The 57,671-nt window shown below is 66.3% G+C and carries 48 protein-coding genes (1 of these 48 running past the window's edge); 31 read left to right on the top strand and 17 right to left on the bottom strand.

The window, feature by feature from the left end; all coding sequences use genetic code 11:
* The 5 genes in view from G154_RS02090 to echA20 are tightly spaced (at most 56 nt apart) and all read right to left on the bottom strand, a layout consistent with a single transcriptional unit that may run on beyond the window.
* A protein-coding gene (locus tag G154_RS02090) for an NDMA-dependent alcohol dehydrogenase (RefSeq protein ID WP_019512528.1) crosses the window boundary here: on the bottom strand, positions 1-241 show its 5' portion. Its footprint begins 872 nt before the window's first position; 241 of the gene's 1,113 nt are visible here — the first part of the coding sequence; its start codon is at positions 239-241; its stop codon lies off the left edge, out of view.
* Between the two features lie 56 nt (positions 242-297).
* Positions 298-1,371 carry a (3aS,4S,5R,7aS)-5-hydroxy-7a-methyl-1-oxo-octahydro-1H-indene-4-carboxyl-CoA dehydrogenase gene (ipdC, locus tag G154_RS02085; RefSeq protein WP_019512527.1) on the bottom strand — a complete coding sequence of 358 codons (1,074 nt, stop codon included), beginning with the start codon at positions 1,369-1,371 and terminating at the stop codon, positions 298-300.
* Between the two features lie 2 nt (positions 1,372-1,373).
* Entirely contained in the window at positions 1,374-2,120 is a 747-nt protein-coding gene (ipdB, locus tag G154_RS02080; RefSeq protein WP_019512526.1) for a cholesterol ring-cleaving hydrolase subunit IpdB, read from the bottom strand.
* Positions 2,120-3,016 (bottom strand): CoA transferase subunit A, encoded by an 897-nt coding sequence (locus tag G154_RS02075; RefSeq protein ID WP_019512525.1) that lies wholly within the window; start codon positions 3,014-3,016, stop codon positions 2,120-2,122. The genes ipdB and G154_RS02075 overlap by 1 nt, the downstream gene beginning before the upstream one ends.
* Positions 3,017-3,018: 2 nt before the next feature.
* The gene (gene echA20, locus G154_RS02070; protein WP_023986339.1) at positions 3,019-3,774 is read right to left on the bottom strand and encodes a (7aS)-7a-methyl-1,5-dioxo-2,3,5,6,7,7a-hexahydro-1H-indene-carboxyl-CoA hydrolase; all 756 of its coding nucleotides are present in this window, start codon (positions 3,772-3,774) and stop codon (positions 3,019-3,021) included.
* Positions 3,775-3,829: 55 nt separating this feature from the next.
* Between echA20 and G154_RS02065 the strand changes: the two genes are divergently transcribed.
* Positions 3,830-4,606 carry an SDR family oxidoreductase gene (locus G154_RS02065; protein WP_023986338.1) on the top strand — a complete coding sequence of 259 codons (777 nt, stop codon included), beginning with the start codon at positions 3,830-3,832 and terminating at the stop codon, positions 4,604-4,606.
* A gap of 14 nt (positions 4,607-4,620) precedes the next feature.
* Positions 4,621-5,526 carry an SDR family oxidoreductase gene (locus tag G154_RS02060; RefSeq protein WP_019512522.1) on the top strand — a complete coding sequence of 302 codons (906 nt, stop codon included), beginning with the start codon at positions 4,621-4,623 and terminating at the stop codon, positions 5,524-5,526.
* A 65-nt stretch (positions 5,527-5,591) separates the two neighbouring features.
* Here G154_RS02060 and G154_RS02055 read toward each other — a convergent pair whose 3' ends face one another.
* Genes G154_RS02055 through G154_RS02040 form a run of 4 tightly spaced genes read right to left on the bottom strand, consistent with a single transcriptional unit; the run spans position 5,592 to position 7,924 of the window.
* Positions 5,592-5,888 carry a hypothetical protein gene (locus G154_RS02055; RefSeq protein WP_019512521.1) on the bottom strand — a complete coding sequence of 99 codons (297 nt, stop codon included), beginning with the start codon at positions 5,886-5,888 and terminating at the stop codon, positions 5,592-5,594.
* Entirely contained in the window at positions 5,885-6,370 is a 486-nt protein-coding gene (locus G154_RS02050; protein WP_019512520.1) for a nitroreductase family deazaflavin-dependent oxidoreductase, read from the bottom strand. The genes G154_RS02055 and G154_RS02050 overlap by 4 nt, the downstream gene beginning before the upstream one ends.
* Before the next feature lie 9 nt (positions 6,371-6,379).
* On the bottom strand, positions 6,380-6,754 hold the full coding sequence (locus tag G154_RS02045; protein ID WP_019512519.1) for a hypothetical protein: 375 nt from the start codon (positions 6,752-6,754) through the stop codon (positions 6,380-6,382).
* A gap of 6 nt (positions 6,755-6,760) precedes the next feature.
* Complete coding sequence (locus tag G154_RS02040) at positions 6,761-7,924, bottom strand: steroid 3-ketoacyl-CoA thiolase (RefSeq protein WP_019512518.1); 1,164 nt, start codon at positions 7,922-7,924, stop codon at positions 6,761-6,763.
* 169 nt (positions 7,925-8,093) lie between these two features.
* Between G154_RS02040 and G154_RS02035 the strand changes: the two genes are divergently transcribed.
* The 27 genes from G154_RS02035 to G154_RS01905 all read left to right on the top strand — a co-directional run bounded on the left by G154_RS02035 (position 8,094) and on the right by G154_RS01905 (position 42,337).
* Complete coding sequence (locus G154_RS02035) at positions 8,094-9,347, top strand: cytochrome P450 (RefSeq protein WP_019512517.1); 1,254 nt, start codon at positions 8,094-8,096, stop codon at positions 9,345-9,347.
* 10 nt (positions 9,348-9,357) lie between these two features.
* Complete coding sequence (locus tag G154_RS02030) at positions 9,358-10,356, top strand: acyl-CoA dehydrogenase family protein (protein WP_019512516.1); 999 nt, start codon at positions 9,358-9,360, stop codon at positions 10,354-10,356.
* Between the two features lie 6 nt (positions 10,357-10,362).
* A complete protein-coding gene (gene fadE29, locus G154_RS02025; RefSeq protein WP_019512515.1) occupies positions 10,363-11,526 on the top strand; it encodes an acyl-CoA dehydrogenase FadE29 in 1,164 nt (387 codons plus the stop codon).
* Positions 11,523-12,494 carry a bifunctional MaoC family dehydratase N-terminal/OB-fold nucleic acid binding domain-containing protein gene (locus G154_RS02020; protein ID WP_019512514.1) on the top strand — a complete coding sequence of 324 codons (972 nt, stop codon included), beginning with the start codon at positions 11,523-11,525 and terminating at the stop codon, positions 12,492-12,494. The genes fadE29 and G154_RS02020 overlap by 4 nt, the downstream gene beginning before the upstream one ends.
* Positions 12,491-12,898 (top strand): MaoC family dehydratase, encoded by a 408-nt coding sequence (locus G154_RS02015; RefSeq protein ID WP_019512513.1) that lies wholly within the window; start codon positions 12,491-12,493, stop codon positions 12,896-12,898. Before G154_RS02020 ends, G154_RS02015 begins: the two co-directional genes overlap by 4 nt.
* A 20-nt stretch (positions 12,899-12,918) precedes the next feature.
* The gene (locus G154_RS02010) at positions 12,919-14,073 is read left to right on the top strand and encodes a lipid-transfer protein (protein ID WP_023986336.1); all 1,155 of its coding nucleotides are present in this window, start codon (positions 12,919-12,921) and stop codon (positions 14,071-14,073) included.
* 45 nt (positions 14,074-14,118) lie between these two features.
* On the top strand, positions 14,119-15,213 hold the full coding sequence (locus G154_RS02005; protein WP_023986335.1) for a hypothetical protein: 1,095 nt from the start codon (positions 14,119-14,121) through the stop codon (positions 15,211-15,213).
* A 6-nt stretch (positions 15,214-15,219) separates the two neighbouring features.
* Entirely contained in the window at positions 15,220-15,981 is a 762-nt protein-coding gene (locus tag G154_RS02000) for a PE domain-containing protein (RefSeq protein WP_019512510.1), read from the top strand.
* 750 nt (positions 15,982-16,731) lie between these two features.
* Positions 16,732-17,886 carry a glycosyltransferase family 1 protein gene (locus G154_RS01995; protein WP_081649906.1) on the top strand — a complete coding sequence of 385 codons (1,155 nt, stop codon included), beginning with the start codon at positions 16,732-16,734 and terminating at the stop codon, positions 17,884-17,886.
* A gap of 434 nt (positions 17,887-18,320) precedes the next feature.
* Entirely contained in the window at positions 18,321-19,133 is an 813-nt protein-coding gene (locus G154_RS01990) for a response regulator transcription factor (protein ID WP_110807364.1), read from the top strand.
* 137 nt (positions 19,134-19,270) lie between these two features.
* The gene (locus G154_RS01985; RefSeq protein ID WP_019512506.1) at positions 19,271-20,047 is read left to right on the top strand and encodes a response regulator transcription factor; all 777 of its coding nucleotides are present in this window, start codon (positions 19,271-19,273) and stop codon (positions 20,045-20,047) included.
* A 204-nt stretch (positions 20,048-20,251) separates the two neighbouring features.
* Positions 20,252-22,039, top strand: a complete 1,788-nt coding sequence (glmS, locus tag G154_RS01980) for a glutamine--fructose-6-phosphate transaminase (isomerizing) (RefSeq protein WP_019512505.1) — start codon at positions 20,252-20,254, stop codon at positions 22,037-22,039.
* Between the two features lie 47 nt (positions 22,040-22,086).
* Entirely contained in the window at positions 22,087-23,658 is a 1,572-nt protein-coding gene (locus G154_RS01975; protein WP_110807366.1) for an AMP-binding protein, read from the top strand.
* Positions 23,655-23,876 (top strand): acyl carrier protein, encoded by a 222-nt coding sequence (locus G154_RS01970; RefSeq protein ID WP_019512503.1) that lies wholly within the window; start codon positions 23,655-23,657, stop codon positions 23,874-23,876. Before G154_RS01975 ends, G154_RS01970 begins: the two co-directional genes overlap by 4 nt.
* A gap of 11 nt (positions 23,877-23,887) precedes the next feature.
* Positions 23,888-25,303, top strand: coding sequence for an FAD-dependent oxidoreductase (locus G154_RS01965; protein WP_023986333.1), 1,416 nt, complete (start codon positions 23,888-23,890; stop codon positions 25,301-25,303).
* Between the two features lie 9 nt (positions 25,304-25,312).
* Complete coding sequence (locus tag G154_RS01960; RefSeq protein ID WP_019512501.1) at positions 25,313-26,299, top strand: NAD-dependent epimerase/dehydratase family protein; 987 nt, start codon at positions 25,313-25,315, stop codon at positions 26,297-26,299.
* The gene (locus G154_RS01955) at positions 26,299-27,738 is read left to right on the top strand and encodes a hypothetical protein (RefSeq protein ID WP_019512500.1); all 1,440 of its coding nucleotides are present in this window, start codon (positions 26,299-26,301) and stop codon (positions 27,736-27,738) included. Before G154_RS01960 ends, G154_RS01955 begins: the two co-directional genes overlap by 1 nt.
* A complete protein-coding gene (locus G154_RS01950; RefSeq protein WP_019512499.1) occupies positions 27,735-29,195 on the top strand; it encodes an O-antigen ligase in 1,461 nt (486 codons plus the stop codon). The genes G154_RS01955 and G154_RS01950 overlap by 4 nt, the downstream gene beginning before the upstream one ends.
* Positions 29,192-30,343, top strand: coding sequence for a glycosyltransferase (locus tag G154_RS01945; protein ID WP_019512498.1), 1,152 nt, complete (start codon positions 29,192-29,194; stop codon positions 30,341-30,343). The genes G154_RS01950 and G154_RS01945 overlap by 4 nt, the downstream gene beginning before the upstream one ends.
* 4 nt (positions 30,344-30,347) lie before the next feature.
* Positions 30,348-31,625, top strand: coding sequence for a glycosyltransferase family 4 protein (locus G154_RS01940; protein ID WP_019512497.1), 1,278 nt, complete (start codon positions 30,348-30,350; stop codon positions 31,623-31,625).
* Positions 31,622-33,844, top strand: a complete 2,223-nt coding sequence (locus G154_RS01935; RefSeq protein WP_019512496.1) for a bi-domain-containing oxidoreductase — start codon at positions 31,622-31,624, stop codon at positions 33,842-33,844. Before G154_RS01940 ends, G154_RS01935 begins: the two co-directional genes overlap by 4 nt.
* A complete protein-coding gene (locus G154_RS01930; protein WP_019512495.1) occupies positions 33,841-34,962 on the top strand; it encodes a glycosyltransferase family 4 protein in 1,122 nt (373 codons plus the stop codon). The genes G154_RS01935 and G154_RS01930 overlap by 4 nt, the downstream gene beginning before the upstream one ends.
* 70 nt (positions 34,963-35,032) lie before the next feature.
* Positions 35,033-37,117, top strand: a complete 2,085-nt coding sequence (locus G154_RS01925; protein WP_162181531.1) for an alginate lyase family protein — start codon at positions 35,033-35,035, stop codon at positions 37,115-37,117.
* A 5-nt stretch (positions 37,118-37,122) separates the two neighbouring features.
* On the top strand, positions 37,123-38,460 hold the full coding sequence (locus G154_RS01920) for a nucleotide sugar dehydrogenase (protein WP_031601704.1): 1,338 nt from the start codon (positions 37,123-37,125) through the stop codon (positions 38,458-38,460).
* Between the two features lie 5 nt (positions 38,461-38,465).
* Positions 38,466-39,986, top strand: a complete 1,521-nt coding sequence (locus G154_RS01915) for an oligosaccharide flippase family protein (protein WP_019512492.1) — start codon at positions 38,466-38,468, stop codon at positions 39,984-39,986.
* Positions 39,987-40,001: 15 nt separating this feature from the next.
* Positions 40,002-41,159 carry a glycosyltransferase family 4 protein gene (locus G154_RS01910; RefSeq protein WP_162269045.1) on the top strand — a complete coding sequence of 386 codons (1,158 nt, stop codon included), beginning with the start codon at positions 40,002-40,004 and terminating at the stop codon, positions 41,157-41,159.
* Positions 41,156-42,337, top strand: coding sequence for a polysaccharide deacetylase family protein (locus G154_RS01905; protein ID WP_019512490.1), 1,182 nt, complete (start codon positions 41,156-41,158; stop codon positions 42,335-42,337). Before G154_RS01910 ends, G154_RS01905 begins: the two co-directional genes overlap by 4 nt.
* On the opposite strand, the gene G154_RS01900 is transcribed toward G154_RS01905, so the two are convergent.
* The 8 genes from G154_RS01900 to G154_RS01865 all read right to left on the bottom strand — a co-directional run bounded on the left by G154_RS01900 (position 42,272) and on the right by G154_RS01865 (position 51,345).
* The gene (locus G154_RS01900) at positions 42,272-43,045 is read right to left on the bottom strand and encodes a polysaccharide lyase (protein WP_019512489.1); all 774 of its coding nucleotides are present in this window, start codon (positions 43,043-43,045) and stop codon (positions 42,272-42,274) included. The genes G154_RS01905 and G154_RS01900 overlap by 66 nt on opposite strands.
* 45 nt (positions 43,046-43,090) lie before the next feature.
* Positions 43,091-43,867, bottom strand: a complete 777-nt coding sequence (locus tag G154_RS01895; RefSeq protein ID WP_081649904.1) for an FkbM family methyltransferase — start codon at positions 43,865-43,867, stop codon at positions 43,091-43,093.
* Positions 43,854-45,002 carry a GNAT family N-acetyltransferase gene (locus G154_RS01890; RefSeq protein ID WP_019512487.1) on the bottom strand — a complete coding sequence of 383 codons (1,149 nt, stop codon included), beginning with the start codon at positions 45,000-45,002 and terminating at the stop codon, positions 43,854-43,856. Before G154_RS01890 ends, G154_RS01895 begins: the two co-directional genes overlap by 14 nt.
* Positions 45,003-45,040: 38 nt before the next feature.
* The gene (locus G154_RS01885) at positions 45,041-45,928 is read right to left on the bottom strand and encodes a hypothetical protein (RefSeq protein ID WP_234713031.1); all 888 of its coding nucleotides are present in this window, start codon (positions 45,926-45,928) and stop codon (positions 45,041-45,043) included.
* Between the two features lie 115 nt (positions 45,929-46,043).
* On the bottom strand, positions 46,044-47,495 hold the full coding sequence (locus tag G154_RS01880; protein ID WP_019512485.1) for a KamA family radical SAM protein: 1,452 nt from the start codon (positions 47,493-47,495) through the stop codon (positions 46,044-46,046).
* Position 47,496: 1 nt separating this feature from the next.
* The gene (locus G154_RS01875; RefSeq protein WP_019512484.1) at positions 47,497-49,035 is read right to left on the bottom strand and encodes a sugar transferase; all 1,539 of its coding nucleotides are present in this window, start codon (positions 49,033-49,035) and stop codon (positions 47,497-47,499) included.
* A complete protein-coding gene (locus G154_RS01870) occupies positions 49,032-49,979 on the bottom strand; it encodes a UDP-glucuronic acid decarboxylase family protein (RefSeq protein WP_019512483.1) in 948 nt (315 codons plus the stop codon). The genes G154_RS01875 and G154_RS01870 overlap by 4 nt, the downstream gene beginning before the upstream one ends.
* A 46-nt stretch (positions 49,980-50,025) precedes the next feature.
* Complete coding sequence (locus tag G154_RS01865) at positions 50,026-51,345, bottom strand: UDP-glucose/GDP-mannose dehydrogenase family protein (protein ID WP_019512482.1); 1,320 nt, start codon at positions 51,343-51,345, stop codon at positions 50,026-50,028.
* A gap of 621 nt (positions 51,346-51,966) precedes the next feature.
* Here G154_RS01865 and G154_RS01860 point away from each other — a divergent pair.
* Together G154_RS01860 and G154_RS01855 are read left to right on the top strand one after the other, a co-directional pair.
* Entirely contained in the window at positions 51,967-56,307 is a 4,341-nt protein-coding gene (locus G154_RS01860) for a type I polyketide synthase (RefSeq protein WP_019512481.1), read from the top strand.
* Positions 56,300-57,671 (top strand): condensation domain-containing protein (locus tag G154_RS01855; RefSeq protein WP_036478762.1); only part of this gene is annotated, 1,372 nt, incomplete at its 3' end. The genes G154_RS01860 and G154_RS01855, both read left to right, overlap by 8 nt.

Raw genomic sequence — 57,671 nt, 5'->3', positions numbered from 1 at the left:
CACCGGGCTTGAGGTCGCGGACGCCGGGGCCGACCTCCTGGACTATGCCTGCGCCCTCGTGGCCGCCGATCACCGGGAAGGGGACGGGAAAGTCACCGGTGCGCGGATGGTGATCGGAGTGGCACAACCCGGTCGCCTCGAAGGAGACCAACACCTCGCCCTCCTGGGGTGGGTCGAGGTCGACCTGCTCGATACTCCAGTCTCCGTTGATCTCCGAGAGAACCGCCGCGTCCATCTTCATCGCCCCACGCTACGAGCTGGTCGGGACGTGGGTCCGGCAAATCGGGGAATTACACCTCAGGGTCGGATGAAGGCGGCGGCCGCGGTCAGCCGTGCGACGGCCTCATCGACGATCCGCGGGACGAGTTCGGCGCAGCTAGGTAGATCGTCGAGGATGCCGGTGACCTGTCCGGAGGCCAGCACACCGGCCTCGGTGTTGCCCTCGACCAGGCCGGCCTTGAGCAGCATCGGGGTGTTGGCGGCCATGATGACCTGTGACCAGGTGAGATCCTTGCCGTGGCGCATTGCCAGGCCGTCGGTGATCATGGAGCGCCACGACATCTGCGACATCTTCTTGAACTTCTGCGCGTTGCCCACCGCGGCGGCCAGACCCCGCACGGGCGAGCCGTTTTCGAGCTTGTCCACCAGGCCGGTGCGCAACACGCGGTGCGGCATACCGTCGACACGGGTGGAGACCACGGTGCCGTCCAGCGCCGCCTGCAGATAGCGCTGCTTGACCGCCTCGGGCACCGTCGAGTCGGAGGTCAGCAGGAAGCGGGTCCCCATCGCCACGCCCGCCGCACCGTAGGACAGGGCCGCGGCCAGCCCGCGCCCGTCGAAGAATCCGCCTGCGGCGATGACCGGCATCCCGGTGTCGGCGACGGCGTCGAGCACCGAGGGCAGCAGCAGGGTCGTCGCGATCGGGCCGGTGTGGCCGCCGCCCTCACCGCCCTGCACGATCACCGCGTCCGCACCCCAGCCGGCCACCTTCTTGGCGTGCTTGGCCAACCCGACCGACGGGATGACCACCACGCCGGCGTCCTTGAGCCGGGCGATCAGGTCGGGTTTGGGAGCCAGCGCGAAGGAGGCGACTTTGACCCCTTCGCGGATCAGGAGGTCGACGCGGTCGTTCGCGTCCCCGGCGTCGGCGCGGATGTTGATCCCGAACGGTTTGTCGGTCGTGGCCTTGACCTTGGTGACGGCGGTCTGCAGTTCGGCCAGTGTCATGGTTGCCGAGGCGAGGATGCCCAGGCCGCCCGCGTTGGAGGTGGCGGCGACCAGTCGCGCGCCGGCCACCCAGCCCATGCCGGTCTGGACGACCGGGTGCTCGATGCCGACCAGTTCGGTCAGTGCGGTGCTCAGTGTTGCCATCGCTACACCCGGACCTCTTTGTCGCGCAGCGACTTCGGATCGATGACCTCGCGCAGCAGGCGCTGCTCCTCGGCGTTCGGCAGCCGGGTGGTCTCGGCCTCGGCCAGTCCGTGTACCTCGAAGGAGGTGTTCTCGGCGACCTGGTCGGCGTCGACACCGGGGTGCAGGGACACTGCACGCATCTGGCGGTCGGGGCCGTTGAAGTCGAACACGCCCAGATTGCTCACCACCCGATGGATGTTGGCGAACCGGAAGGCCGGATTGGCGGGATCGATCTTGTCCCAGCCGATCCCGGACACGATGTCCACCGACTCGGTGAAGACACGCGCGGAGTGGTTGCCGACGAAGTAGCTGGTGGCGTGGTTGATGGAGTTGCCGGGGGCGCCGCGCACACCGAACATCTGGCGGGTCGGGTGCTGGATCGGCCCGAATGCGGACAGGTTCTGGTTGCCGTACCGGTCGATCTGGTTGGCGCCCATCACCACGTGGCGCCGGCCCCAGGCCAGGGTCTCGAAGACGCGGTTGAACGGCATCCAGCCCTCGATGGCGGCCGGCGCGCCGATGGCCGGGGTGTCGGCGATCATGCGCGCCTCACCGTCGGTCAGCACGATTTCGGGGGCGAAGGTCAGCCGCGCCAGGCGCGCACCGATCTGGACGAGGGTCGTCATGGGCGAGACCATGATCTCGCCGGCATCGCGGAACAGTTCGGCGCACGCGACGGCGCACACCTCGGCACGGGTCACGGACATCACGCCTGATCCTCCTTCACACGCTCTTCGCGCGAGCGCTCATCGGCGAACTTACGCACCGCTGCTTGGTAATCGGCCTCGCTGCCGGATAGGTAGGTCTGCACGAACTCGGCCCAGGTCTCGTCGGAGCCGGCGGCTTCGGCGTAGTGCCGCTGGAACTTCTCGTCGCGGCGGTAATCGGGCTCGTTGGTGGTGAAGTGCGCGCCGTTGGGCGCTTCCACCACGACGTCGACCATCATCCGGTTGATCAGCTGTTGTTGCGGGACCGTCGATTTCACCAGTTCCTCGGTGGACACCACCTTCTCGACGGAGAGGAACCGCCGGGTGGCCGACATGAGGAACAGATCGTCGAAATAGGGGTCGATCCCGGTATAGGCGGCGTTGCCGCGCGCATCCCCGATGTTCATGTGCACGAATGCGGCATCCAGGTTCAGCGCAGGCATGGCGATCAATTCCTGATCGTCATAGGGCGATTTCACGGTCTTGAGCTCGTCACCCCAGAAGGTACGGACATCGCTGCCGAGCCCGGCGCGGATCGGCAGGAACGGCAGCCGCTGGGCCGCGGCCTGTAGACCGCAGCGCAGCATGCCCTCGTCCATCTCGCGCGCCTCGACGGCACCACTGGTGCGGGCCTTGGCGAACCACGGATCGTAGAACGGCGGGGAATCCAGCGACACGAATCCGTAGTAGACGCGCTTGACCTTGTCGGCCGAGCACAGCAGCCCCAGATCGGGTCCGCCGTAGGTCACCACGGTCAGGTCCTTGACGTCGGTGCGCAGCAGTGCGCGGATGAACGCCATCGGTTTGCGTCGCGAACCCCACCCGCCGATACCGATGGTCATGCCGCTCTCGACGGACGCAACGGCCTCGTCGAGTGTTGTCCTCTTGTCTGTCATAGCTATTTAGATCCCTTATCGGTTCCGGCGAACGCGTCGCGGTGCTCATCGGATACGCCTGCGAGGTTGAGCTCGAACGTGAAGCCCTGCTCCATGCGGTATCGCGCATTCACGGGCTGCACGTCGATGAAGTTCAGCGCTTCCTTGGCGGCACGGATCACCCGGGTGTCCTTGGCGGCGATATCGCGGGCGACGCGCAAGGCGGCCTCGTCGAGATCATCGCGTGGCACCACCTCGTGCACCGAGCCGAAGTGGTGCAGGGTCTCGGCGGGAACCGTGGCGGCGGTGAAGAACAGCCGGCGCATCAGATGCTGGGGAACGAGCCGGGACAGGTGGGTCGCCGCGCCGAGCGCGCCGCGTTCCACCTCGGGCAGACCGAATTTCGCATCATCGGAGGCGACGATGACATCGGCATTGCCGACCAGGCCGATACCGCCACCGACGCAGAAGCCGTTGACGGCGGCCACCACGGGTACCTCGCATTCGTACACCGCCTTGAAGGCGTGATAGCACCCGCGGTTGGCGTCGATGAGCGCGGTGAATCCGTCGGTGTTCTGCATCTCCTTGATGTCGACACCGGCGTTGAACCCGCGACCCTCGGCCCGCAGGATCACCACGTGGGTGCTGCGGTCGCGGCCGGCGGCGGTGATGGCATCGCCGAGCTCGAACCAGCCCTGCGAGGGGATGGCGTTCACGGGTGGGTAATTCACGGTCACCGAGACGATGCCCGGTTCGACTGTCGTGGTGGTGATCATCAGTCACTTCCTCGTGGGGTCGCTACCTAAGCAAGCACTTGCTTGGTACGCTAGCACAGTGACTGACGCGGCTGGAATCGATCTGCAACTGGGTGGCCGGGTGGTCTTGGTGACCGGCGGGGTCCGCGGGGTCGGCGCGGGCATCAGTGAGGTCTTCGCCGGTCAGGGCGCCACCGTCATCACCTGCGCGCGCCGGCCCGTGGAGGGTTCGCCCTATGAGTTCCACTCCTGCGATATCCGTGACGACACGGCCGTGCAGGCCCTCATCGACGCGATCGTGACAACGCACGGCCGACTCGATGTGGTGGTGAACAACGCGGGCGGATCGCCCTACGTGCCTGCCGCCGATGCCTCGGCCAAGTTCAGCACCAAGATCATCGAACTCAATCTGATCGGCGCGCTATCGGTCTCCACGCATGCCAATACCGTCATGCAGAGACAGGAGACCGGCGGAACCATCGTCAACATCTCCAGCGTCAGCGGACACCGCCCCACCCCGGGAACCGCGGCCTACGGTGCCGCCAAGGCCGGTATCGACAACCTCACCACCACGCTGGCGGTCGAGTGGGCGCCCAAGGTTCGGGTGAACTCGGTCGTCGTGGGCATGGTCGAGACCGAACAGGCCGACCTGTTCTACGGTGATGCCGAGTCGATCGCCGCAATATCGGCCAATGTGCCACTGCGGCGCCTGGCGAAACCGGCCGATATCGGTTGGGCTGCAGCTTTTCTGGCGTCGCCGGCGGCGTCCTACATCAGTGGCGCCGCGCTGGCGGTGCACGGCGGCGGCGAGCCGCCGCACTATCTGTCGACCACCACAGCTGACATCAAAAAGTAAGAGGAGATATTCCCATGGGTTTGCTCGACGGCCGGGTAGTCATCGTGACGGGCGCAGGCGGCGGCATCGGCCGGGCGCATGCGCTGGCCTTCGCCGCGGAGGGTGCACGGGTCGTGGTCAACGACATCGGTGTCGGCCTGGACGGCTCACCGGCCGGCGGTGGTAGCGCCGCGCAGGGCGTCGTCGACGAGATCATCGCCGCCGGGGGCGAGGCGGTGACCAGCGGCGCCAATGTCGCCGACTGGGCGCAGGCCGAGGGATTGATCCAGACCGCGGTGGATTCATTCGGCGGGCTCGACGTTCTGGTCAACAACGCCGGCATCGTGCGCGACCGGATGTTCGTCAACGCCACCGAGGAGGAGTTCGACGCCGTCACGGCCGTGCATCTCAAGGGGCATTTCGCCACCATGAAACATGCCGGGGCATACTGGCGCGCCCAGTCCAAGGCCGGCAAGACGGTGGATGCCCGCATCATCAACACCTCCTCCGGCGCGGGCCTGCAGGGCAGCGTCGGGCAGGCGACCTACAGCGCGTCCAAGGCCGGTATCGCCGCGCTCACCCTGGTCGCCGCGGCGGAGATGGGTCGGATCGGTGTGACCGCCAACGCCATTGCGCCCTCGGCCCGTACCCGGATGACCGAGACGGTCTTCGCGGACATGATGGCCACCCAGGATTCGGCCTTCGACACCATGGCTCCGGAGAACATCTCGCCGCTGGTGGTGTGGCTGGGCAGCGTCGAGTCGCGTGAGGTGACCGGGCGGGTGTTCGAGGTCGAGGGCGGGATCATCCGGGTTGCCGAGGGCTGGGCACGCGGTGCCGAGGTCGACAAGGGCGCGCGCTGGGACCCGGCCGAGCTGGGGCCCGTGGTCGGCGATCTGCTGGCCAAGTCGCGCACCCCGCTGCCGGTCTTCGGGGCCTGATTCCTCGCGGTTTGTGGAGTTTCACCCGCACTCGTCGCGGGTGAAACTCCACAAACCGCACGGGCTCAGCGCAGGAACACCGCCGCATACAACACCGCGGTCACGGTCACGAAGACCAGCAGGAACCGCCGCGTGGCACGCCCCCGACGATCCGCGGGCAGAGCGCCAGGCAACGCCACGGCCGACAGCAGCCCGGCGACCAGTCCCACGACGGTTCCGAACATCAGGCCATAGCCGTGTGGATCGGTGCCGGGATCGCCGGAAAGGCCGGACCGGGCAACCAGATACAGGCACATCAACCACAGGAGTGCCGCGGTCGAGCCCAGCAGCCCGGCGACCGCCCGCCCGATGATCGGGCTCACGCAACCGCGGGGTCGCAGATCAGGATCGGGATCTTGCGATCGGTGTAGGACCGGTAGTTCGCGAAGTCGGGGTACATGGCGTCGAGCTTGGGCCAGTACTCGTCGCGCTCGGCATCGGTGGCCTCCCGGGCCACCAGGTCGAGCTTTTCCTTCTTCGTCTGGAAGGTGATGTTCGGGTCGGCCTTGATGTTCAGGTACCACATCGGGTTGGTGGCCCGGCCACCTTGGGAGGCCACCAACACGATGCGCCTGCCCTCCTGCAGGAACAGCAGCGGACTGTCCCGTGGCTCCCCGGACTTGCGGCCGGTGGTGGTCAGGATGCCTACCTCGGCGCCACGCAGGAATTTGTTGCCGAGCTTGCCGCCGGACTTCTTGAACAGCCAGGTATTGGCACGCGACATCCATTTGATGCCGGTGCCGACCGCCTTGGAGTTGAGGCCTTCGATCTGTTTGGGGCTCAGAGGCTTGGGTGGTGTGGGCATGCCGAAACCCTAACGGCTGATGAACGGCTTGAGCGACGCCCGGATGTGGTGGATCCGGGGATCGTGGGCGGGGATCAGAAACGTCTCGTCGACATGGGAGCACACGCGCCTGCCGAACAGCCGAGGCTTGGTCAGCACGTCGAAACGAGCACGGATGTGGTCCCCGTCGACGGTGAACTCCGGTGGCGTGGTCTTTTCGATGACCTTGAACTGCGGACCGTTGTTCAGGCTGCGCCGCAGGTGATCTCCCGACCGCCCGGTCTTGAGCCCCATCTCGATGCGGATGCAATCCGGATGAAATGGGACGGCATCCGCGCGATGGGTCGACAGCGCGTCGATATAGGACTGCGCCGCCGCGATCCGTTCGGCGTCCGAGACGGCCATGCGGTCTCAGATCCTTTCGATGATGGTGCCCGTGCTCAGCGCGCCACCGGCGCACATCGTGATGAGCGCGGTGCTCTTGCCGGTGCGTTCCAACTCGTGCAGCGCGGTGGTGATCAACCGGGCGCCGGTGGAGCCGACGGGGTGCCCCAGCGCGATGGCGCCGCCGTTGACGTTGACCTTGTCCATGTCCGCCCCGTGCACCTGCGCCCAGGACAGCACCACGGAGGCGAAAGCCTCGTTGATCTCGACGAGGTCGATATCGCCCATCTTCATCCCGGCCTTCTCCAGCACCTTGGCGGTCGACTGCACCGGGCCGTCGAGGTGGTAGTAGGTCTCGGCGCCGACATTGGCCTGCGCGACGATCCGGGCGCGCGGCGTGAGGCCGTGGGCCTTGGCCACATCGCTGTCCATCCACAGCACCGCCGCCGCGCCATCGGAGATCTGTGAGGAGGTTCCCGCGGTGTGCATGGCACCTTCCATCACCGGCTTCAGCGCGGCCAAACCCTCCGCCGTGGTGTCGCGCAGGCCCTGGTCGCGGGTCACGAGCGCCCATTCGTCGGTCGGACGCTTGTTCTCGTCGAGCACGGGCGCCGAGATGGGTGAGATCTCCCGATCGAAGCGACCCTCGGCCCAGGCCTGCTTGGCCTTGGCCTGCGAGGCGAGCCCGAACGCGTCCAGGTCGGCCCGGGTGATCCCGCGGCGCTTGGCAATCCGCTCGGCGGCCTCGAACTGATTGGGCATGTCGATGTCCCATGACGATGCGCGGATGAGACCGCGATCGGGGCCGGCATTGGCGCCGAGGCCTACTCGGCTCATCGCCTCGATACCGCACGCGATGCCGATGTCGATCGCACCGGTGGCGATCAGACCCGCGATCAGATGGTTGGCCTGCTGGGCGCTGCCGCACTGGCAGTCGATGGTGGTGGCACCCACGTGCTCGGGCAATCCCGCGGTCAGCCACCCGACCCGGGTGATGTTGTTGGACTGCTCGCCGTACTGGGTGACGCAGCCGCCGATGAGCTGTTCGACATCGCCGGCGTCGATCCCGGCCTTCTCGACGACCGCCTTCTGCACGGCGCCCAAGAGTTCGGTGGCATGCAGCCCGGACAGCCAGCCGTTGCGCTTGCCGATGGGGCTGCGGGTGGCTTCGACGATGACAGGATTACCCATGCTTGTCAGGCTAGAACACGTTTCATTACTCTGACAAGCGAGGATGCCGCCGCGCCTTTTATCTGCGGTGAAGGCATGTTTCAATGGTTCACGAGTGGTACTAGAAGGAATTGTCTCGGCACCCGAGGTGGCCGGTGACATGACCCGATTTGAGCAAGGAGATCTCTGCATGCCCAGCCCCAACCTGCCCAAGGGCTTCGACCCGCTGGACGCCAGTCTGAACCTCGAACGCCTGCCCGTGGAGGAGTTGGCGGAGATTCGCCGCGCCGAGCCCGTCCACTGGGTGGACGTGCCGGAAGGGACCGGGGGCTTCGGCGACAAGGGCTACTGGATCGTCACCAAGCATGCCGACGTCAAAGAGGTCTCGAAGCGAAACGACATCTTCGGCAGCTCACCCGACGGCGCCATCCCGGTCTGGCCGCAGGAGATGACCCGCGACGCCATCGATCTGCAGAAGGCCGTCCTGCTCAACATGGACGCGCCGCAGCACACCCGGTTGCGCAAGATCATCTCGCGCGGGTTCACCCCGCGCGCCATCGGACGGCTCGAAGACGAGTTGCGGGCCCGTGCCCGCAAGATCGCCGAAACCGCGGCGGCAGCCGGTTCGGGCGACTTCGTCGAGCAGGTGTCCTGCGAACTGCCGCTGCAGGCCATCGCCGAACTGCTCGGTGTGCCGCAGGACGACCGGGACAAGATCTTCCGCTGGTCCAATGAGATGACTGCGGGCGAGGACCCCGAGTACGCCGATGTCGATCCGGCGATGTCCTCCTTCGAGCTCATCACCTACGCCATGAAGATGGCCGAGGAGCGGGCGCAGAACCCGACCGAGGACATCGTGACCAAGCTGATCGAGGCCGATATCGAGGGCGAGAAGCTCTCTGACGACGAGTTCGGTTTCTTCGTGGTCATGCTTGCCGTCGCAGGCAACGAGACCACCCGCAACTCGATCACCCACGGCATGATCGCCTTCGCCGACAATCCCGACCAGTGGGAGCTCTACAAGAAGGAACGCCCGGGCACCGCCGCCGACGAGATCATCCGTTGGGCGACACCGGTGTCGGCGTTCCAGCGCACGGCACTGGAGGACACCGAGCTCGCCGGGGCGAAGATCAAGAAGGGCGATCGTGTGGTGATGTCCTACCGCGCCGCCAACTTCGACGACGAGGCGTTCGACAACCCGCACCAGTTCAACATCCTGCGTGATCCCAACCCGCACGTCGGATTCGGTGGTACCGGTGCGCACTACTGTATCGGCGCAAACCTGGCCCGCATGACCATCAACCTGATCTTCAACGCGATCGCCGACGTGATGCCCGACATCACACCGATCGGCGAGCCGGAGCGGTTGAAGTCCGGCTGGCTCAACGGAATCAAGCACTGGCAGGTCGACTACACCGGCGCGGGCGCCGGCGCCTCGAGCTAGGGGAATCCTGGTGGACTTCACGCCGAAGCCCGAGCAGCAGGCCGTCGCCGATGTGGTGACCTCGGTGCTGGAACGGGACAACAGCTGGGACGCACTGGTTTCCGGTGGGGTGGCCGCGCTGGCGGTGCCCGAGCGCCTCGGTGGTGACGGGCTCGGACTTCCCGAGATCGCCACCGCGCTCACCGAGATCGGCAGGCGCGGTACGACCGGTGCGGCACTGGCCACACTGGGTCTGGGGTTGCTACCGCTGCTGGAGGTGGCCACCGATACCGAGCAGGATCGCTATCTCGACGGGGTCGCCGGCGGGGCCGTGTTGTCGGCGGCGCTCAACGAGCCCGGGGTATCGTTGCCCGAGCATCCCTCGGTGACGCTGACCGACGGAAAGCTCACCGGAACCAAGATCGGTGTGCCCTATGCCGGCACCGCGCGGTGGCTGCTGGTCACCGCCGCCGGTGGGGTCGCGGTGATCGCTCCGACCGCGAGTGGGGTGACGTTGACCAAGACGCCGACCTCCAACGGCACCGACGAGTATGTGGTGGTCTTCGACGGCGCCGAGGTGGACGGAGTGCTCACCAACGCGACGATCCGGCGGGTCAACCAGTTGGTGCTGGCCGCCACCGGTGCCTTCGCCGCGGGCCTGGTCGCCGGTGCGCTGCGACTGACCGCCGATTACGTGGCCACCCGCGAACAGTTCGGGCGTCCGCTGTCGACCTTCCAGACCGTCGCCGCACAGCTCTCGGATGTCTACATCGCCTCGCGCACCATCGATCTCGTGTCCATGTCGGTGACCTACCGGTTGTCCGAGGGACTCGATGCCGACGATGATCTGGCGCTGCTGGGCTACTGGATCACCTCGCAGGCACCGCCGGCGATGCGGTTGTGTCATCACCTGCACGGTGGCATGGGGATGGACATCACCTATCCGATGGACCGGTATTTCTCCTCCATCAAGGACCTCACCCGCTTGCTGGGCGGGCCTGCGTATCGACTGGATCTGGTGGGAGCGTAAATAGCCATGTACATCGAACTGACCCCGGAACAGCGCAAGCTGCAAGACGAATTCCGCGAATACTTCTCGACGCTCATCACCCCGGAGGAAGCCGCGGCGATGGAGTCCGATCGCCACAACGAGGCCTACCGCACGGTGATCAAGCGGATGGGCTCGGACGGCAAGCTGGGTGTGGGCTGGCCCAAGGAGTACGGCGGGCTCGGCTTCGGGCCGATCGAGCAGCAGATCTTCATCAACGAGGCCAACCGCGCCGATATCCCGCTGCCGATGGTCACGCTGCAGACGGTGGGCCCCACCCTGCAGGTGCACGGGACCGAACTGCAGAAGAAGAAGTTCCTGCCCGGGATCCTGGCCGGCGAGGTGCATTTCGCGATCGGTTACTCCGAGCCGGAGGCGGGCACCGACCTCGCCTCGTTGCGGACCACCGCGGTGCGCCACGGTGACGAGTACATCGTCAACGGCCAGAAGATGTGGACCACCGGCGCCCATGACGCCGACTACATCTGGCTGGCCTGCCGCACCGATCCGGAAGCGGCCAAGCACAAGGGTATTTCGATCCTGATCGTCGATACCAAGGATCCCGGCTACTCCTGGACGCCGATCATCCTCAGCGATGGGGCGCACCACACCAACGCGTCGTATTACAACGACGTCCGGGTGCCCGCCGACATGCTGGTCGGCGAGGAACACGGCGGCTGGAAGCTCATCACGACCCAGCTCAACCACGAGCGCGTCGGGCTCGGCCCGGCCGGACGCATCGCCGGGATCTACGACGAGGTCCACGAGTGGGCGTGCATGCCGGGATCCGATGGTGTCGTGCCGATCGAACAGGACGACGCGCGTCGGCTGCTGGCCCAGATCAAATCGATCTGGCGGATCAACGAGTTGCTGAACTGGCAGGTGGCCGCCTCGGGCGAGACCATCGCAGTGGCCGATGCGGCGGCGACGAAGGTCTTCTCCACCGAGCGCATCCAAGAGGTCGGCCGGCTGGCCGAAGAGGTCGTCGGCCGCTACGGCAACCCCGCCGATGCCCACACCGGCAGGCTGCTGGACTGGTTGGACAAGATGACCAAACGCAATCTGGTGATCACCTTCGGTGGCGGCGTCAACGAGGTCATGCGCGAAATGATCGCGGCGTCGGGGTTGAAGGTGCCGAGGGTGACCCGGTGAGCGATCTGCAGGCGGGTATCGAGGCCGTCCTTGCGGCGGGCAGCAGCAGCCCGACCGTCGCGCGCGACCCAGTGAACCAACCCATGATCCATCACTGGGTCGATGCGGTCGGGGACAAGAACCCGATCTACGTCGATGCCGAGGCGGCCCGCGCCGCAGGTCATCCGGGTATCGTCGCCCCGCCGGCGATGATCCAGGTGTGGACCATGATGGGGCTGGGCCGTTCCCGCTCCGACGATGACCCGCTCGCCCGGGCCATGAAGCTCTTCGACGACGCGGGTTATGTCGGCGTCGTCGCCACCAACTGCGACCAGACCTATCACCGCTATCTGCAGCCGGGGGAGCAGGTGGCGATGAGCGCGGAGATCGTCGGCATCGTCGGTCCCAAACAGACCGCGCTCGGTGAGGGTTACTTCATCAACCAGAAGATCAGCTGGCATACCGTCGGGGCCGGCGCGGAGGAACTGGTCGCCGAGATGGACTGGCGCATCATGAAGTTCCTGCCGGCAGCCAACGCGGCCAAGCCTGAAACGGCCGCGATTCCCGAGGATCTCGATCCCGACAAATTGATGCGGCCGTCCTCGTCGCGTGACACCAAGTTCTTCTGGGATGGCGTCAACGCACACGAGCTGCGCATCCAGCGCCGCCCGGACGGGACGCTGCAGCACCCGCCGGTCCCCGCGATGTGGGCCGACAAAGATGCACCCGTCGATTATGTCGTCTCCTCCGGGAAGGGCGCGGTGTTCAGCTATGTCGTCCACCATGCGCCGAAGGTGCCCGGGCGCACGCTGCCCTTCGTGATCGCCCTTGTCGAACTCGAGGAGGGCGTTCGGATGCTCGGCGAGCTGCGCGGGGTGGATTCCGAGCAGGTGAAGATCGGAATGCCGGTCACCGCAACCTATATCGACTTCCCCGACAGTGAGGTCAGCCCGGCCTGGACGTTGTACGCATGGGAGCCGCAAGCATGAGTCTGACCCTGACCGACGTCGCGGTCGGCACCACACTGCCCGACCTGCAGATCTACGGCGACCCGACGTTCATCGTCTCCACCGCCATCGCCACCCGTGATTACCAGGATGTGCACCACGATCGGGACAAGGCGCAGGCCAAGGGATCCAAGGACATCTTCGTCAACATCCTCACCGATACCGGTCTGGTCGGGCGTTATGTCACCGACTGGGCCGGTCCGGACGCGCGGGTCAAGTCCATCAAGTTGCGCCTCGGGGTGCCCTGGTACGCCTATGACACCATCACCTTCAGTGGTGAGGTCACCGAGATCGACGGCGATGTGGTGACCCTGAAAGTGGTGGGCGCCAACAGCCTCGGCAACCATGTCATCGCCACCTCGACGCTCACCCTGGGGGACAAGTGACACCGTCCGGAAAGGCCGGCCTGTCCGGCAAAGCGGCGATCGCCGGTATCGGTGCCACCGATTTCTCCAAGAATTCCGGGCGCAGCGAGCTGCGACTGGCCGCCGAGGCGGTGCTCGACGCGCTCGATGACGCCGGGCTCGCGCCGTCCGATGTGGACGGTCTGGTCACCTTCACGATGGATTCCAACCTGGAGACCGCCGTCGCGCGGTCCACCGGCATCGGTGATCTGAAGTTCTTCAGCCAGATCGGTTATGGCGGCGGTGCGGCGGCGGCGACCGTGCAGCAGGCCGCGCTGGCCGTCGCGACCGGGGTGGCCGAGGTCGTGGTGGCCTACCGGGCCTTCAACGAGCGTTCCGAGTTCCGGTTCGGTCAGGTGATGACGGGCTTGACCGTCAATGCCGATTCCCGTGGCGTCGAGTACAGCTGGTCCTACCCGCACGGTCTGAGTACACCCGCCGCGTCGGTGGCCATGATCGCGCAGCGCTATATGCACGAATACGGCGCCACCAGTGCCGATTTCGGTGCGGTGTCGGTCGCCGATCGCAAACACGCCGCAACCAACCCCAAGGCGCACTTCTACGGCAAGCCGATCACGATCGAGGATCACCAGAACTCCCGCTGGATCGCCGAACCGCTCCGGCTGCTGGACTGCTGCCAGGAGACCGATGGTGGCGTCGCGATCGTGGTCACCACCCCCGAGCGGGCCAAGGACCTCAAGCACCGCCCGACGATCATCGAGGCGGCCGCGCAGGGTGCGGGGACCGATCAGTTCACCATGTACTCCTACTACCGCGAGGAGCTCGGGCTGCCCGAGATGGGCCTGGTCGGCCGTCAGCTGTGGGAGCAGAGCGGTCTGACGCCCACGGATATCCAGACTGCGATCCTCTACGACCACTTCACCCCGTACACACTGATCCAGCTCGAGGAGCTCGGCTTCTGCGGTAAGGGCGAGGCCAAGGATTTCATCGCCGGCGGCGCCATCGAGATCGGCGGGAAGCTACCGATCAACACCCACGGCGGCCAGCTCGGCGAGGCGTATATCCACGGGATGAACGGCATCGCCGAAGGTGTGCGTCAACTGCGGGGAACGTCGGTCAACCAGGTCGACAATGTCGAACATGTGCTGGTCACGGCGGGTACCGGGGTGCCGACATCGGGTCTGATCCTCGGCTGATTTTACTGCACCGCCACCGGTCGGTGGCGCGGTAATCTCGAGGCCATGGGGATCCAGCCTGATGTGAGCCCATACGGGGGGCAAACAGTGACGGGGCCGGCGTGGCCGAACGTCGACGAGAACGCGCTTGCCGCGGCCGCGGCGCAGTACGACGCGCTGGCGGCCAAGATCGGTGGCACCGTGGTGCCCCAGCAGCAGGGTCAGCTGGTGCAGATGGGCTCCGAATGGCAAGGGCCCGCCTCGACGGCCGCCGCGGGCGAGGCCACCTCGATCATCGGCGGGCACGAGGCCAACGCCGCGCAGGCCGCCGCCATCGCCGCCAAACTGCGCACCATGGAAGCCGCCGTCGTCCAGACCAAGATGATGGCCAATATGGTCGCTCAGCAGACCCAGGCCGAGTGCATGGCGCTCCAGAGTCAACTATCTAGCAATACTCAGGCGCTGGTGCAGAGCCGGATCATGGCGGGGTTGTCGCAGAACACCGCGACCGTCACGGCCAACGCCACCTCGATGGCCAACACCATCGGTGCCCCGGCCACGACCCCCTCGACCGGTGCGCCCGCCGTCGGTGCCCAGCAGGTGTCCCAGGCCGATCCCAGCCAAGCGATGCAGATGATGGGTCAGATGGCCGGTCTGGTCAGCCAGCTCCCGCAGATGCTCGGCCAGGCCATGGGACAGGTCACCCAGGCGCCGCAGCAGCTCATGCAGACCGTCGGTCAGCCCCTTCAGCAGCTGACCTCCATGCTCGGTGGCGGCAGCGGCGGGATGGGCGGGGGCGGTGTCTCGCCGTTCTCGGCGTTTTCCAACCATCCGCTGGCGGGCGGTGCCGGGGCCGGTGCCGGGGCCGGGATGATGCGCGCGGCCTCGTTGCCCGGTGGCGGTGGCGGTTCCGCGCAGACCCCGTTGATGGCGAGCCTGGTCGGTACGCCGCCGGTCTCGGTGGGGCCGTCGGGTGCGAACGCCGGTGCCGGTGCCCTCGGCGGGCTCGCACCGGTGGCCGCCGGTGCCGGGGGCGGGATGGGCGGCGCCCCGATGATGGGCCAGCGCGGCGCAGGCGGCGGTGGTACCAAGCTCGGTCTGGCGATGCCCGAGGCGTTGGAGCACGACCTTGCCGAAGACGATGCCGACGATGATTGGTGAGCCGCGATGAGCGATTTGTTCAAGCCCGATGAGATCAACTGGAATGCGGCGGCTGTCGAACTTCCGCCGATGCCCATGATCCCGCCCGGCGCCGACGCAATGAGCATGACGATCGCGGCCGTCCTGCCGACATTGGAGGCACAGTTGGCCGCCAACGTGGCGGCGTTGGCCGCCAAGGAGAACACCTTCTCCGGCAAGGTCGAGGCCGCCCAGGCCGCCTACACCACCTCCGATGAAACAGGCGGCCAGTCGGTAGGACAGGTCGGCGGAATGCTCGAACAGCTGACCGGGCAGCTGGGTCAGTTGGCACAGATGCCGCAGCAGGCCGCCGGCAGCCTCGGCGGCGGCGGGGGCGAAAGCGGTGGCGGCGGCTTCGGCCAGCTGATGCAGCAGGCCATGCAGGCCGCCCAGGGCGCGGTGCAGCAGGGCACCCAGGCCGCACAGCAGGATCAGGGACAGGGGCCGGGCGGTCCTGCGGGCGGCCCGCCGCCGGGTGTCCCGGGCGCGCCCACCCCGGAGCAGCGCGAGGCCCAACAGAATCAGCGCGACGCCCAGCAGGATGCCCGCGAGAGCCAGCAGAACGAACGGCAGGCCGGCCAGGACGCCCGCGATCATCAGCAGGATCACCGTGAGGCGCAGCTGGATTCGCGGGAGTCGGCCGCGCCCGGACCCAGCGCCGGCGGATCGGCGGCGGGGCCTGCGCCGATTGCGCCCCACGGCCCCTCGCGGCCGACCACCGGCGGAGAGGATCTGTCCCGGCAGGTCTAGGAATCCACGACAACTGTTGGGAAAAAGCCGGGTGCGGTGCCCCGCCCGGATGGGGCCGAGGCGCGGCGTCCGAACACGCGCGGGAGCTCTGCATCGGCGATTCGCCGTCGGCGTCGGCTTTTGCCACGAAAGTATCCGTGAATTGTGGGGACGACTGAGCCGGGTCCGGTTGTGTAGATCCAAGGCTCGTTTGTTGTGGATCCTCGCTAGTTGTGGATCAATGCCCAGCTGGACGAGGGCGGCGTCTGGACGTTGCTGGTCACACGGGTACCGTCTGTGGCGAACTGCTTCTCGTTCGCCACGGATGCCTGCACGGGTGCAAAGAAGCCTTGCCAACTTGTCATGGGGCAAGTAGCGTCTGAGTTTCCTGGCCACCCCAGACCCTGGTGACAGAGGCCGGTTTGAGACGTTCGGAGTTCCGTATCGACCGGACGACCCATTGAGTTCGCGGATTACGACCGCAATGCGGACTGCGCTTGTGCTGCACAAGCTAATTCAGGCGGTGCGGGTCGAAGGACGTGAGCTGCGCGGATTGCAGGAACCTGGGTCTTCCGACGATCGGCCATCTTCCGTGCGGATGCTCGGATGACCCACTCGCGCAATGACATTCACTGTGCCCTTGGTGGCTGTCGCGTCTCAGGGGATTGAATCCTTTGGCGGTGAGAAATTAGATCCGAGGATCTATGTACCGGCCACGTCGACAGATCGATAGTGATCTCGTATGCGATTTGTGCACGGTGAGGGGGCTCGATGAAATCAGTGATCGCCACGGTGTCGAGGATGGCGCTCTGGCGGACTGAGCGTTTCGCCGGTGATTGGTCCGTCGAAACCGGGCTGCCCAGTCACGCATTCCCGCGGCATGACGTCCACGTGAATGGAAAGTGGCTGGCAAACGGCAGATCCGCGGCTGGTCGCTATGCCTCGGGCATGTTACGCGCGCTGGCGTCGACAGGCCGGTGCAGTGTGGTTCTGCATGCTCCTGCCGACGCGGATGGCAGTGTCTCCGGGTGGACCGACTGTCAAAATGTCGAGGTCCGGGCATCCAGATTCACCGGCACAGTTTTCGAGCAGGTCTATCTACCCGCGGTCACGGCGGGCAAGGTGCTCTTGAACTTCGAGGGGACAGCGCCGATGCTCAAGCGCAGGCAGGTGGTGACCATGCATGACGCCGTTCCGTTCCGCCGCCCGGCTGGATTCAGCTGGAACTACCTGTTGTTGCATTTGCTGACCTACCGGTGGCTCGCCAGGACCGCCCACGGTTTGGTCGCCGAGACCATCTATACAGCAAATGAACTCGCTGATGTACTCAAGGTCGATGTCAACCGATTCATCGTTGCTGAGGGCGCCGCCGATTGGCTGAACGAGGTGCAACCTCTTCGGCCGGACCTACCGGTGTGGGGTGACCACTACCTGGTGATCGGCAGTGGGGCGCCACACGAGAACATTGGAGCCGCGGCAACAGCTATGGCGAACTCCGGTCGCCGGGTGGTGATCATCGGGATGCGAAGGTCAGATCCCACTCCAGATCCATCCGTGGTCTATGCCGAACAGGTGACCGATGCCGAACTGATCTGGCTATACCAGCGCAGCTCGGCTCTCGTCTTAACTGCAAACTACGCCGGCTCAGCGCTCGCAGCTATCGAGGCCCAGGCGCTGGGCTGTCCAGTGATAGCGACGGATTCCGCTGCTCAACCTGAGGTTTGCCGAGACGCTGCGCTCTACTTCGATCCAGATGATCCTGACACTTTGATAGCGCAATTGGACCGACTCGACTCGGAGGTCGGCCTCGCCGAGGACCTGCGGCGTCGGGGGCTTCTGAACGCGAGCCGCTATTCATGGGTCGACTCGGCGCGCAAGGTCATCGAACGGATGGATCTTCCGTACCGCCCGGCGGAACGTTGCTGAAAGTGTGGAAAAGCCCGAACTCGATCAGAACTCCTGCGAAACCAGCGCCGAAGAACTTGTTTGCCCAATCAATATCCCTACGCTAATTCATGCAGCATGAGACTCTGTGGTGAGCGGCATTTGATTCGCTGAAATTCTAGATTCGGTTGCGCGCTGCACCGACGTAACTTACTGTCAGCGACAGCTACGCAGCCCAGGACCCTGGTTGCGCCGGCTCAAAACGAGCTCTGGCGGCCTTGAGTGCCGCCGGGCACGGATGAAGCGGGCAACTGAGGGCACCGTCGATAGGCGCCTGAAAACACTCTCGCTCAACAACCCGGCGAATCACTTTGGGATTGCGATCGGGCGAGCGCACAGAGGGGTGCCTGTTTTGCCATATTCATTACGCAGGGGGGCGAAGATGAAGGCATGTGAACCGGCGGTATGTGCACCGGGTGGGTACCGTGACAGTTTCTGACGACGGCAGCGAACCATTCCAGATTGCGTCCGCCCTGCAGCCAGATCAGTTCTGGCCGCTGGGTGATGTGCACCGAAGGCCCAGTACGTTAAGAGGAATCGAACGGTACAGGGAAGGTGTCGAAGGAGTCGGCCTGCTTTACGGCGCAAGGGTTCTGATCATCGATGACTGCAAGCTGTATCGCGACTATCTGGTCGCCGTGGTCACCTCCCATGGCGCGGTGACTCCCGGAGTCGCCTGGGACTGGGCCTCCCTGGTGGCTGCCGTCGAAACGAGCACGCCGCCCGTCATTCTGGTGAACATGCGAACCCGTGACAGTGCGATGCTGCTGCGACAGGCTCTGCAACTGAGCCCGAGTTCGCGTGTGGTGGTGCTGGGCGTCGCGGGCGACGACGAATCGGAGATCGTCGGGTGCGCAGAGGCGGGCGTGGCGGGTTATCACCTGCGTTCGGAGACCTTGGACGACCTGATCCTGGCCATCCAGAAGGTTGGGGCGGGCGAATTTCCTTGCTCACCAGCGGTTTCGGCGATCCTGCTGAACCGGATCTCATCGTTGGCCGCCCAGCGACAGCCGGCGGCCAAAGGCCTGGTCCTGACGGCCCGTGAGGTTCAGATCCTGCGGATGCTGGAAGCGGGTCTTTCGAATCGGGAGATCGCCGGCCAGCTCTGCATCGCCGTCCACACGGTCAAGAACCACGTACACAGCCTCTTGACCAAGCTCGGGGTCACCTCGCGGGCACAGGCTGCGGCCTTGGCGCGCACCATCTTGCCCGCCGAGAATTCTCTGTAACCGGAACCTCGGGGATCGAGTGATCCAGTCCCAAATTCGCTCCATCGGTCCATGTACCAATGACCGTCCTGCCCCGATAGTGAAGGCATGTCATACGGTGTACCTCCGGTCCATCGACCGGCCGGACCTGTGAGCGCGTGAATCCCGGCGTGATGGATGACGGGTGGTCGACCGGCAACGGCCGGCCCCCGACCGAATTGCATTCCGTCGGGGGGGCGCGCGAAGAGTGGGCCGGCCCCGACGGCGCCGGCCTCCTGCGCGACCTGCGGATCCTGATCCTCAACGACTGCGCCATGTTCCGCGACTACCTGGTCGCGGTACTCGCGTCCTACGGAGCGGAATCCCCGGGTGTGGCGTGGGACCTGGTATCGCTGATCGCCGGCTTCGATACCACCCAGCCTCGAATCATTCTCCTGGACAGCAGGACACGCGACAGCGCAATGCTGCTCAGACAGGCGATGAAACTGAGTCCGCATGTGCGACTTGTGGTTCTCGGCGTATCCGAAGACGATGAAACCGAGATCGTTGCCTATGCCGAGGCTGGTGTGGCGGGGTACCACCTGCGCGGCGAGTCGCTCGAGGACCTGCTTGTGTTGATACACAAGGTTGCTGCCGGCGGGTCGCTGTGTTCGCCGAGAGTATCGGCGATACTGCTCCGCAGACTGTCCTCGCTGGCGTCGCAGGGCCGTCCGGCAGCCAAGGAACTGGTCCTCACTTCACGTGAGATCCAGATCTTGCGGATGCTGGAGATGGGCCTCACCAACCGTGATATCGCCGAGCAGCTCCGAATTGCCGTTCATACCGTCAAGAACCACGTCCACAGCCTGCTGACCAAGCTCGGCGTGAGCACGCGCGCTCAGGCGGCGGCACGTGCCCGTGCCATCCTTCGGCCCGAAGGTCCCCCGGGGAACTAGTCCTGGAACCGGGCGGAGGTTCAGTTCGAAAATCGCTCGGATGGTCCATGTACCAATGGCACCGGTTCGCCGATAGTGATGTGGTGCTTCGGGGTTTACTCAGGATTATTCGGGAGGGTCGCTGGTGGTCAACATGACGATGCAGCCGACTGAATCCGGAATCGTGCCAATGCCTTTCACCAGACAACTTTTTGGACGCCGTTGATGTGCGGCATCATCGCGTGCCGGACGGACCGGCCGGCGGTCGATTACCTACGGGTGGGGCTGCGCCGACTCGAGTACCGCGGATACGACTCCGTCGGGGTGGCGCTGCGGACGGTCTCCGGCGATATTGCCCGCCTACGCACCACCGGGCGGATCGGTACCTTGGAGAATCTGCTGGACGGGTGGTCCGGTGCCAAATTCGACGGCATGGGGATCGGGCATACACGTTGGGCAACCCATGGTGCTGTGACCGAGGAGAACGCGCACCCACACACCGATTGCACCGGCCGGCTGAACCTTGTGCACAACGGGATCATCGTGAACGCAGTCGAACTGCGTGCCGAACTCATCGCCGTCGGACACCGATTTGCCACCACGGTCGACAGCGAGGTCCTCGTGCACCTGATCGAGGACGAGCGCCGGCGCTGCGAGGACATCCTGCAAGCAGTGCAGAATGCGCTGAGCAGGGCCCGCGGATCGTGGGCGCTCGCAGTGCTGGAGCAGCAGACGAGCCGAATCGTGGTTGCGTCGCTGGAATCTCCATTGTTGTTGGCGCACAACAGCCACGGCGATTTCGCCGCCAGTGATATCACGGCGATTGCGGACTGGACCGATGAGTTCCGGGCACTGGGCTCGGGCGATGTCGTGGAACTGACCAGCTGTGACAGGTGGCACCGCGGCGGCGTCAGCGTGGCGCCGCCGGCGCTCACCCGGCATCAATGCCGGAGCAGCGATGTCGACCTGGGCGCCTACACGGACTACATGGCCAAAGAAATCGACGAGCAACCGGAAGCGGCGGCCCGGGTGATCGATCAACTCGCCGACGGGATCGCGACCGGCGAGGCCTGGAACCAACTGGGGCTGCAGCCTTTCGAGCGTCTGCGCGTGCTGGGCTGCGGCACGTCGCTGAACGCCGGCAGTGTCATCGCGAATCTGGCGCGCGGACTCGGCAGGATCCCGGTGACCGCCACCGTGGCGAGCGAGGCCGCCACCGATGTCCCGGAGCCCGGGCAGCTGTGCCTGGCGCTGAGCCAGTCCGGCGAAACCGCCGACGTGCTCCGAGCGATCGACACGTCGGGCATGGGCGATTCGACGCTGCTCGCCCTCACCAACAACCCGTACTCCACGCTGGCCCGGCATGCGGACGCGGTGGTGGGATTCCCGGCCGGTCCGGAGATCGGGGTGGCCGCCACCAAGACGTTCATCTGCCAGATCATCGCCGGTTCAGCGCTGATGCTCTCGGCGCTGGTGGCGATGAACCGGCTGTCGCCGGAGGTGGCCGGACGACTGGCCGACGACCTGCGACGGCTACCGGAGCAGCTCGCTGCTGCCGGTGCGGTGGCCAAATGCGCCGTACCGTCGGTCGTGGAAGAAGTGCTCACCGCTTCGGGTTTCATCTTCATCGCGCGCGGTGCCGGCCTGCCCTACGCGGCCGAAGGCGCCTTGAAGCTCAAGGAGCTGACCTATCGGTGGGCCGAACATTACCCGGCAGGCGAGCTCAAGCACGGACCGCTGGCCTTGGTCGAAACCGGCACTCCGGTCGTGGTCGTGGACAACGGCGATCTCAAGCTGGCGGCCAACATCGCCGAGGTGGAGGTTCGCGGTGGCCGGGTGATCACGATCGGATCAGCGGGGAGCACGGTGCCGGTCGTCCTGGGACCGGTTGCGCCGTGGGGACCGATCGCAGCGACCATACCGCTGCAGGTATTGGCCCGTATGACGGCACTAGCGCTCGGGCGCGATGTGGACAAGCCCAGGAACCTTGCCAAATCGGTCACCGTCGAGTGACCGAGAGCGATCGGCACACGGTGAGCATTCAGATGGGAGCACGAGCGATGAGCGATGTTGCGGCGTTGGACGTGAGCGATCCGGGAGTCCTTCTCGACCAAAATCCTTTCGCCCCCCGTTTCTCCTGCGCTGACGACGTGGTGGACGACTTCGTTGCGATCGTGCGAGCGCTACCGGACCATGCCGCCCTGCTGCACAACGGCACCACCGTGAGCTATCGCGAGCTCGCGCAGAGCATCGGCCGTCACGCATTGCGCCACCGGGCTCTCGGATCGGCTGTGGACGCGCCGTCTCGGCTGATCGGCACGGTGGTGTCGCATTCGCCCGCGGTCGTCGAGGAGCTGTTCGGCATTCTGGGAGCCGGGGCGGCCTTCTGCCCGATCGACTCGGGACTTCCGGTCGCCAGGCAACAGCTGCTCGCCGAGGTGATCGGGCTGGACCGGATGTTCGCCTCATGGGACGAGGCGTCCGTAGCAGACGATGGCGTGGGAGCGGTCGAATCGGTCCCTCCGCGGTGGCGGCCGGAGGATCCGGCGTATGTGTTGTGCACGTCGGGCTCGACCGGTCGGCCCAAGCCGGTGGTGGTGTCGCGCAGCGCCCTTGCGGTGACGGTGCGCGCGTTGCGGAACCTGTTCGCACTCAGCCCCGGTGACCGCGTCCTGCAGTTCGCGTCGCTGGGCTGGGACACTTGCCTGGAGGAGATCCTACCGGCCCTGACTGCCGGTGCGACAGTGGTTTTCGATGACGCGGCCTACTCCCATTCGTTCCCGCGGTTCGTCCGCATGCTGACCGAGCGGGAAGTGACGGTGCTCGATCTGCCGACGGCGTTCTGGCACGAACTGGTGCTCTTCCTGCACGAGGAACACGCGGCGCTACCCGAGAGCGTGCGGCTGGTGGTGATCGGCGGGGAGCGGATCGACCGAACCCGATTGGCGCAGTGGCGCGATCGCGCCACCGGCCACATCCGGCTGCTCAACACCTACGGATGCACCGAGACGACAATGGTGACCCATGCGGTGCAGCTGAGCGGGCCCGACACCGAACCTGCCGTCTCCGACGGCGAGGCGGAGTCTCCACTCGGTCGTGCATTGCCCCATGTGCGAGATCACGTCACCGACGAGGGCGAGCTTCTGGTGTCGGGGCCGGCGCTGGCCGACGGCTACCTGGGGTTGCCGGAACGCACCGCGGCGGAGTTCCCGATGATCGATCACGGCGACGGTCCGGCGCGCTGGTTCCGTACCGGCGACCTCGTCACCCGCGACGCGAACGGTCTGCTCTACCCGCGCGGTCGCGCCGACGAACAGGTGAAAGTTCTCGGGGTACGGGTCCATCCGGCCGAGGTGGAAACGCATCTGAGTGCGCATCACGCGGTGCGGGGCGCTGTCGTGATCGGCGAACGGTCACTCGGCCGCACGATACTGGCGGCCTACGTCGTGCCGGTCGGTGCGGTGACTCCGGGCGAGTTGAAGCGCCATCTCCGGGGTCTGCTGCCCAGCCAGTTCGTCCCCAGCAAGCTGATCTTCGTGCGTGAGCTGAGCTTCACGGCCAGCGGAAAAATCGACCGGGCGGCGACCCAGCGCGCCGCTACCGAGCAGGACACCAGAGGAGCGGGTCGATGAGCGCCGGTCACATCATCCAGATCTTCCGGCGGGTACTCGGTCCGGTGGAGGTGGCTCCGCACTCCGACTTCTTCGAGCTCGGCGGCGACTCCCTGTTGGCCACCCGGGTGCTCAGCGCGATCGCACGGGACTTCGCCACGGAGTTGTCGTGGGACGACTTCATCGAAAACCCTTCGCCCGATGGGTTGTTCGCCAAGGTCACGGCAGCGGTGCGATGAACGGGGAGAGCATGCGCGTCGTGGTTGTCGGGGCCGGCCTTGCGGGGCTCACCGCCGCTGCCGACCTGGTGGCGGCCGGCGCCGATGTCACCGTGCTGGAGGCGGATGACCGGGTGGGAGGCCGGGTTCGCGGCGTCGACATCGCTGACGGTGTGGTCGCCGACGGCGGCGCCGCCTACCTGGGCATCCGGCATACCGAATTGCTTGCACTGATGCGGGAACAGGGTCTGAATGTGGTCTCCACCGGGATGACGGGGGACAGCACTTTCCTGCTGTCGGACCGTCGGACGACCACTGCGAGCCGAGTGCCACCGCTGGACGCAGTGGCACTCGGCGACCTGTTCGACCGGCTGGAGGAACTCGTCGCGGAGATCCGGCCGGACAGGCCGTGGCTGAGTCCCCGAGCCGAAGAGCTCGACCGGCTGACCGCCGCGCGTTGGCTGGCCGACGAGATCGGCAACCCGGATGCGAAGACTTTCTTCCCGCTCTTCATCGGCGAGATGATGGCGGCCGATCCTGGCGCGATCTCCGTGCTGCACATGGCCTTCTACCTGCGCTCCGGCGGTGGCATCCGCTATCTCAACGCGTTCGAGGGTGGGGCCCAGCAGTGGCGGATCGACGGGGGTGCACACCTGCTGTGCCGTTCACTGGCCGATCAGCTCGGAGACCGGGTTCGGTTGGGACAGAGTGTCTGTGCTATCGATCAGTCCTCCGCGGAGGTGGAGGTGCAGTGTGCACCGGGAGCAGATGGCACACGACCGAGGTATCGGGCCGACCGGGTGGTCGTCGCCGTTCCGCCGGCGCTCGCGCAGCGCATCGCCTTCCGGCCCGGCCTGCGCAGCCCTCGGGCCACGGCGTCCACCGGCCCCGGATGTGCGGTCAAGGTACACCTGGGCTATTCGGCTCCGATCTGGCGCGAGCAGGGTCTGTCCGGGTGGTCGGTGAGTTCGCACGGGCCGCTGCTGTCGACCGTCGATGACTCTCCGTCCGACGAATCGGCCGGGGTGCTCACGGGATTCGTCACCGGGTCCGAGGCATCGACGTTCTCGGCGCTGTCGGATCGCGAGCAACAGGATGCCGTGCTGACCCACGTGGGACGGCTGTTCCCGCAACTGCCGCCGCCGGACCGGTACTCGGTGACGGACTGGCTGACCGCCAGGTACAGCAAGGGATGCTATGCCGCCCTGTTCGGTCCCGGAGATTGGCTCCGGCTCGGGCCCACCCTGACCACTCCTCATGGCCGCGTGCACTGGGCCGGCACCGAAACCAGCATCGAGTTCTTCGGGCTGATGGAAGGCGCCATCAGGTCCGGCCACCGCGTCGCCGCCGAATTGGTGCACCGAACCGGACCCGGGGACGTGGCGGCCGGCGTGCTCGTATCCAGCCACGCGAGTGGCGCAGACCTCAACCACAGTTCCGTCGAATAGGAGTAGATCATGCGATATCTGGTGACCGGCGCGTGCGGATTCATCGGCTCCACCCTGGTGGACCGGCTCCTGGCCGAAGGTGACGAAGTGATCGGGATCGACAATCTCAGCACCGGCGTCCCGGCCAACCTCGACCAGGCCCTGCGCTACAACAGGATTCGCCCGGGCAAGTTCACCTTCTTGAAGGCCGACATCCAGGCTACCGAGCTGGCCGGCATCGTCGACGGCGCCAACCCCGACGTCGTCTGCCATCTCGCTGCGCAGGTGGACCTCCGCGCATCGGTGACAGACCCGCAATTCGACGCCCGTGCAAATGTGCTCGGCACGATCAACCTTCTGGAGGCCACCCGGCGCGCGGGTGTGCGGAGGCTGGTCTACGCCGCCTCGGGGGGGTCCCGGTATGGTGCGCCGATCAGCCTGCCGGTCGCCGAATCGGCCCCGCTGAACCCGCTGTCCCCGTATGCAGTCGCCAAGGTTGCCGGCGAAATGTACATCCGCGCCTACGCGAGCATGTACGGTATCGCGCCGATCTGCCTGGGTCTGTCCAATGTGTATGGACCACGCCAGAACCCATTCGGTGAAGCCGGCGTGATCGCCGTCTTCGGCAGCAGGATGATCAGCGGGAAACCCGTCACCGTCTACGGCGACGGCACCGCCACCCGCGACTATGTCTACGTCGACGATGTGGTGGACGCATTCGTGCGTGCCGGTCGTGCCCCCTTGTCGACCGTGGGTACCTACAACATCGGAACGGGACAACAGGCCAGCGTCACCGAGGTGCACCGCGCCATCGCCGCGGTTCTCGATGACCCAGCTCCGCCGTGCTTCGCCGGGGCCAGGACCGGTGAGCTCCACGAGATCGCCCTGGATGCAACGCAAGCAAGGAACGAACTCGGATGGGAGCCCGCCGTCGATCTGACCGAAGGGATCGAGCGCACCATGCGGTGGTTGCGCACCACACTGGATCCCGAGCCGGCACTGCTGATGGATGCCTGATGAATCCCCTGGTGAGACGCCGCATCGAGCAGATCCGGCAGCGGTGGTGGGTGGTGGTCCTGGTGGCCGGAGCGGCCATGCTGACCGCGGTGCCTGCACTGCTGCTCGCCAAGCCGACGTATGTGGGTACGTCGACCCTCGTGCTGTCCTCACCGGGGCGCAACCCGGTCGACGATGCGACGATGGCCGTCGGGTACGCCAGCCTTTTCAACGAGCCCGAGATGATCACCCGGTTGCGGGCCAACCGGAACATCCCGGACGACGTCACCTTCACCGGCCGGACGGTGGCCGCCAGCCCCATTCTCGTCGTCGAGGCCACGGCCACAGACCCCCAGGTGGCCCAGCGGACTGCGGCCAACATGGCCGAGGCGTTTCGTGACGACATCAACTCGGTCCGCAAGACGGGCTATGACAAGGCGATCAAGAACACCCAGAAACAGCTTGATGTGCTCCTCAGCGAGCCGGGCCCGGACGGCATGATCAATCCGCTGGCGCCCGTGGTGCAGCAGAAGCTCGACAGCCTGCGGTCCGACTCGACCAATCAACTCCAGGATCTCCAGTTGCAGGCGGGCGTGACCATGATCGCGCCGAATGCCATGTTCGAGATCGCGTTGCGGGCAGTCGGCGGGTTGCTACTCGGTGTGCTCGCGGCCATCGGACTGGCCGCCACGTCTACCCGGCTCGCGAACTCGAGCGACCTGATGGCCAAGACGGGTATGCAGCCGTTGGCCGAGGTTCCCGACGGTGGCTCGATCGAGCTGAACCGCTTGCGCGAGGACCGGTTACGCACCCTGGCCAATATCGTCAGCCTCCAGGATCTGTCCAAATCGATGGTCATTGCCCTGACGGATGCCAGGGGCGCCCGCGGAGCGCGCGATCTCGCGGAGTCGCTGGCCAGATTGTCGGCGCAACAGGGACACCGGACCGTCCTGGTCTACGCCGACAACGACGCATCACAGCACGCCCATGGCGCCGGATTCAACGACGCACTGGTCAACAGCGCGCTGGCCAACAGCATGCTCAAAGACGGCGCGGTCGACTCGCTGAGAGTGCTGGGTGCCGGCCCGGTCGTGGCCGATCGCTACTCCCTGATGAGCCGCGACCGGATCTCGGCTGTGTTCGACGAGCTTCGTGCCGACGCCGACACCATCGTCGTCGCGGCACCTTCGATCGCGGAGACCATCGATGCGCAATCGATCTGCGCCGTGGCTGATTTCACCATGGTGATCGTCGGCAGGCAGTCCTCGCGGGTGGCCGACGTCACGACCGCGGTGGATGCTCTGGCCGACGCGCGGGCGGCGCTGCTGGGCCTGGTCCTGATCGAGGGGAGGGAATGCACCGTCCCTGCGCGCTCGTTCTGGCGCCGGGCAGGTGCCGACGAGTCGGCCGATCCGACGAGCACGGACCGGGTGCCGATGATCACCTGGCGGTCCGAATGAAGGCTGCGCTCTGGTTCGGGATCGTCGCGGCCATGGCGGCGGTGCTGCTCGTCGGCTCGAAGTCCGGTTTTCTGCTGGCGGCCGGCATCGCAGCGTTGGCCGTCGGGCTGTGCGTCCTGATGAGTCCGGTCTTCGCCGCCATCCTGCTGCTGGTGACGATGTTCATGCGGCTTCCGATCCGATCCGAGATCGCCCTGCCTGTCGAGCTGTTCCTCTTGGTCTTCGCCGCACTGGTGGCCGCGACAGTGCTGTGGATGGATCGGACACCAGGCCGAGTGCGTGGCCTCGGGCCTGTCGAGTGGGCGATGGCCGCATACCTGGCGTGCAACGTCTACTCGATGCTCGCCGCACACGAGTACCCGGCTGGTGACCCACTTTTGGGCGTAGCTCTGCCGATACCGCGGTTCATCGTGATCGCGGTGGGGATCCCGTTCGCGCTCTATGTGATAGGGCGCTACGTTGTCGACAGCACCTCGGCGGTGCGGGCCGTGCTGTGGGCGGTGCTGGGGACGGCGACCTACTCGGCGGCGGTCAGCATCATGCCGGCCGTGGGGTTGTCCGACCTGGTCTGGCCCCGCTATATCGTGACCGAGATCAGGCCGAGCTGGGCCGGCCGGGCGGTCGGCATCTTCAACCAACCGGTCGTCAACGGGATGGTCCTCGCGCTGGGATTCGCGATCGCGTTGGTACTGCTCAGTCGGCGCTCCGATCCGGGATGGCAGCGGTGCGCGGCGCTTGCGGTCGCGGTGGCCAGCGGTTGTGGGCTGTACCTCACCCACACCCGGGCGGTCTGGCTGGCCGGCGTGGCAGTGCTCATCATCGGTGCAGTCCTGGCCAAGGGATACCGCAAGGGCTTCGTCGCGATCCTGGTGATGTTGGGGGCGATGGTCGCGGTGAACTGGTCGACGTTCACCAGTGCCGATCGCACGGCAGGTGGTGTCGCCTCCGATGTCGAGCTGGAGTCCCGGCTCAACGATATGCAGACCGCGCTGTGGGCCTTCGCACAGAGACCGATCGAGGGATGGGGAATCGGCCGGTTCCAGTCCGTCAATACAATCCACCACCAGCAGTGGGCCTCGGACGTCCCGTGGGCCAGCGGCTTCGGCGAGGTATCGCATCAGAACGAACTGGCCATCCTGGCCGAGCTGGGCATCATCGGGTTGACGGCATGGATCGCGGTGTTGGCGCTCATCGCACACCGACTGTGGAAGGCCTACCGGACGCTGCCGGACCAGGAGCTGTGCGGTAAGCCCTTGGTGGTCATTGCGATGATGGCACTGGCCATCATGCTGTGCGCCGGGATCACGGTGGACCTGCGGTACTTCGACTTCTCCACGGCCACCATCTTCCTGCTCCTCGGCGTTGCCGTCGGCTGGTCCGACCGGCACAACACCGCCTCGGTGCCCAACGGCGACGACCAGACCGTGCGGGACCGCCAGCTCGAGGTGGTCCGATGAACGGGCGTGCGATCAAGGTGCTGTTCATCGTGCCGAATCTGTCGGTGGGTGGCGCCGAACGGCATGTGACCACCCTGCTCCCGCGGATGGACCCGGAGCGGTTCACACCGTCGGTCGTCTGCATCGGTGCGGAAGGCGGGCTCTTCGCCGACCTCTCGGCGGCCGGGATCACTGCGCGCGCTCTGCATCTGGGCGGCAAGTGGCAGATGATCGCCGCGCTGCGCGGACTCCTGTCGCTGCTGCGCCAGGACCGGCCGGATGTCGTGGTGGTCCGGGGGTACAACGCAGAAACCTTGGGCCGCATCGCCGCCCGTGCCGCGGGTATCGAGCACACGATCATGTGGGTGCACAATATCGGTGATCCCGAGCCGCGTGGCACTGTGCGAACCGTCATCGACCGGGCATTGACGCGGTGGACAAGCGCGTACTTCGGAGTGGCCGAGGCGCAGCGTCGTTACATGTCCGAAGAACTCGGCTACCCCGCCGAGTTGATCCGCATCATCCGCAATGGCGTGGACCCGGCGTTGTTCGATGCCGGCACCGACCGCCGTGCGCTGCGTGAGTTCGGCTGGGAAGAAGGAGATCCCGTGGTCGGGATCGTCGCTGAACTCAGTCCGATCAAGGATCACGCCACCTTGCTGCGCGCGGCGCGCATCGTGGTCGACCAGGTACCGACGGCGCGGTTCCTCATCATCGGCGACGGTGCGTGCCGCGCCGAACTCGAGGCGCTCAGCGCAGAGCTGCAACTCACACCGAATGTTCACTTCACTGGCGTGCGCCGCGATGTCGCGCGCCTGCTCAGGGCGATCGATGTCTTCACACTGAGCTCGGTGACGGTCGAGTGCTTCTCGATCGCGCTGCTCGAAGCCATGGCGGCCGCCCGGCCCGCGGTCTGCACGGCTGTCGGAGGCATACCCGAGATGATCGACGACGGCGAAACCGGCTACCTGGTACCCCCGAGGGATCCGCGGCTACTGGCGGCCCGCCTGCTGGATGTGTTGTCGAATCCGCCTGCAGCCCGCCGCATGGGCCGGGCGGGGCGTGCCCGCGTGGAAGACGAGTTCAGTCTGGACCGCAGCGTCGATGCCGCCCAGCTTGCCTTCGAAGACGTCGTAGCCGGCCACTTCACATCGAGCGGACGGAGCTGAAACAGTGCGCCACATACTGATCCTCGTCGAGAACCTCTCGGTGCCGTTCGACCGACGGGTTTGGCAGGAAGCCCGGGCATTGACCGGGGCCGGGTTCAAGGTCACCGTCATCTGCCCGGTCGGCACCGGTCAGGACCGTGAGTTGGAGACGGTGATCGAAGACGTCCGGATCCTGCGCTACCCGCTGCGCCCGGCGACCGGTGGGCCGAGCGGCTACCTGAGCGAGTACACGCTCGCGCTGTTCCACACGCTGCGACTGGCCATCAAGGTTCGCCGTGACGGGCTCGTCGACATCGTGCATGCGTGTAACCCTCCCGACCTGCTGTTCCTGATCGCTCTGGTGCTGCGCCCGGGCGGCACCCGGTTCGTCTTCGACCATCACGACCTCGGGCCCGAGATGTTCCTCTCCCGGTTCCCCAAGGGAGGGCAAATCCTGTACTGGCTCACCCGATTCGTCGAACGACTGACCTTTGCCACGGCCGACGCGGTGATCTCGACGAACGAGAGCTACCGCCGCATCGCGATCGAGCGCGGCAAGGTTGCCGCCGAGCGGGTGACCGTGGTGCGCACCGCACCCGACCTGAGCCGCTTCATCCGGCGAGAACCCGATGACAGCCTGCGTCGTGGCAAGCCCTATCTGCTCGCATATCTGGGCGTGATGGGGCCCTCGGACGGCGTCGACTACGCGGTGCGGGCCATCCAGCAGTTGCGTGATGTGGTCGGGCGAAACGATTTTCACTGCATCTTCATGGGCGCCGGCGACTCGCACGACGACGTGGCTGCACTCAGTGCCGATCTCGGGTTGACCGATGTCGTGGAATTCCCGGGCCGGGTGTCCGACGAGTTCGCGCAACGTTGTCTGTCCACCGCCGATGTGTGCCTGGCCCCGGACCCGCTGAACCCGCTGAACAACGTATCCACGATGAACAAGGTGGTCGAGTACATGGCCATGGCCCGGCCCATCGTGTCCTTCGATCTGGTCGAGGCACGGGTATCGGCGGCCGATGCGGCGGTGTACGTCGAGCCCGACGACGAGCTCAAGTTCGCGCAGGCCATCGACGCACTGCTGCGCGACCCCGACCGGCGCCGGCGGATGGGGGAGTCCGGCTACCGCAGAGTGGCCCGCGAACTGTCCTGGGAGGTGTCGCGGCGTGCACTGGTCCGGTTCTACGAGCAGCTGCTCGGCCGGGGCTCGTCTGGACACCTACCGGCCGAATCGATCGAAACAGATTCGTATCACCTTGATGTGACCAATCGTCCGCACCATTCGGAGGCGAAATGAAGCAGGCCGTGCAGAACTTGAAAACGGGTGAGGTCTCGGTGCGGGAGGTGCCCCCGCCCCGGCTGAACCGGGGCGGCGCACTGGTGGCGACGCTCTCGTCGTTGATCAGCGCCGGCACCGAGCGCAACAAGATCGAGCTCGGCGAAAAGAGCATGCTCGGAAAGGCCAAGGCGAGGCCCGAACTGGCCAGGCAGGTCGTGGAGAAGGCCCGCCAGGACGGCCTGAAGGAGACCTACCGCACCGTCATGCAGCGACTGGAAGCCCCCAACCTGCTGGGTTACAGCGCCGCAGGCCGGGTGCTGGCCGTCGCCCCCGATGTGCCGGGCATCGAGGTGGGCGATCTCGTCGCCTGCTCGGGAGCGGGCTACGCGAATCACGCCGAGGTCAACTTCATTCCCAAACATCTGCTCGCCAAGGTGCCCGACGGCGTGAGCGCCGACGAGGCGGCCTACGGAACGCTGGGTTGCATTGCGATGCACGGGGTACGGCAGGCCGAGATCGGGCTCGGGGACCGTGTGCTGGTGGTGGGGCTGGGGCTGGTCGGCCTGATCGCCGCGCAACTCGCCAGGGCGACCGGAGCCAGGGTGTTCGGCACCGACCTGGATCCGCGTGCGTGTGCTCTGGCCGAAAGCATCGGTGTCGAACGGGCCGCGCCACGTGCATCCATCGAGGCCGTCATCGGCGATATCACCGGTGGCGTCGGTGTCGACGCGGTGGTGATCTGTGCAGCCGCCGCGTCCAATGATCCCATCGAGCTCGCGGCGCGGCTCGTCCGCAACCGCGGACGGGTGGTGCTGGTGGGCACCGTCGGGCTGACGCTGCCCCGAGATCCGTTCTACATGAAGGAGATCGAGCTGCGGTACTCGCGGTCCTACGGACCGGGACGCTATGACCCCGGATATGAGGAGCACGGCCACGACTATCCCATCGGGTATGTCCGGTGGACCGAACAGCGCAACCTCGCCGAGTTCCTGCGCCTGGTCCGCGACGGCCGGGTGGACGTCGCGACCCTGACCACGCATCGTCTACCCGTCGACGACGCGGCCGATGCCTACGCCCTGATATCCGGCAGATCACCCGATGAGACCCGACCGATCGGAGTACTGCTGCAGTACCCCGACGGGCAGGCCGCGGCCGCCCGCACCCAGATCGCGGTGAAGCCGCGCAACCGGCTACCGGCCGAGCGGGTGGGCCTGGGCATGGTGGGTGCGGGGAACTTCGCGACCCGTGTCCTGCTGCCCGCCCTGATGGACACGGGCAAGGTGCAGCCGGTCGGGATCACCACCTCGGGCGGCACCACCTCGGGGCAGGTGGCCCAGAGCTACGGATTCGGGCATTCCACCGCTGACGCCGATGCCCTGGTCAACGACAGCGGCGTCGACGCGGTCGTGATCGCCACCCGTCATGATTCACACGCCGGGCTGGCAACGCAGGCACTGCGGGCCGGCAAGGCCACGTTCTGCGAGAAGCCGCTCGCCACCACGTGGGATGACCTTGAGCAGGTGGCGTCGGCCTGGACGCAGAGTGGCGCGCCGCTGCTCGTCGGCTTCAACCGGCGCTTCTCACCACTCACCACGAAACTGAAAGAGGCGCTCCCGCGCGGTGTGCCGCGGGTCATGATCGCCCGCTGCAATGCCGGCCAGATGCCACCCGATCACTGGATGCGCGACTCCATCTTCGGCGGCGGACGGATCGTGGGCGAACTCTGCCACTTCCTGGACCTGGCGTGCGCGATGGCCGAGGGCCGTCCGCTGCGGGTCTCTGCCGAGGCCATCGGCTCGGCCGATTCCGCCGAACTTGCCGACACGATCGTGGTGCAGGTCGCGTTCTCCTGCGGCTCGATCGCCAGCCTGCAGTATCTGGGCAACGGCGACCCGAGCATCTCCAAGGAGCGCATCGAGGTCTACTGCGGTGGGGTGGTCGGAATCATCGACGACTTCTTCGCTCTCGAGATCGCGCAGGGCGGCAAGCGGAAACGTTCGCGAGGTCGCCGCCAGGAGAAGGGCCACCGGGAGGAGATGCGGCTGTTCGTCGACCTCGCCACCGGGTCGGGAGACTTGGAAACCGTTGCCGAGGATGCATTCTGGTCCAGCGCGCTGACTCTGCAGGTGCCGTGGGCGCTGGCCCAGGGCAGGGCCGTGCTGGTCGATCTGCCCAAGGCGCTCGGCGGCCGGGGGGCCGACGCCGGGCTGGCCGGCGCCGGGGAACAACCCGGATGAACGTGCGAAGCCGGCTCACGGTCGCGCTGGTGGGTCCGTTCCCACCACCGTACGGCGGCATGGGCGTCTACTTCTCCGCCATCGAGTCGGGCGTCCGTCAGCAGGGGATGGCGCCGCTGCGAATCCCGGTCCCGTATGCCGCAGTGGGAGGATGGCGCCGCGACCTGGGCCGGGTGGCGGCCTTCGCGCGCGCCGCGCTGACCGTGCTGCGCACCCGGCCCGACGTCGTGCACTGCGTGACGGGCAGCCAACCGAATCTTGTCGGCAACATCCTGCCGTTGCTCGCCGCCAGGGTGGCGCGCAGACCGAGCGCGCTGTCGATCGCCGGCGGAGAGTTCCCCGCCGCGGTCACCGGATACCGCGGTGCCCGTAGGCAGCTCGTAAGGTTCATCCTCACCCGCCCGCAGTTGCTCATCGCGTGCACCGATGAGATCGCCGGGGCGCTGGGGGCGGTCGGCGTGCCGGCATCGCGCGTCGTGGTGTTGTCCAATGCCCTGCCGCCCAGGCTGGATCCGCGCGCCGATCAGGTGCTCCCGCCCGAAGTCGCCGAATTCGCCGACACCCATGCACCGCTGATCGCCTCGATCAGCGGCTGGTACGACCTCTACGGCAGCCAGGATCTCGTCGAGGCCGTCGCGGAGCTCCGCGTGACGAACCCCGCACTGGGACTCGTCCTGATGGTCAAGTCCGGCGGGGACGCCGCGTTCCGCGCCGCGCTGCTGGACCGTGTCGCCCGCGACGGCCTGGCCGACGCGGTCGTGGTGCGTGAGGACGAACAGGCGGTCTTCCCGATTCTGCGCAGGGCAGACGCTTTCGTGCGCACCCCGCACCACGAGGGAGACGCGATCTCGGTGCGCGAGGCCCTGGCCGTCGGTACGCCCGTGCTGGCCAGCGATGTCGGATTCCGGCCGAGTGGAGTCGTCCGCTTCCGTCCCGCCGACGCGGCAGACCTCGCGACCAGGCTCAGCGAGATCCTCTGCCGAAGCACCGCCGACAGTGCGATCGCCGATCGCGACCCCGGCGAAGGAGAACGGAACCTGGAGTTCCTGCTGTCGTCCTACCGGCGCCTGGCCGGTCTGGGCGCGTCTGACCGGGAGGCCCAAGATGCCCGAGCTTAGCTGGTATGCCGGTCGGGCAGCCACCATGTCGCCCCGCGAGATGGTCTGGCGAGCAAAGAAAATGGGCGAGATGGTGATTCGCCGCGACGTCTGGCTGGAACCGATCGATTCCCGGATGCTGCGCCGGCCGGTGGCGGACTGGGATGCGCTGCGGCAGCGATTCCGGGACGGCGACGGGCGACCGGTGCTGCTCGACCAGGAGCGGGCCCGGCGGATCGCGGCAGAACAGCCCTCGCACGTGCGCGCGGTGCTGGCCGAGGCCGATCGATGCATCGCCGGCGAACGCGCCTTCTTCGGGTACCCGAGCGTGAACATCGGTCGCTACATCGACTGGAGCTACGACCCGATCACCGACTTCCGCTGGCCCGAATCCACCGGTGGCAGAATCGACCACCGGGAGGCGGTCAGCGATCCGAAATGGATCTGGGAGCTCAACCGCCTGCAGCACCTACCGGTGCTGGCGCAGGCATGGCTGTTCACCGGTGAATCACCCTATGCCGAAACAGCTTTCGATCACCTCGAATCCTGGCTCGACCAGAACCCGGCTGCCACCGCAACCATGTGGCGCAGCCCCTTCGAGGTGGGCCTGCGAGCCATCTCGGTGGCGATCGCACTACAGGGGCTGCGGAACTCACCCGCGATGACCACGCAGCGCTACCGCCGGGTGGTCCACATGCTCGACGCGAGTGCCCGCCACTGCTGGCACAACCGATCCCGGTTCAGCTCGGCCAACAACCACCTGGTCGGTGAGCTCACCGGACTGCTGACCGTGCATCTGCTGTTCCCCGAACTGACCGCACCCGCGGCGCTGCAGCGGCGTGCTGTGCGCGCACTCGAAGCCGCAGCCGAACAGCTGATCCTGCCCGACGGTGCGGGTGCCGAACAGTCGATCTCCTACCAGATCTTCACCGCCGAACTGTTCTCGACGCTCGCCGCGTTGTGGCGGTTGCGCGGTGATCGGGTGCCGGCACCGATCGGCACCGCGCTGGCGCGCAGTGCGCGGTACCTGGTGTCGGTCGTCGGACCCGGCGATCCGGATCCGCGCTACGGGGACGATGACGACGGCTTTGCGTTGAGATTGGGAGCCGAGCCGAAGCGCACCGTGCGGGCACATCTCGGCATCGTGGCAGCAACCACCGGGGACGCGAGCGCGGCCAGGTATGGCGAGATGACCACGTCCGCCGTCTGGTTCGCCGCCGCACTGGGCACATCGGTGCGCGGGATCGGCAAGGGCGTCGGTCGGGGCGGCAACGACTCCTGCATGTATGCACCGAACGGGGGACTGGTGGTGCTACGACAGGGGCGGAACCGGCTGACCATGGATGTCGGGCCGCTCGGCTATCTCTCGACCGCGGCCCACGGTCACGCCGACGCCCTGTCGGTGACGCTCAGTGACGGCGACGGGGAGGTCATCGTGGACCCGGGGACCGGCAGCTACTGCATGAATCCGGACTGGCGAGCCGTGCACCGGGGCACCCGCGCACACCCCACCGTGTGTGTGGACGGTGCCAACCAGTCGGTGATCGGAGGGCCGTTCTACTGGCGCAGGCACGCCGCGACCACCGCACGCTCGGTCGATCTGGAGAACGGCGTCGTCGACGCCGAACACGACGGCTATCGTCGGCTCGACGACCCAGTGACGCACCGGCGTTGGCTGATCGCGCCGCCGGGTGAGTCCACCGTGGTGGTGGTCGATCTGCTGGATGGAAAGCGGACACACGACATCGCGGTGTCCTGGCCCTTGCATCCTGCGCTGGACTGGCTTCCCACCCAGGACGGTCACATGGTCTCCCGGGACGGTATCCCGGTTCTGCAGTTGTGCTATGCCGCAACGACACCGGTGCAAACCGGCCAGGTCCGGGGCGACACCGATTCCGGCCTGGGCTGGTGGTCGGATCGACTGGAGGGTAGGGAGCCGGCCTGGCTGCTCACCGCGCACACCAGGGCGGGGCTGCCGGTGGCGCTGGTGTCGTTCCTGCACACCGTCGACGCCGGGGTGATCGCGCTGCCCGAGATCACCCGCCGCGGTGAGGAACTGTCGGTCAGTTGGTCCCAGGACAGCATCCGGCGTGGCCTGACGATCGACACCCGTCGGTCGGGGGCCGTGACAACCGTGCCGTGTCCGTCGATTGTTTCGTCCACGCGAGGGTGGTGAGCGGGATGAATCCTGAAACGAAGTCAGCCATAAGTGTTTTCGGCCTGGGTTATGTCGGTTGCGTGAGCGCGGCGTGTCTGGCCTCCCGCGGGCACCACGTCATCGGTGTGGACGTGAACCCCGCGAAGCTGGACGGGCTACGCCACGGCAGGTCTCCGATCGTGGAGAGTGAGATCGGTGAGCTCACCGCCGAGGTGGTGGCCGCAGATCGCCTCACGGTGTCCGCGGACGCCCATGCCGCAGTCCTGAACACCGACATCTCACTGATCTGCGTCGGAACGCCGTCGACCAGTGGCGGCGGATTGACCACGCGGTATCTCGAGGAGGTGACCTCCGAGATCGGTCTGGCGATCCGGGAGAAGAACCGACGCCATGTGGTCGTCTATCGCAGCACCATGGTGCCCGGGACCTGCGAGACGCTGCTGATACCACTGCTGGAGCGGGTCTCGGGCAAGCGTGCGGGCATCGACTTCGGCGTGTGCGTGAATCCCGAGTTCCTGCGCGAGGGCACCAGCGTCCGGGACTTCTTCGGGCCGCCCAAAACCGTGGTGGGGGCCACGGACTCGGAGAGCACCGAGACGGTCATCGGGATCTACGAGGGTCTTCCGGGCCAGGTGTTCCAGGTGCCCATCAGGGTTGCCGAGATGACGAAGTATATCGACAACAGCTTCCACGCGCTCAAGATCGGCTTCGCCAATGAGGTCGGAGCACTGTGTGCCGCACTGGGTCTGGACTCGCATGCCGTCATGGATGTATTCGTGGCCGACACCAAACTCAACATCAGTCCCGCATACCTGCGGCCGGGATTCGCTTTCGGTGGCTCCTGCCTGCCCAAGGACCTGCGGGCGCTGACCCACACCGCGCGCCGCAACGACGTCGACATCCCGCTGCTGTCGAACCTCCTGGTGTCCAACGAGGTTCATCTGCGACGTGCCCTGGACCTGATCGTCGCGCACGGGCGACGAAAGGTGGGAATCTTCGGGATGTCGTTCAAACCGGGAACCGACGACCTGCGCGAGAGCCCGATGGTCGAACTCGCCGAACGACTCATCGGCAAGGGTTTCGACGTCAAGATCCACGATGCCAACGTCGTACTCTCACGGCTGCTGGGTGCCAACCGTGCCTATATCGACGAGCGGCTGCCACATGTGGGCGAGCTGCTGACCGACGATATCGACACGGTGCTCGAACACGGTGAGGTGCTGATCGTCGGTTCCTGCGCACCGGAGGTCGTCGAAGCCATGTCACGGGCCGGGGCGGACCGGCTGATCGTCGACCTGGTGCGGTTGCCGGATGCCGTGCGACTTCGCGAGACCGCCAACTATCAGGGCATCGGCTGGTAGGTGATATGAAGGCCAACAACGACGTCTCCGGAGACGGTCTCAGCGGAGTGCTCAAACGAGGGGTTGGGTACTCCGCTGTCGGCGTCGTCGTCTGCCAGGTCGTCGTCGTGGTCCAGACGATCGTGCTGGGACGGATACTGGGGCCCGAAGAGGTGGGCGTCTTCACCGCGGGATCGGTGCTGATGGGGTTCCTCCTGACGTTCTCACAAGGGACGCTGGCCCAGGCATTGATCAAGCGCGAGGACGATATCGAGGACGCCGCGAACACCGTTCTCGTCGTGACCGTCGCGACCGGTGTGGTGCTCGCTCTCGGTGTCCTGGTCACATCGCCGCTCATCGGCGACCTCTTCCACAGCCCCCGGGCCGGGCACATCGCGGCGGCGACTTCGGGACTCGTACTTCTCTACCTGTGCGTGAGTGTCCCGGAGGCCCTCATGCAGCGTGCGTTCCGGTTCAAACAACGAATGATCATCCAGCCTGCGGCGAAGATCTCGTTCGCGGCGGTGTCGATCATCTTCGCTGTGCGCGGGTTTGGAGCATGGGCACTGGTCATCGGCTCCTACGCATCGATCCTGACGCTGTTGGTGCTGAGCTGGTGGATGGCGAGATGGCGCCCGTTCAGGGGTCGCTTCTCGGTCAGGGTTTGGCGCGAAATGGCGGTCTTCTCCTTGCCCTTGCTCTTCGACAACATCGCCACCAGCATTCGGGACACCTTCCAGCAGGTGCTTCTCGGCCGCCGGCTCGGTACGACGGATCTGGGCCAGTACCGCTACGGGTACCAGATGGCGGGCATCCCCGCGATGGCGATCGTCGAGATATTCGGTTACACGCTGTTTCCCGCCTTCGCCCGGATATCGGATGACAGCAGTCGATTCCGGGAGGCGTTCGTCCGGGTTCTCGGGTGGACCTGGTTCGGCGCTCTCCCGATCGGGGCGGTGCTTGCCGTGACTGCAGAACCGGCTGCCGTCCTGCTCCTCGGTGACGACTGGCGTCCCGCGGGCACCGCCGCCATGGCGATGGCAGCAGTTCCGTTCGGTGCGGCGCTCAACGCGTTCGGTATCACGGTGATGAAGGGTGCGGGCCGGTCATCACTGGTGAACTGGCTGAGTGTGCTCGGGTTGGTGCTCCACCTGCCGCTGATCGTGCTGCTCCTGCCGTTCGGAGTCGCCGGGGTGGGCCTCGGACTGTCCGTCACATATCTGGTCTGCGGCATCGTCAGTGTGTCCCTGAGCTGTTCGGTGGCAGATGCGTCGCCCCGGAACGTCCTGGCCTGCCTGTGGCCGTCGACGGTGTCGGCCGCTGTGGCCTTCGCCGCCGCCTTCTCGCTGGAACATCTCCTGATCAGGTCCGACCGCTTTGCCGAGCCGGTGGGGCTCGCGCTGATCCTGGTCGACTGCCTGGTCTTCGCGCTGGTCTATCTAGGTGTCCTGCGCGTGGCGTCACCGGCCAGATATGGATCGGTGCGCGCCCTCGCCGACAGGGCGGCAACGAACCTGGCCGGCCCCATCGGCGGCCGGCGGGAGTGAGGTAGGGACATGGGCTTGAAAGTTCTTGTGATCGGGACATATCCGCTGGAGCTCGGTGTCGTGCGTGGTGGGGTCGAGTCGGCGACCAGCGCGCTCGTGCCGGCCCTGGCCGAGCGCGATGACATCGACAGCGTCACCGTGCTGCGGTTCCACCACGGAGAGGCATCGACCGAGTACCGGCGGGAGACGCCGAAGATCGACGTCCACTACGTACGCGGTCAGTACCGGTTCCGGATGCTCACCGGGGCCTACCTGGACCTGCGCAAGGCGCGAAAGCTGATCGCCGAGGTGGACCCGGACGTCATTCACGGCCAGGAGATCGGGCTGAACAGCGATATCGCTGCACGGTGCAGCCCGAACTGTGTGGTGACCGTGCATGGCATCACCTACGTCGAAACACACCTCTATCACCGAAAGAGCATCCGCACCACATTGCGGGCCAAGCTGATACACCGCGTGGCCCGGCGAGTGCTGCACCGCGCCAAGGTGGTCATCTCGATCTCGAAGTACGACGCAGAGGAACTGTCCGGACTGACCAGGGGGACACGGGTGAGCATCGACAACGCGACCGATCCGCGGTTCTTCGAGTTGGCGCCGTCACCGTCGACCGCGCCCCGGTTGCTGTTCGCGGGTGCGCTGATCCCACTGAAGAATCCGCTCGGTCTGGTCAATGCTTTCGCCCAGGCGCGCAGGACGGTACCGGATGCACGTCTCGTGCTGGTGGGTCCGCACCCGGATGAGACCTACGCGTTGGAGGTCCGGGAGCGGGTGGAAACACTGGGGCTGTCCGACTGTGTCGAGATGGAGGGGTTTGCCGACAACGAGCGGATGCTGCATGAAATCGCGATCGCGCGAGCCGTCGTGTTGTTCTCGCGACAGGAAAATGCGCCGACGATCATCGCGCAGGCCATGGCGGCGGGGAAGCCGGTGGTCGCCAGTCGGGTCGGGGGTATCCCGGACATGCTGCAAGACGGTGTATCCGGGTTCCTCGTGGATTCCGAGGACGAGCCCGCGCTGGCCGACCGGTTGCGCGCAGTGCTCGATGACCAGAGCCTGTGCCTGCGGATGGGCAGCCATGGACACGCGATCGCGATGGACCGATTCACACCAGAGACCGTGGCCGCGGCGACGGTCGATGCCTATCACACCGCTTTGACGAGGAGTCACGCATGATCACCGAGCCAACGCGGCCCGAAAGTGCCGGGGCAGAGGACACGGCCGCCCGCCGTGCGCGGATGAAGCTGCTGGCGGCGCGGATGCTCTGTGCCGCAGGCGTTCCGGCGTTCGCGCGGTGGAAGAATTCGGGCAGGCTCGCGATCCTCATGTTCCACGGTGTGGAGGGCGAACCACTCTCGCCGGCCTGTGATTACGTGCATGACGCCGCCACGCTTCGGCGTCAGTTGGGATACCTCCGCCGGCACTTTCACGTCCTGCCCCTGCAGGAGGCGCTTGAGCGCCTCCATGACGGTACATTGCCGCGCCGGGCGGCGACGCTGACCTTCGACGACGGTACCCGCAATCTCGCGATCCACGCCGCGCCGGTACTGCGCGACCTCGGACTACCCGCGGCGGTCTTCCTCGCCACCGGGCCGATGGGCACCGGCGAGGCGCTCTGGCCCGACCAACTCTGGATTGCGTTCGCACACACCGCGGTGACCGAAATCGACCTCGGTCCCGTGGGACTCGGCCGCTACTCGCTGCGCAACGTCACCGATCGCACCGAGGTGCGCAACACGGTTGTCCAGCACTTCAAACAGTTGCCCGATGCCGAACGCATCGCGCGGGTCGACTGGCTCGTCGCCGAACTCGGCGCGGACATCGACGCCCGTGGGGGTCCGTTCGAGATGCTGTCCTGGGACGAGGCGCGCATGCTGGCCCGGGACGGCCTGGTATCGCTGTACCCGCACACCGTCACGCATCCGATCCTCTCGCGGTGCACCGACAACAAGGTGGACCACGAGATCTCGGAATCCTGCCTGGTCGTGGAGCGAGAAACGGGCAATGAACCGACCATCTTCGCGTACCCGAACGGTGGTGTGCAGGACTTCGACATGCGTGCGAAGGGTGCGCTGCGTCGCAACGGAGTCCGCTGGGCGCTCTCGACGACACACGGATTCGCAGACGCCGATTCCGATCCGCTTGCGCTGCCCCGCATCGGAATCGGGAGCAACCACTCACTGGCGTTGTATCGCCTCAAGATCTCCGGTTTCGAACTGCGCAGGCCACGTCTGCGGGGTGCGGTCGCACGCCGGCGAATCGGTGCCGCCGTCGCCGGACCGGTGCCTTCAGGGCAACGGTTCGGCGTCCGAGGAGCGGAATCCGGAATGGTAGACGATGTCCGTGGAGTCTGAGGGCTCCCGGTACATGCCCTCCTTGTAGTAGACAGCGCTCGCCCCGGGAATCAGGGTGCGCACCTGGAAGGTATCCGAGCCGTCGCGAAAATCCTGCCGTGCTCCGTTGTGCCACAGGCGTATCCAACCGTCATCGTCGGAGGACGACCAGTGGATCTGCATGGCCACGTCGTGCCACTGCCCGACATCCAGCGGCGTGTCGAAGATCGAGAACTGCTCAAGGTAGGCGCCCGGCGCGGCCTGCTTCTCGATGGTCAGTGACCACTGACCGTTCTCCATGTCCACAGTCCAACTGACCGGTGGACTGCCTCCGGCATAGGCATGCCACTGGTTGGTGACCCCCCAGCCCAGATCGGCGTGGTTCAACGGGAACGACACGTCGAACTTGGTGGAGAACTGATACCAGCACGTCTGTCCCTCGACGCCGCCGGTTCCGGAGCCGCCCTGTACCTCGGCGCGTTCACCGCCACCGAACGGAGGCTTGTCCCCGGGCCGGACCTCGAAACGCGCGGCGCGTCCTTTGACGGCGTCGGGGACGACACGGGCGGAATAGTCGGGGACGAAATCGCCCCCGCTGTCGTTGTATCCTTTGACCTGCACGGTCGGCCACTGGGAGAAATCCCCGGTGGAGTAGTCGCCGACGAACAGCGTGCGCGCGCCCGCTTGCGGTGCGGTAGAAATGGCGATGGCTACGGCCGTCGCGATCACGGCACTGGAAGTACGGTGGGCACGTAGGCGCATCATGGGTGCTTTTCAGTCTGATTTCGGGAAGAACAGGAAGTTGTTCACGTAGCCGCGGGGCATCGCATGCGGTACGAACTCCGCGGTCAGATAGGTCAGCTGGTGTTGCTCGATGTCGAACTCGGCGATGGGATGGGTGCCGTCCTCGTCGAGGAAGAAGCAGTCGTAACCCACCTCGATGATGCGCCCGATGAGATCGGTGACCGGAGCCTGGCGGTGCCGTTGCTCGATCTCGATGGCCATCGTTGGCCTGTCCCTGGTGATGGTGTGCCATGCGCCGTCGACGACCTCGTCCTCATGACCCTCGACATCACATTTCACGAATCCGAGCGGGCGCGCGCTGGACGGGAGCACGCTGTCGAGTCTGCGTTTCTCGACCTGCACCGGCACGAACCGCTCATCGATGGCGGTCGTCCTGAGACTGGCCAGCGCGTCGATGTCGCGCCGGTGATGTCGCGGGACGTGCAGTGTCGCCTCGCCGTCGCTGTCCGACAGCGCCACCGGATACACGGTGATGTTCGCTCGGGTCGTCGACAGCGCGTTCAACCGCTCGACGTTGGCCGGGTAGGGCTCGAACGAATGGACGGTGCCGTCCGGCCCGACAAGACGCGACATCATCCAGGTGTAGACGCCGCGATTGGCGCCGATGTCCAGCACCGATCGGCCGGGTACGGCGCACCGGCGGATGACATCGCACAGCCGGTTTCGGTGAAGCCGTAGTTTGAGCCCGCGCAGCTCCGCGCTCAACCTGGGATCGAGCGTGTCGACGCGTCTTTCAAGCAAATTCATGACCGGTGTTCGCTTTCTTCTTGGCCGATCGGGACCCGCCGAGTGCTCGATGTTCGATGCGGAATCGGAGCCGTGGCTTCTGGACGACCGTCCACGACAGCGTCTCGGTGCGGTTGCCGAAGCTGCGCTTCAGCCGATTCTCGCCGGCCATGAAGTCGTAGATCTCGGCACCGTCCTGCCACGCCTTCTTGATGGCCAGAGCATGGGCGATGACTCCGGGCCGCTCATGCGCCCGTGGGTGCACGAAACCGCTCTGGTAGGCGTAGATCCGATTGCCACGGCGGAAGTTGTAGAGCACGCCCAGCGTCCGGTCGCCGCTCTGTACCCGGAGCAGTTCGACGGCGCCCTCGGCGAACCCACGTTCGATGAGACGCTCGTGGAAACGCTCGAAGAACGGGTGCACGAATGCGTGCGGCAGTCCGCGCTGCTCCCACCAGGGAATGTGCAGTTCCTTGAGCATCCGGAAGAAGTCAAGTGCCTGCTGCTCGTCGGACGCCGCTTCGATCGTGACCGGGTCGAGCTTGCGCAATGCCCGGCGCAGCTGTGACCGGGCATTGGGGCTCAGGATCGCGGTGATGTCGCCACCACTGGCCGACAGCGTGCCCAGGTCCACGGCGAACGACGACTCCGGCCGCTCCTCCCGGAGCAGACCGCGTTCCTCGACCAGGGCTGCCGGCGGGGGAGTGGCAATGCCCGGGAAGCTGATCTCATCGACTCCTGTTGTGGCACAGAACGCCTCGATCAGCCCCTCCCAGCCCACGTCCGGGTCGGCCAACAGACCGTTGTGCTCCGGGAAGATGCAGTCGAGCCGGGGATCCCCGGTGGCGTTGAGAACCCACCGACGGGCGCGCACGATATGGTGCCGCCTGATCTGGGCGTCCCCGAGCACGGCAAGTGCCACGGTCCGGCCGTCCGCCGTGCCCCGCAGGACGCGCGGCATCGCGCTCGGCGGGACCATCTCGAGCAGGGTGCCGATCCACTGCCAGGACAGGAAGAATGATGGTGCGGCCTCGACCTCCAGTCGGCGCCATTCCCGTTCCAGCCCGTCGAGTGTGTCGATGGGTTCGACGCTGAAGACGACGTCTCCGGGATGCGCCGGCACAGCTTGTAGGCGTGCCTGTTCATCCTGGGCCATGTGCGGTCCAGGTTTCGGGTCGGGAAGCCGACGGCCGGCTACCAGGGCACACACACGAGCTCGCTGTAGAGGTCGTCGATCTGCCCGGGTTCCAAGCCGGCGCTGCGGAACATCTTGGGCCAGTTCGTCAAGCTGAGCGCCAACGGCGGCTTGTGCCCGATGGTCCGAAGTTCGGCGAGGGTCGCCAGCAGCCGGTGGCGGACCAGCAGGTGGCGGGTCAGCGGTGCCACGGCGTGGCGCAGCAGATCGGGATTGCTGACGTGCAGCAGCATCGCGACCGGTTGATCTTTGTATCTCGACCGCCGATACATGACGTAGCAATGACGCGAACCACGGGTCAGCACGAGATGGTGTGCGGCAAGTGCCTGCGCGTGGTCGATGTAGAGGGCGAGTTCGGTTCCGGTGAGGGTTCTTTCGATGACCGCGGGATCGGAGATGATGGTGGTCAGTCCCGGGACGGTGGGCCACGGCAGATTCGGGATGAGTACCGCGGCCGTATCGAGGTACCGAAATCCCCACCAAGCCAGGATCTCCTGGGGCTGCACATCGGCGGTCAGCACCGTGAAGTGGTAGTCCTCCTGCGCGAGCAGTGCTTGTAGCAGCGACATGCTGCGCGACCGGAACTCCGGCAGCACACACCAGGACCCCATGTTGCAGAACCGCTCCACCCGGCCGTTCACGAGCCGTTCCGAATACAGGGCCAGCAACGCGCCGACGACCCGCCGGCCGTCCCAGAGCATGAATCCGTAGTTGGGTGCGTCGACCTTCCACGGCACTGTCGAGCACGCCTGTTCCCACGGGACCCGGTCATTGAGGTTGGCGTGCAGGAATGCTGCGACCCCGGCCACGTCGTCGTCCATGATCGGAGACAACTCGACGTGCACGCCGTCCGCTTTCCCGGAGCCCAGCACCGACGTCTTTGTCACAGCGGGACTTCGGGCCGCAGCGACGTGCTGAGCCTGCGGTTCATCGCACCTGCCGCCATACGCATCGTCCATTGCCCGTTCGGTTCCTTCCGGCTGCATGTGGTGTGGCCTGGGGTCAGGCGGGTAGTCGCACAGACTCGTGTTCGGCCGCGGTGTCATCGGCAGGCGGGATATCGTCCTCGGCGCGATCCCAATTCGCGCGCCACCATGCCTGCCCGGATGCCGGCAGGCTGCCGATCGGATCGTAGAACGGGTAGACACGGCTCAGCGCGTCGGCATCGGCCAGCTCCAGACCGGTGCGGTAGTTCTTGTTCCAGTACGAGATGCCCAGTTCGCGGTCGTATTTCACCATCTGATGTACCCACCGCTTACCGACGTAGGGAACGTCGCACACGAGCCGAGGAGTGGCGAACCCCGGCAGATACCCCATGATCGCCAGCTGAAGCTGCTGGGCCTCCGCCAACGAGGTACGCCAGTGCTCGGCGTGGGGGATCATGTCGCAGAGATAGAAGTAGTACGGCACGATGTTGGCTTCGCCCTGCAGTGCGAAGCACAGGTCGAGCAGGTCGTCGGCGGTGGCGTTCACCCCGCGCATCAACACGCCTTGGTTGCGTACGTCCCGGAGGCCGGCGTCGATGAGTGTCCGAGCCGCCGCCGCGACCAGCGGTGTCACCGACTGGACGTGGTTGATGTGGGTGTGCAGCGCCAGATTCACCCCGCGAGCCGCCGCCGTCAGCGCGAGGCGATTGATTCCGTCGACCACCTTGGGTTGCAGCCAGTGCTGCGGCAGTGCAGCAAGCGCCTTGGTGGCCAGCCGGATGTCGCGGATGGTGTCGATATCCAGCAGCTGGGCGATGAACGCCTCCAGCCGCGGCCAGGGGACGTTGGCGAGATCTCCACCGGACACCACGACATCACGCACGGTGGGAGTGGCCCGCAGATAGCTGAGCATGCGGTCCTGCCGGTCGGCCGACAGCAGGGGCAGGGTGGACTTGGTGACCGCCGGCGTGGACTTGCCGACCAGATCCATGCGCGTGCAGTGCCCGCAGTACTGCGGGCAGGTGGACACCAGCTCGGCGAGCACCTTGGTCGGGTACCTGTGGGTCAGGCCCTCCACCACCCACATGTCGGCCTCGTGCAGCGAGTCTCGTTCGGCGTAGGGGTGCGAGACCCATTCCGGATCGCGGTCGCTGAGCACGGGCAGCATGTAGCGCCGGATGGGATCGGCATAGAAGGCCTCGGCGATACCCCGGCGTTCGGGCCCGCAGTGCGGAGCCATGGTGTTGAGCATCTGCGGGGGCAGCAACATCTGCATGGTGGCGCGCTGCTGCTGGTCGGCAATCAGGTCTTCATAGAACCGATCGTCGAGCAGATGCCCCATCACAGCCCGGAGTTGCGCGATGTTCTTGACCGAATGTGCGCGCTGCCACTGCGGATCCTGCCACTGCGCCTCGGTGACCGCAGCCCAGCCCGGGTACCGCCGCCAGTCCGGCTCGGCCAGCTCCTTGCGGGTGTAGACATACGGCTGGTCGGTTGCGGCGGTGAAGTGCGCTGCTTCGCTGGACATTTCAGTACGCCCCGCCATGCCGGAACACCGCGCGCAGGGTCTTCGTGATGATCAGCAGATCGCCGGCCATCGACCAGTTGTCGACGTAGGAGAGATCAAGGCGGATCGCGTCCTCCCACGCCAGGTCGGATCGGCCGCTGACCTGCCAGAGCCCCGTGATCCCGGGCTTCACCAGCAGTCGGCGCAGCGAATCACTGTCGTCCTCCTCGTCCTGGATCCAGAACAGGGGCCGCGGTCCGACCACGCTCATGTCGCGTCGCAGGACGTTGATGAACTGTGGCAGCTCATCGATGCTGAACCGTCTCAGTATCCGCCCGACCGGCGTCACCCGGGGATCGTTCTTGATCTTGAACAGTTGCCCGTCGCACTCGTTGCTTCCCATCAGGCTGACAAGCTTCTTGTCGGCATCCTGCACCATCGTGCGCAGTTTCAGCATATGGAATGCCTTTCCGCCGAACCCGATTCGCTCCGACGCGTAGAAGACGGGGCCGGGGCTGGTCAGTTTGATGGCGGCAGCCGCGATCAGCAGTACCGGTAACGCGACAGTCAGCGCTGCGGAGGCGAAGCAAATGTCGAAGGCCCGCTTCTGGAACCGCTCCGCACCCCGATACTGCGGCTTCTCGATGTGCAGCAGGGGCAGTCCGGCTACCGGCAGCATGGTCATCCGGGAACCCGCGACATCCGTGACCCCCGGGGACACCAGCAGTTCGACGCCGAGGGGTTCCAGCTTCCAGATGAGCTTGCGGATCTGTTGCACCCCGAGGTGTTCGGTGCCGACCACCGCCAGTGTGTCGGCGCCGAACGTACGGATCAGCTCCTCCAACACCGTCAGATCACAGCTTCCGCCGCCGACGATGGGTATCTGTTCGCCACGGACGATCAGATGGTGGTCCCCCGAGGCCCGGCTGCCCGGAATGCAGGCACCCACCACGCGGAATCCGTCGGCCGGCCGCCGGGTGAGGTCGTTTGCCAGGCCCGTCACCGCGTCACTGTTCCCGACGACGAACACCGTGGTCTGATAGCTCCCGTCGGTGCGCTTACGTGCCACATATCGGCGCGCCAGCCACCTGCTGACCACCAGCCCGAAGATGCCTGCGGGAAGCGCCACCGCGAGGTAGCCTCTGGCGATCTCGAGATGGAAGATGTACTCCGTCATCGCGATGGCCCCGAACGTCCAGATGGACGCCTCGACCGCGCGCCGGTACTCTTCCATGCCCCTGCCGATGATCCGCGTGCACCTGGCCCGGAACCCGGCCAGCAGCGACAACCAGATGATGACGGTCAAGACCGAACATGCGGTCGCATAACGATTTTCGTGTCCGGTGACGAAGGGCGGCAGGCCGAAGCGAACATACTGCGCGAATGCCACTGCCGCGCACACCACGATGGCGTCGGTGATGCGCAGGGTGGCGGCATAGCGCTCCTGCCACCGCGGACGGGTGAGGTCGGTGCGCGGCGATGGCGCGGCATCCAGTGTCGGCCCTCGCCCGGTATCGGCCACCTGGACCCGCTTGTCGGCGGTACTTCCCGGCGTACTCATGATGCGCGGATCTCCTGCATCGTCGCGATATGCCACTCGATGGTGCGCGCGAGCCCGTCCCGCAGGTCGACCTCGGGGTTCCACCCGAGTACTTGGCGGGCCCTGGTGATGTCGGGCTTGCGGCGGGTGGGATCGTCCTCGGGGAGCGGGTGGCGCTCGATCTCGGACGACGAGCCCACCAATTCGGCTACCAAATCTGCGATCTGGTGCACCGTGAGCTCGGTTGGGTTGCCCAGGTTGATCGGCCCCTGTTCGTGCGAGTCGAGCATCGCCACCAATCCCCGGACGAGGTCGTCCACGTAGCACAGGCTCCGGGTCTGGCTGCCGTCGCCGAAGACCGTGAGGGGTGCGCAACGCAGTGCCTGGTCGATGAAGTTGGTCACGACCCGCCCGTCGTCGGAGCGCATCCCGGGTCCGTAGGTGTTGAAGATGCGCACGATCCCGGTGTCCACTCCGTGCGAGGTGCGGTAGGCGGTGGTCAACGATTCTGCATAGCGCTTCGCCTCGTCGTAGACGCTGCGCGGGCCGAGCGGGTTGACATTGCCCCAGTAGTCCTCTGATTGCGGATGGACCAGCGGGTCGCCATAGACCTCGCTGGTCGAGGCCAGGACGAAGCGGGCCGATTGCGCAAGTGCGAAGTCGAGCGCGTTGCGGGTGCCTTCCGAGCCGGTGCGCAAGGTGAAGATCGGTCGTTCGAGGTATGCCGGTGGCGAGGCCGGACTGGCCAGATGTACGACGCCGTCGACGCTTTCGGTCAAAGAGATCGGTTCCAGAACTGTGTCTTCGATGAAGGTGAACTGGGGTGAGGTGAAGAGGTGTTCCAGATTCGCGCGGCGGCCGGTCGACAGATCGTCGATGCAGAACACCGTGTCCCCACGTCCGACGAGCACGGTGCACAGGTTCGATCCAAGGAAGCCGGCTCCACCGGTGACGAGAATCCTCATGAGTGTTTTCCTCTGTTGTCCGAGTGGATCCGATCATTGAAAGTCGTCATTGGCATCCCAGCCCGCGATAGGTCCAGCCCGCCGCCCGCCAGATATCCGGATCGAGGCAGTTTCGCGCGTCGATGATGCGCCGGGATGTGGTGACATCGGCCAGTTCCTGTGGCCGAAGCCGGCGGAATTCATCCCACTCGGTGAGGACGAGAACGGCATCGGCTTCCATGCAGGCCTCGACAGCGGAGAACGCAAAGTTGAGCGCCGGGAAAGATTTCCGGGAGTTGTCCATCGCCTTGGGGTCGTAGACCGTCACATCCGCGCCCTCCGAACGGATCTGGTCGGCGACGGCCAGCGCGGGCGAATCGCGGATGTCATCGGTGTTCGGTTTGAACGCCGAACCGAGGACAGCGACCCGTGCCCCGGCGAATGATCCACACTCCTCCCGGGCCATCGTGACCACGCGGGTACGGCGCCGGAGGTTGATGCCGTCGATCTCCCGAAGGAAGTTCAATGATTCGCCCACTCCCAGTTCGTGTGCGCGGGAGATGAATGCTCGGATGTCCTTGGACAGACAGCCGCCACCGAACCCCAACCCGGCGTTGAGGAACCGGCGTCCGATGCGGTCGTCGTACCCGATCACGTCGGCGAGCGATGTGACATCCGCAGAGGCGGCCTCACACACTTCGGCGATCGCGTTGATGAACGAGATCTTCGTGGCGAGGAACGCATTGGCCGCTACCTTGGCCAGTTCGGCGGTCTCGAGGCTCGTCACCAGGAACGGGATGCCCTCGTCCAGAAGAGGGGCATACAGTTCCCGGATGATCTCCTCGGAGCGGAGGTCGCAACGGTCCTCCAGACCCAACACGATCCGGTCGGGATGCAAGGTGTCCCGTATCGCGAACCCTTCCCTGAGGAACTCCGGATTCCACGTCAGCTTCACCGCGGCGCCGGCCGGGGCGGTCCGGCGTACCCGATCCGCCAGCCGCTGCGCCGTTCCCACCGGCACCGTCGACTTGCCGACGATGAGCGCGGGCCGGTCGAGATGGCGGCACAGGGAGTCGATCGCCGCCTCGACGTAGGACAGGTCGGCGCTCGCATCGTCCTTGTTCTGCGGTGTGCCAACGGTGATGAAATATATGTCCGCGAATGCTGCTGCCTCATAGGATGATTCGGTGAACGCGAGACGTCCGGAGGCCATGCCCTCGCCGACGATGATGTCCAGTCCCGGCTCGAAGAACGGCACTGCGCCAGAACGCAGTCTGGCCACCTTGTCCGGATCGGTATCGGCGGTCAGCACGCTGTGCCCGAGTTGCGCCAGACATGCGGCATGTGTCAGCCCCAGGTACCCGGCTCCGATTACGGCGACCTTCACGTCAGATCCCCCATTCAGGCCGCGGCTCGGACTCCGGTGAAGAGCCCGGACGGCGAGACGGCCGATCAATGTCAGCAGACGGGCTGCACGAACACTCGCTGAGAACACCATGTCGAGTCATCTCGTGAAGCACATGCTCACTATTGTTTGCTGGCTGCCGGCAGTACATGGACCATAGGAACGATATTTCGGATGAATCGCTACCCAGTCCCTGGATTAACCCGGCTAGCTCTCGGGTTTCGTGCGCTCGCGCCCACGCCGGACCATTGCGCTGATTGTGCAGACGTTTCCGCGGCGGGCGCGGCGCCCTAAGCGCAGATGCACGGTGATACGAGGGTCCAGAACCTGCCGGTCCCCCGGGTCCGGAGGAACTAGACCCGGGGGTGATGGAGAACTAGCCCCCGGTTCACCGGTGGGCGTTGCAGGGGCCTCCGGAAGCCGGTGTCGGTCGCCAAAATGCCTACACCCCTGTCGGTTACGTCGTGAGACCCCTAGCGAAACTCGCCGCATACTCGTACTCTTCGGTCACAGAAGAGACGTCATATCGTCTTTCGAGCCATGTGCGGGCCAAAGTCAAAAAACCAGCACACCAACATAACCGGACGTGGGGGCGGCCATCCAATGTACTCCGACGCATACGATCCGCTCGACGGCATTGCGATCATCGGGATGGCCGGACGCTTTCCGGACTCGCCGAGTGTCTCCGCGCTGTGGCAGAACCTGCTGGCCGGCCGTGAGTGCATCACGCGCTTCGGACCCGAGGAACTCGAACGTCCGCAGGGCGAAGCCGGGGACGCACAGACCCGTGCGCACTACGTGCGGGCCCGTGGTGTGCTGGAGGGTGTCGACGAGTTCGACGAGGAGTTCTTCGGTTTAACTCCTAAAGAGGCCGCCATCGTCGATCCACAGCAGCGGCTCTTCCTACAGGCGGCGTGGGAAGCCATCGAGCAATCCGGACACGATGCCCAGCGGTTCGACGGCCCGATCGGTGTCTTCGCCGGGGCCACCACAAGTAGTTACTATCTGCAGAATCTGCTGTCACGCAACGATGTAACCGATCCGCTCGGTCCGATCATGGTCATGCTGGGCAACTCGAACGACTATGTCGCGACACGGGTGTCCTACAAGTTCGACCTCAAGGGCCCCGCCCTGAACATCCAGAACGCCTGCTCGACCTCATTGGTCGCAGTCTGCACCGCGGTGCAGAGCCTGCAGACCTATCAGTGCGATATGGCGCTCGCCGGTGGGGTGTCGATCATGCTGCCGCAGCGACGCGGGTATCTCCACGAAGAAGGCTCTATCCTGGCTCCCGACGGTCACTGCCGGCCGTTCGATCGCGATGCCGCAGGCACGGTGTCCAGCAACGGACTCGGCGTCGTGGTGCTGCGCCGGCTGCGCGACGCGATCGAGGACGGCGACACGATCTATGCCGTCGTCAAGGGATCGGCGGTCAACAATGACGGCAATGCCAAGGTCGGGTTCACCGCGCCGAGCGTCGACGGTCATGCCCGGGTGATCTCCATGGCGCAGATGCTCGGGGGTATCGATCCCGCGACGATCTCCTATGTCGAAGCCCACGGCACCGGCACCGCGCTCGGCGACCCGATCGAGATCGCGGGGCTCACCCAGGCCTTCCGCACCGGCGGCGCCGAAGAGAACGGCTTCTGCGCGATCGGGTCGGTCAAGTCGAACATCGGACACCTGGACGTCGCCGCCGGTGTCGCGGGACTGATCAAGACCAGCCTCGCACTGCACCACCGGGTACTCCCCGCGAGCATCAACTTCGAGTCGCCGAACCCGAAGCTCGGCATCGAGAGCACCCCGTTCTTCGTCAATGCCGACCAGCGCCGTTGGCCCGAGGGACCGACCCCGCGTCGGGCCGGCGTCAGCTCGTTCGGCCTCGGTGGGACGAACGCACACGTGGTACTCGAAGAGGCGCCCAGTGCGGGACCGGCTGTGCCCGCCTCCCGGCCTGCGCAGCTGCTGGTGCTGTCCGCACGCGACCCGCAGGCCCTCGATCGGGTGGCCCACAATCTCAAGGACCACCTCGAACAGGACCTCAGCGCCGATCTCGCCGATATCGCGTACACCCTTCAGGTCGGCCGCCGTCGCTTCGGGCACCGCCGCGCGGTGGTGTGCCGCGATCGCGACGACGCGATCGCACTGCTGACCACCGCCGACCCGCTGCGGGTGCAGGGCCGGGGCGCACCCGCCGAATTGTCCGGTGGCGTCGCGTTCATGTTTCCGGGGCAGGGCTCGCAGTACGTGGACATGGGCCGTGGACTCTACGAATCGGAGCCGCTGTTCCGGGAGACGATGGACGCGTGCGCGCGGGTGCTGCGGACCGAGACCGGAGTCGATCTGCTCGGTGTCCTGTATCCGGGTGACCCCGATCGTGACAGCGCGCACGCGCAGCTGAGTCAGACCGCGATCACCCAGCCCGCGCTCTTCGCGATCGAATATGCCTTGGCCCAGGTGTGGATGTCCTGGGGGGTGCAGCCCACCGCGATGATCGGTCACAGTATCGGTGAGTTCGTCGCCGCCTGTGTCGGCGGCACGTTCTCGCGGGACGAGGCGCTGCTGCTCGTCGCGGCTCGCGCCCGCCTGATGGGCAGTATGCCGGCCGGGGCGATGCTCGGTGTGCGCGCCCCCGCGGATCTGGTCACCGCCGAGCTGACTCCCGATGTGGCGATCGCCGCATTCAACGGACCCAAACACACCGTCGTCTCGGGTCCGCACGACGCCATCGCCGGCTTCGAGGCGAGGTTGGCCGCGATCGGTGTCGCGCACCGACGCCTGCACACCTCACATGCGTACCACTCGCCGATGATGGAGCCCGCGGTACAGCCGTTCGCCGAACTGGTGGCCGGAACATCGCGCACCGCACCGGCATTGCGGTGGATCTCCAGCCTGACCGGGCGCCCGATCACCGATGCCGAAGCGTGCGATCCGCAGTACTGGGCCCGACAGCTGCGGGAGCCGGTGCAGTTCGCGACCGGTGTGGGGGCGCTGCTGGATCCGCGGATCGCGCTCGTGGAGGTCGGTCCGGGCCAGACGCTGTCCATGCTGGCCCGCCAGCATGAGCGGCGACTGCCCGAACAGCTGATCACGACATCGCTGCATCCCGGTCAGGAGAGGGGTCCGGACGTCGACTGCCTGCTGGCCGCCGCGGGCCGGCTGTGGACTCGTGGTGCCGATATCGACTGGCACGGTCTGCACGGCGGGACCCGCCGGCGCGTCGCGCTGCCCACCTACCCTTTCCGGCGCCGCCGGCACTGGGTCGACCCGAGTCCGGGGCGTGAATCGACACAGCCGGCTGCCTCACCCGACCCGGTGCCGAATTCCTCTGCATCCCGGTCGATCACGCCCGACTCCGGTGACCGTTCCGCCACCCTGCTGGCTCACCTGCACACGGTGTTCGTCGAGCTGTCCGGAGTCGACCGGTCGGATCTGACGCCGGGTGCGAGCTTCCTGCAGATGGGCTTCGATTCGCTGTTCCTCACCCAGGCCGCCAGTGCGTTGCAGAAGCAGTTCGCGACCACGATCACCGTGCGCACCCTGGTCGAGGAAGCGCCGACATTCGACCTGCTCATCGACCACATCATGGCTGCGACACCGGATGACACCCCTGACCTCGCGGCCCCGCGGATCCTACCCGCCCCGGTCCCGGCTGCGCCGACACGCGCGCCCGCGGTCGGGCTGACCGATCGACAACAGCAGCGTCTCACCACGCTGATCGAACGGCACCGCTGGCAGGAGGCGGTCGGCCCGGCCATCGCGGTGCAGTCCTCGGGTGCGTACCTGCGCGATGCCGGCGGGCGGGCTCACATCGATCTCACCAACGGCGGCGGCGCCGTCTTCTTCGGCCATGACCCGGCCTTCATCCGCGACGCCATCGAGACCGAGTACGCCTCCGACTCGGCGAGCGGATCGCCGGACGCGCTGGCGACCGAAGTCGCAGCCCTCGTGTGCGAGATGGTCGGCATGCAGCGTGCTGCGTTCTATCCCGACGAATCCGGTGCCCTGACGGCGGCCGTCCACATTGCCCGCACCCGGTCCGGGTGCGACACGATCGTGGCGGTCACCGGCGCGGGTCACACCGTGGAGACCGTGCCGGGCGGCCGGGTGGTCGCCCTCGCGTACGGCAGTGCAGCGGCGCTCGCGACGATCAGGTCGATGCGCGGGGAGCTCGCCGGCGTGCTGGTCGAACCCGTGCCGGTGCGGCGGCACCGCGACCACGCCCCACGGGAGTTCCTGAACGCCGTGCGCGAGGTGACCGCCGCGACGGGCGTGGCACTCATCCTCGATGAGGTCCGCTCCGGATTTCGCACCCACCCCGGCGGCGCCCAGGCGCTGTTCGGTGTGCAATCCGACATCGCCGTCTACGGCAAGGTCGCCGGTGGCGGACTGCCGATCGGGATCGTCGCGGGCAGTGCGAAGTATCTCGATGGTTCGCACGCCGGTGGCTCACCGCTGGCCCTGGCAGCGGCGCGCGTGGTGTTGCGACGACTCCGCGACGATGGTCCCGCCCTGCAGCGCGGGCTCAACCAGCGCACCACCGCCTTCACAGAACGGCTGCGCACCGTCAGCGCCGAACTCGATGCGCCGGTGCACATCCGGCATTTCTCGTCCTGGTTCGACGTGTCGTTCCCGCCCGGACTGCCACTCGAACCGCTGTACCACGCACTCATGCGGGCGCGCGGTGTGCACACCAGGGAAGACGGGCCGGGATTCCTGACGCTCGCGCACACCGATGCCGATCTCGAGTGTGTCGTCTCGGCCTTCGGTGAGAGCCTCGCGCAGATGCGGGCCGACGGTGTCCTGCCCGAGCGCGCCGCGACGCCGCGCCGAGGCCGCGACGCCCACGGGCGCGAGGCCTGGTTCGTGCCCGATCCGGACCGTCCTGGCAAATATCTGCAGGTTGTCGGTGCCAGTGTCGGGGAGGAGATGGCGCATGGATGAGGTGGTGGACAGTTACGAGCTGTCGCCGATGCAGGCGAGCATGCTGTATCAGGCATTGAGCGCGCCGGGGGACGGCACGAACATCGAACATGTCGTCATCTCGGTGGACGAGGAACTCGACGTCGCGCTGTTCGAACAGGCCATGGCACAGGTGATGCAACGGCATTCGGTCATGCGCACGCGATTCCGCTGGGTGGACGTCGGGGAGCCGTGCCAGGAAGTGCTGGCGCATGCGCCACTCGCCGCCACCGTCGCCGACTGGCGCGATATCGCCCCGGAGGCGGCCGACGAGCGCTTCGATGCCCACGTGCTCGCCGACAGCCGCCTCGATGTCGACATGTCCGATGCCCCGATGATGAGGCTCTTCATCGCCCGGCTTCCCGCGGTAAAGAGCAGAGTTCTGTGGACATTTCACCACGCCCTGCTCGACGGACGTTCCTACATCGTGTTGCACGAATGGTTCGCGCTCTATGAGGCCGCGCAGCGTGGGGAGTTGTTGTCATTGCCGGCGGCACGTCCGTACCGCGACTACATCGAATGGCGTCGCTCGCTCGATCACGGTGTCGCCGAGACATTCTGGCGCGAGCGGCTGGGTGACTTCGGCATGTCGACACCCTTCGGGATCGACGCACCGCATGCCGCCGATGAGAGCACCGCACCGGCGAGCGCCTGTGAGCAGCGTCTGCCGAAGGATCTGACCGAGCAGCTGCGCCACGCGGCGCACCGGGCCGATGTCTCGGTCAGCACGATGGTGCAGGCCGCATGGGCGGTCCTGCTGCACCGCTACTCCGGAGAGTCCGACATCGTGTTCGGGGTGACGCGCGCCGGCCGCATCACCGGATTCGATGACGCCGACCGGATCACCGGCCTGTTCATCAATACCCTCCCCATGCGGGTCGGCGTCGACGGCGACGCCGAGATCGGGCCGTGGCTGCGCGCGCTGCGCGCTCAGCAGAGCGCGCTGCGCCCCTACGAGCAGACCCCGCTGGGCACCGTGCAGGCGTGCAGCGGGGTGGCCCGCGGCGCACCGCTGTTCGAGAGTGTGATCGTCTACGACCACCACACTCTCGACATGCAACTCCAGATGCCGGGCCGGCATTTCGAGTACCGGGGACAGACGAACTTCCCACTCGCACTGATGGCCTACGGCGACGACGGCTCCGGCGCCATGCTGCTGCGGCTGGACTACTCGACCAAGCGTTTCGCCGCGCCGGCCGTCACGCGGATGCTCGGCCACCTGGTGCACCTGCTGGCGCAGTTCGCCGATGGCGAACCGAAGTTCCTCGGTCAACTCGACCCGCTGAGTGTGGGTGAGCGTGTGGTGTTGGTGGGTGATGGTGGGGTTCCGGTGGTGGTGCCTCGGG

The organism is Mycobacterium sp. VKM Ac-1816D, from assembly GCF_000416385.1.
Classification (GTDB): Bacteria; Actinomycetota; Actinomycetes; order Mycobacteriales; family Mycobacteriaceae; genus Mycobacterium; species Mycobacterium neoaurum_A.
This window is presented reverse-complemented; position numbering and strand designations above follow the sequence as displayed.

What these genes read in the sequence shown, in the direction of transcription:
- G154_RS02075 (WP_019512525.1), bottom strand. Translation starts at nt 3,016, where the DNA reads ATGACAGACAAGAGGACAACACTCGACGAGGCCGTTGCGTCCGTCGAG.
- G154_RS02045 (WP_019512519.1), bottom strand. Translation starts at nt 6,754, where the DNA reads ATGGCCGTCTCGGACGCCGAACGGATCGCGGCGGCGCAGTCCTATATC.
- G154_RS02035 (WP_019512517.1), top strand. Translation starts at nt 8,094, where the DNA reads ATGCCCAGCCCCAACCTGCCCAAGGGCTTCGACCCGCTGGACGCCAGT.
- G154_RS01890 (WP_019512487.1), bottom strand. Translation starts at nt 45,002, where the DNA reads ATGGCCCAGGATGAACAGGCACGCCTACAAGCTGTGCCGGCGCATCCC.
- G154_RS01975 (WP_110807366.1), top strand. Translation starts at nt 22,087, where the DNA reads ATGAGCGATGTTGCGGCGTTGGACGTGAGCGATCCGGGAGTCCTTCTC.
- G154_RS01925 (WP_162181531.1), top strand. Translation starts at nt 35,033, where the DNA reads ATGGTGATTCGCCGCGACGTCTGGCTGGAACCGATCGATTCCCGGATG.
- G154_RS01870 (WP_019512483.1), bottom strand. Translation starts at nt 49,979, where the DNA reads ATGAGGATTCTCGTCACCGGTGGAGCCGGCTTCCTTGGATCGAACCTG.
- G154_RS01960 (WP_019512501.1), top strand. Translation starts at nt 25,313, where the DNA reads ATGCGATATCTGGTGACCGGCGCGTGCGGATTCATCGGCTCCACCCTG.
- G154_RS01965 (WP_023986333.1), top strand. Translation starts at nt 23,888, where the DNA reads ATGCGCGTCGTGGTTGTCGGGGCCGGCCTTGCGGGGCTCACCGCCGCT.
- G154_RS02050 (WP_019512520.1), bottom strand. Translation starts at nt 6,370, where the DNA reads ATGCCCACACCACCCAAGCCTCTGAGCCCCAAACAGATCGAAGGCCTC.
- G154_RS01860 (WP_019512481.1), top strand. Translation starts at nt 51,967, where the DNA reads ATGTACTCCGACGCATACGATCCGCTCGACGGCATTGCGATCATCGGG.
- ipdB (WP_019512526.1), bottom strand. Translation starts at nt 2,120, where the DNA reads ATGTCCGTGACCCGTGCCGAGGTGTGCGCCGTCGCGTGCGCCGAACTG.
- G154_RS01995 (WP_081649906.1), top strand. Translation starts at nt 16,732, where the DNA reads ATGAAATCAGTGATCGCCACGGTGTCGAGGATGGCGCTCTGGCGGACT.
- G154_RS01905 (WP_019512490.1), top strand. Translation starts at nt 41,156, where the DNA reads ATGATCACCGAGCCAACGCGGCCCGAAAGTGCCGGGGCAGAGGACACG.
- G154_RS01970 (WP_019512503.1), top strand. Translation starts at nt 23,655, where the DNA reads ATGAGCGCCGGTCACATCATCCAGATCTTCCGGCGGGTACTCGGTCCG.
- G154_RS01920 (WP_031601704.1), top strand. Translation starts at nt 37,123, where the DNA reads ATGAATCCTGAAACGAAGTCAGCCATAAGTGTTTTCGGCCTGGGTTAT.
- G154_RS01880 (WP_019512485.1), bottom strand. Translation starts at nt 47,495, where the DNA reads ATGTCCAGCGAAGCAGCGCACTTCACCGCCGCAACCGACCAGCCGTAT.
- G154_RS02015 (WP_019512513.1), top strand. Translation starts at nt 12,491, where the DNA reads ATGAGTCTGACCCTGACCGACGTCGCGGTCGGCACCACACTGCCCGAC.
- G154_RS01915 (WP_019512492.1), top strand. Translation starts at nt 38,466, where the DNA reads ATGAAGGCCAACAACGACGTCTCCGGAGACGGTCTCAGCGGAGTGCTC.
- G154_RS01930 (WP_019512495.1), top strand. Translation starts at nt 33,841, where the DNA reads ATGAACGTGCGAAGCCGGCTCACGGTCGCGCTGGTGGGTCCGTTCCCA.
- G154_RS02005 (WP_023986335.1), top strand. Translation starts at nt 14,119, where the DNA reads ATGGGGATCCAGCCTGATGTGAGCCCATACGGGGGGCAAACAGTGACG.
- G154_RS02040 (WP_019512518.1), bottom strand. Translation starts at nt 7,924, where the DNA reads ATGGGTAATCCTGTCATCGTCGAAGCCACCCGCAGCCCCATCGGCAAG.
- G154_RS02000 (WP_019512510.1), top strand. Translation starts at nt 15,220, where the DNA reads ATGAGCGATTTGTTCAAGCCCGATGAGATCAACTGGAATGCGGCGGCT.
- G154_RS01875 (WP_019512484.1), bottom strand. Translation starts at nt 49,035, where the DNA reads ATGAGTACGCCGGGAAGTACCGCCGACAAGCGGGTCCAGGTGGCCGAT.
- G154_RS01895 (WP_081649904.1), bottom strand. Translation starts at nt 43,867, where the DNA reads ATGAATTTGCTTGAAAGACGCGTCGACACGCTCGATCCCAGGTTGAGC.
- ipdC (WP_019512527.1), bottom strand. Translation starts at nt 1,371, where the DNA reads ATGGCAACACTGAGCACCGCACTGACCGAACTGGTCGGCATCGAGCAC.
- G154_RS01955 (WP_019512500.1), top strand. Translation starts at nt 26,299, where the DNA reads ATGAATCCCCTGGTGAGACGCCGCATCGAGCAGATCCGGCAGCGGTGG.
- G154_RS02060 (WP_019512522.1), top strand. Translation starts at nt 4,621, where the DNA reads ATGGGTTTGCTCGACGGCCGGGTAGTCATCGTGACGGGCGCAGGCGGC.
- glmS (WP_019512505.1), top strand. Translation starts at nt 20,252, where the DNA reads ATGTGCGGCATCATCGCGTGCCGGACGGACCGGCCGGCGGTCGATTAC.
- G154_RS01935 (WP_019512496.1), top strand. Translation starts at nt 31,622, where the DNA reads ATGAAGCAGGCCGTGCAGAACTTGAAAACGGGTGAGGTCTCGGTGCGG.
- fadE29 (WP_019512515.1), top strand. Translation starts at nt 10,363, where the DNA reads ATGTACATCGAACTGACCCCGGAACAGCGCAAGCTGCAAGACGAATTC.
- G154_RS01950 (WP_019512499.1), top strand. Translation starts at nt 27,735, where the DNA reads ATGAAGGCTGCGCTCTGGTTCGGGATCGTCGCGGCCATGGCGGCGGTG.
- G154_RS01945 (WP_019512498.1), top strand. Translation starts at nt 29,192, where the DNA reads ATGAACGGGCGTGCGATCAAGGTGCTGTTCATCGTGCCGAATCTGTCG.